Origin of the sequence: Algoriphagus sp. (assembly GCF_024305035.1) — a bacterium.
Taxonomy (GTDB): Bacteria; Bacteroidota; Bacteroidia; order Cytophagales; family Cyclobacteriaceae; genus Algoriphagus.
The window spans coordinates 1-41,797 of the sequence record NZ_JAMWZB010000038.1 but is presented as its reverse complement, the minus strand read 5'-3'; the positions used below and the strand labels follow the sequence as shown (position 1 = coordinate 41,797).

Annotated in this window: 35 protein-coding genes, 1 tRNA gene and 1 pseudogene; 19 read left to right on the top strand and 18 right to left on the bottom strand. The window is 41.3% G+C overall.

Annotation, left to right across the window (positions count from 1 at the left end):
* Window positions 1-154: 154 nt before the first annotated feature.
* On the top strand, window positions 155-415 hold the full coding sequence (locus Q0L00_RS17685) for an acyl-CoA-binding protein (RefSeq protein ID WP_297338223.1): 261 nt from the start codon (window positions 155-157) through the stop codon (window positions 413-415).
* A 44-nt stretch (window positions 416-459) separates the two neighbouring features.
* Here Q0L00_RS17685 and Q0L00_RS17680 read toward each other — a convergent pair whose 3' ends face one another.
* Window positions 460-1,452 carry a bile acid:sodium symporter family protein gene (locus Q0L00_RS17680; protein ID WP_297338222.1) on the bottom strand — a complete coding sequence of 331 codons (993 nt, stop codon included), beginning with the start codon at window positions 1,450-1,452 and terminating at the stop codon, window positions 460-462.
* Entirely contained in the window at window positions 1,452-2,198 is a 747-nt protein-coding gene (locus tag Q0L00_RS17675; RefSeq protein ID WP_297338221.1) for an RNA methyltransferase, read from the bottom strand. The genes Q0L00_RS17680 and Q0L00_RS17675 overlap by 1 nt, the downstream gene beginning before the upstream one ends.
* 17 nt (window positions 2,199-2,215) lie before the next feature.
* Between Q0L00_RS17675 and Q0L00_RS17670 the strand changes: the two genes are divergently transcribed.
* Genes Q0L00_RS17670 through Q0L00_RS17660 form a run of 3 tightly spaced genes read left to right on the top strand, consistent with a single transcriptional unit; the run spans window position 2,216 to window position 6,127 of the window.
* Window positions 2,216-4,639 (top strand): BamA/TamA family outer membrane protein, encoded by a 2,424-nt coding sequence (locus tag Q0L00_RS17670; RefSeq protein ID WP_297338220.1) that lies wholly within the window; start codon window positions 2,216-2,218, stop codon window positions 4,637-4,639.
* Between the two features lie 4 nt (window positions 4,640-4,643).
* Window positions 4,644-5,555 carry an oxygen-dependent coproporphyrinogen oxidase gene (hemF, locus tag Q0L00_RS17665; protein WP_297338219.1) on the top strand — a complete coding sequence of 304 codons (912 nt, stop codon included), beginning with the start codon at window positions 4,644-4,646 and terminating at the stop codon, window positions 5,553-5,555.
* Window positions 5,534-6,127 carry a phosphatase PAP2 family protein gene (locus tag Q0L00_RS17660; protein WP_363318564.1) on the top strand — a complete coding sequence of 198 codons (594 nt, stop codon included), beginning with the start codon at window positions 5,534-5,536 and terminating at the stop codon, window positions 6,125-6,127. Before hemF ends, Q0L00_RS17660 begins: the two co-directional genes overlap by 22 nt.
* Before the next feature lie 444 nt (window positions 6,128-6,571).
* Here Q0L00_RS17660 and Q0L00_RS17655 read toward each other — a convergent pair whose 3' ends face one another.
* Entirely contained in the window at window positions 6,572-9,106 is a 2,535-nt protein-coding gene (locus tag Q0L00_RS17655; RefSeq protein WP_297338218.1) for a phosphoenolpyruvate carboxylase, read from the bottom strand.
* A 172-nt stretch (window positions 9,107-9,278) separates the two neighbouring features.
* Between Q0L00_RS17655 and Q0L00_RS17650 the strand changes: the two genes are divergently transcribed.
* Window positions 9,279-10,436: a lactonase family protein gene (locus Q0L00_RS17650; protein WP_297338217.1), complete on the top strand. Its 1,158-nt coding sequence runs from the start codon at window positions 9,279-9,281 to the stop codon at window positions 10,434-10,436.
* Here the strand turns inward: Q0L00_RS17650 and Q0L00_RS17645 are convergent.
* Window positions 10,382-11,479: an o-succinylbenzoate synthase gene (locus Q0L00_RS17645; RefSeq protein ID WP_297338216.1), complete on the bottom strand. Its 1,098-nt coding sequence runs from the start codon at window positions 11,477-11,479 to the stop codon at window positions 10,382-10,384. The two genes, Q0L00_RS17650 and Q0L00_RS17645, sit on opposite strands and share 55 nt — an antisense overlap.
* A 68-nt stretch (window positions 11,480-11,547) precedes the next feature.
* Here Q0L00_RS17645 and Q0L00_RS17640 point away from each other — a divergent pair, with 68 nt between their 5' ends.
* On the top strand, window positions 11,548-12,756 hold the full coding sequence (locus Q0L00_RS17640; protein ID WP_297338215.1) for an S-adenosylmethionine:tRNA ribosyltransferase-isomerase: 1,209 nt from the start codon (window positions 11,548-11,550) through the stop codon (window positions 12,754-12,756).
* 1 nt (window position 12,757) lies between these two features.
* Here the strand turns inward: Q0L00_RS17640 and Q0L00_RS17635 are convergent, their stop codons facing one another.
* The gene (locus Q0L00_RS17635; protein ID WP_297338214.1) at window positions 12,758-13,168 is read right to left on the bottom strand and encodes a LytTR family DNA-binding domain-containing protein; all 411 of its coding nucleotides are present in this window, start codon (window positions 13,166-13,168) and stop codon (window positions 12,758-12,760) included.
* A 109-nt stretch (window positions 13,169-13,277) separates the two neighbouring features.
* Here Q0L00_RS17635 and Q0L00_RS17630 point away from each other — a divergent pair, with 109 nt between their 5' ends.
* Window positions 13,278-14,777: a hypothetical protein gene (locus Q0L00_RS17630; RefSeq protein WP_297338213.1), complete on the top strand. Its 1,500-nt coding sequence runs from the start codon at window positions 13,278-13,280 to the stop codon at window positions 14,775-14,777.
* Here the strand turns inward: Q0L00_RS17630 and Q0L00_RS17625 are convergent.
* Complete coding sequence (locus Q0L00_RS17625; protein WP_297338212.1) at window positions 14,774-16,066, bottom strand: PAS domain-containing protein; 1,293 nt, start codon at window positions 16,064-16,066, stop codon at window positions 14,774-14,776. The genes Q0L00_RS17630 and Q0L00_RS17625 overlap by 4 nt on opposite strands.
* A 215-nt stretch (window positions 16,067-16,281) precedes the next feature.
* Window positions 16,282-16,536, bottom strand: coding sequence for a hypothetical protein (locus Q0L00_RS17620; protein ID WP_297338211.1), 255 nt, complete (start codon window positions 16,534-16,536; stop codon window positions 16,282-16,284).
* Between the two features lie 274 nt (window positions 16,537-16,810).
* On the opposite strand from Q0L00_RS17620, the gene Q0L00_RS17615 reads away from it, so the two are divergent.
* A tRNA-Ser gene (locus tag Q0L00_RS17615) sits at window positions 16,811-16,899 on the top strand.
* 829 nt (window positions 16,900-17,728) lie between these two features.
* Window positions 17,729-18,262 (top strand): hypothetical protein, encoded by a 534-nt coding sequence (locus Q0L00_RS17610; RefSeq protein ID WP_297338210.1) that lies wholly within the window; start codon window positions 17,729-17,731, stop codon window positions 18,260-18,262.
* A 241-nt stretch (window positions 18,263-18,503) separates the two neighbouring features.
* On the opposite strand, the pseudogene Q0L00_RS17605 reads toward Q0L00_RS17610, so the two are convergent.
* The 3 genes and pseudogenes from Q0L00_RS17605 to Q0L00_RS17595 all read right to left on the bottom strand — a co-directional run bounded on the left by Q0L00_RS17605 (window position 18,504) and on the right by Q0L00_RS17595 (window position 21,047).
* Window positions 18,504-19,409: pseudogene (locus tag Q0L00_RS17605) on the bottom strand (nucleotidyl transferase AbiEii/AbiGii toxin family protein).
* Between the two features lie 127 nt (window positions 19,410-19,536).
* Window positions 19,537-20,175 (bottom strand): DUF6088 family protein, encoded by a 639-nt coding sequence (locus tag Q0L00_RS17600; protein WP_297338209.1) that lies wholly within the window; start codon window positions 20,173-20,175, stop codon window positions 19,537-19,539.
* 488 nt (window positions 20,176-20,663) lie between these two features.
* Window positions 20,664-21,047 (bottom strand): JAB domain-containing protein, encoded by a 384-nt coding sequence (locus Q0L00_RS17595; protein ID WP_297338208.1) that lies wholly within the window; start codon window positions 21,045-21,047, stop codon window positions 20,664-20,666.
* Between the two features lie 484 nt (window positions 21,048-21,531).
* Between Q0L00_RS17595 and Q0L00_RS17590 the strand changes: the two genes are divergently transcribed.
* The 10 genes from Q0L00_RS17590 (at window position 21,532) to Q0L00_RS17545 (ending at window position 28,458) form a co-directional block, all read left to right on the top strand.
* The gene (locus Q0L00_RS17590; protein ID WP_297338207.1) at window positions 21,532-22,518 is read left to right on the top strand and encodes a type IV toxin-antitoxin system AbiEi family antitoxin; all 987 of its coding nucleotides are present in this window, start codon (window positions 21,532-21,534) and stop codon (window positions 22,516-22,518) included.
* Window positions 22,493-23,029 (top strand): hypothetical protein, encoded by a 537-nt coding sequence (locus tag Q0L00_RS17585; RefSeq protein WP_297338206.1) that lies wholly within the window; start codon window positions 22,493-22,495, stop codon window positions 23,027-23,029. The genes Q0L00_RS17590 and Q0L00_RS17585 overlap by 26 nt, the downstream gene beginning before the upstream one ends.
* A 24-nt stretch (window positions 23,030-23,053) precedes the next feature.
* Window positions 23,054-23,344 (top strand): hypothetical protein, encoded by a 291-nt coding sequence (locus tag Q0L00_RS17580; protein ID WP_297338205.1) that lies wholly within the window; start codon window positions 23,054-23,056, stop codon window positions 23,342-23,344.
* A 659-nt stretch (window positions 23,345-24,003) separates the two neighbouring features.
* Window positions 24,004-24,621, top strand: a complete 618-nt coding sequence (locus Q0L00_RS17575; protein WP_297338204.1) for a TetR/AcrR family transcriptional regulator — start codon at window positions 24,004-24,006, stop codon at window positions 24,619-24,621.
* Between the two features lie 107 nt (window positions 24,622-24,728).
* Window positions 24,729-25,241 (top strand): hypothetical protein, encoded by a 513-nt coding sequence (locus Q0L00_RS17570; protein WP_297338203.1) that lies wholly within the window; start codon window positions 24,729-24,731, stop codon window positions 25,239-25,241.
* Between the two features lie 77 nt (window positions 25,242-25,318).
* Complete coding sequence (locus Q0L00_RS17565) at window positions 25,319-25,981, top strand: DUF2461 domain-containing protein (protein ID WP_297338202.1); 663 nt, start codon at window positions 25,319-25,321, stop codon at window positions 25,979-25,981.
* Window positions 25,982-25,992: 11 nt separating this feature from the next.
* Complete coding sequence (locus Q0L00_RS17560) at window positions 25,993-27,186, top strand: DUF763 domain-containing protein (RefSeq protein WP_297338201.1); 1,194 nt, start codon at window positions 25,993-25,995, stop codon at window positions 27,184-27,186.
* Between the two features lie 144 nt (window positions 27,187-27,330).
* Window positions 27,331-27,573 (top strand): transposase, encoded by a 243-nt coding sequence (locus Q0L00_RS17555; RefSeq protein ID WP_297338200.1) that lies wholly within the window; start codon window positions 27,331-27,333, stop codon window positions 27,571-27,573.
* Between the two features lie 45 nt (window positions 27,574-27,618).
* Window positions 27,619-28,008, top strand: a complete 390-nt coding sequence (locus Q0L00_RS17550; protein WP_297338199.1) for a hypothetical protein — start codon at window positions 27,619-27,621, stop codon at window positions 28,006-28,008.
* Between the two features lie 6 nt (window positions 28,009-28,014).
* Window positions 28,015-28,458, top strand: a complete 444-nt coding sequence (locus tag Q0L00_RS17545; protein ID WP_297338198.1) for a DDE-type integrase/transposase/recombinase — start codon at window positions 28,015-28,017, stop codon at window positions 28,456-28,458.
* Window positions 28,459-28,652: 194 nt separating this feature from the next.
* On the opposite strand, the gene Q0L00_RS17540 is transcribed toward Q0L00_RS17545, so the two are convergent.
* The 8 genes from Q0L00_RS17540 to Q0L00_RS17505 form a co-directional block, all read right to left on the bottom strand.
* Window positions 28,653-29,843 carry a Gfo/Idh/MocA family oxidoreductase gene (locus Q0L00_RS17540; protein ID WP_297338197.1) on the bottom strand — a complete coding sequence of 397 codons (1,191 nt, stop codon included), beginning with the start codon at window positions 29,841-29,843 and terminating at the stop codon, window positions 28,653-28,655.
* Window positions 29,844-29,938: 95 nt separating this feature from the next.
* Entirely contained in the window at window positions 29,939-31,393 is a 1,455-nt protein-coding gene (locus tag Q0L00_RS17535) for a sulfatase (protein ID WP_297338196.1), read from the bottom strand.
* Complete coding sequence (locus tag Q0L00_RS17530; protein ID WP_297338195.1) at window positions 31,390-32,250, bottom strand: LamG-like jellyroll fold domain-containing protein; 861 nt, start codon at window positions 32,248-32,250, stop codon at window positions 31,390-31,392. The genes Q0L00_RS17535 and Q0L00_RS17530 overlap by 4 nt, the downstream gene beginning before the upstream one ends.
* Window positions 32,247-34,475 carry a hypothetical protein gene (locus Q0L00_RS17525; RefSeq protein ID WP_297338194.1) on the bottom strand — a complete coding sequence of 743 codons (2,229 nt, stop codon included), beginning with the start codon at window positions 34,473-34,475 and terminating at the stop codon, window positions 32,247-32,249. The genes Q0L00_RS17530 and Q0L00_RS17525 overlap by 4 nt, the downstream gene beginning before the upstream one ends.
* Before the next feature lie 26 nt (window positions 34,476-34,501).
* The gene (locus tag Q0L00_RS17520) at window positions 34,502-35,992 is read right to left on the bottom strand and encodes a RagB/SusD family nutrient uptake outer membrane protein (protein WP_297338193.1); all 1,491 of its coding nucleotides are present in this window, start codon (window positions 35,990-35,992) and stop codon (window positions 34,502-34,504) included.
* Window positions 35,993-36,003: 11 nt separating this feature from the next.
* Entirely contained in the window at window positions 36,004-39,471 is a 3,468-nt protein-coding gene (locus Q0L00_RS17515) for a TonB-dependent receptor (RefSeq protein WP_297338192.1), read from the bottom strand.
* 154 nt (window positions 39,472-39,625) lie between these two features.
* Window positions 39,626-40,684 (bottom strand): FecR family protein, encoded by a 1,059-nt coding sequence (locus tag Q0L00_RS17510; protein WP_297338191.1) that lies wholly within the window; start codon window positions 40,682-40,684, stop codon window positions 39,626-39,628.
* On the bottom strand, window positions 40,681-41,322 hold the full coding sequence (locus tag Q0L00_RS17505) for a sigma-70 family RNA polymerase sigma factor (protein ID WP_297338190.1): 642 nt from the start codon (window positions 41,320-41,322) through the stop codon (window positions 40,681-40,683). The genes Q0L00_RS17510 and Q0L00_RS17505 overlap by 4 nt, the downstream gene beginning before the upstream one ends.
* Window positions 41,323-41,797: the final 475 nt, after the last annotated feature.

Genomic DNA, 41,797 nt, shown 5'->3' with positions numbered 1-41,797 from the left:
ATACCCCCACAGTGGACTTACACCACCTAGTCGATTGCCATGCACGGCACACATCAAAAGCCGACTTTCCTGTCGGCTTTTTTTATGGGAAAAAAACCAAATCAGCAGATTTGGTTTAATATTTGAAAAATGGAAAGCCCAAACAAACTCTGAAATGAAACCAACTAGTATCGCTGAAGCCTTTGAGCTTACCAAAAAATTCACGCGTAGACCCGGCAATGAGGACCTTCTAAAGCTCTATGGGCTCTACAAACAAGCCACCGCAGGTGACAACACCGAAGAAAGACCCGGTGGATTTGATTTTAAAGCTGCCGCTAAACATAATAGCTGGCTAAAATTCAAAGGCAAATCCAAGGAGGAAGCTGAAGCCATGTACATCTCTTTAGTCGAGCAACTTGCCAAAACCCACATTTGAACAAATAACCAACTCGAATTTAACGAACAGACCTGAGAACTATCTCAGGTTTTGTTTTTGGTAGCAAACCAAGAGGCAATCGCCGATCCGATCATCAATTGCTGAATATGATAAAGCATTACGGGCAGAAGGACCAATCCAAGCAGTGCAGGATCCGGGAAAATCACCTTTCCAATGACCACCCCGTGTACTAAAGATTTTTTGGAACCACAAAAAAGAGCGGTGATTTTGTCTTGTAAATTGAAATTGAGTAAGGAGGTAGAAAAATGAATCACTCCCCAAAGTAGAAGAAATAACCCCAACATACTGGCTGATAGGGAAATAATCGTCGAAAGGGAATAACTGGAAAATACCTGCTCCTTAAAAGACTGAGCAAACGCGGTGAATACAATAACCATGATCACCGATTGATCGATGTACTTTAGTTGCTTCAAAAAGGGTTGTAACCTGGGAAACAAATAGCGGTGCATTAGTACCCCAACTACTACCGGCAACATCACTTTATAAGTCAATTCCAAGAAAGTCGGCAAAAAATCAACAGAAAACTCTCGGTCAGTTCCACCCAAGAAACCCATCCAAGCTGGGGTGATCAACACCCCCAGCAGACTCGAAATACTGGCATTGAAAATTGCTGCGGGAATATTGCCTCCTGCTATGGAAACCATCACAACCGAAGCGCTTACCGTGGACGGTAAAGCAGATAAATACGTCACTCCAAGTTTGAAATCAGGAGCGATCCAAGGCATCCAATTCAAAACTACAAGAATCACAACAGGGAAAATTAAAAACGTAAACCCCTGAATCAAAACATGAAGTTTCCAATTAACCAGTCCTGCTCTGATTTGTGCAGGATCAAGCTTGACCCCATACATAAAAAAAACGACAGCAATACCAATATTGATGATCGGTTTCCACGGTACAAATGAATCCTCCGCCCCAAAAGCAGGAAAAAGCCAAGCGAAACAAATAGCCATCAAAAGGCCTGCTAAAAACCCGTTAAGTCCTACTTTTTGAGCGAGTTGAAGGATTTTGCTCATCAATTCATCAAACGCTTAAAATTATCACAAAGTACAGCAGTCGCAATGGCCACGTTTAAGGATTCTGCATCCCCAAAAGAAGGGATGGTCAATTTTCGATTGACGAGCTTTTCGATTTGAGGTGAAATCCCGTTCGACTCATTGCCCATCACTAAAACACCCGGCTGAATTACTTCCAACTCATGAACGGATTCTCCCCCGAGAAAAGCACCGTATATGGGCAACTTCCATTGCTCCAATACTTGGGATAAATCGGAATAAAAAAAGGATACCCGAGTAAACGATCCCATGCTGGACTGGATTACCTTGGGATTATAGAAGTCGGCAGTGTGGGGTGAAAACACCAATTTTCGGATGCCATACCAATCAGCAATCCGGATAATGGTTCCCAGATTTCCCGGATCCCTCACCTCATCCAAGGCTAAAATCAACTCCTTATCCGATACCTCAAATGGTTCATTTCCTTTCATTTTTACTACAGCCAAAGCCGAATTATTACTTTGGTAGTGACCGATGGACTCAAGTTGTTTTTGACTTACTTCCTCTGCCACAACCCCTTTAGTCTGGATCAAGGGATCATAGTGAGCTAAAAATGTGTTCGTGCCAAAAATGGATTCAATGGTAAAATCTGAATCCAAAACTTCGATTACACTTTTTTCGCCTTCTACAAAGAACATCCCACTTTCGATGCGGTATTTCTTTTGATGTAAGGATTTTATAAACTTAGCTGTATTTTTGCTAAACATTAGGACGATCTTACATTTTGAAATTCACCAAATATATACTTTTTCTTTCGCTCCTGGGACTCTCCTTTGGCTGCTCCCTGACCAAAAAACTTCAGGAAAATGAATATGCCTTGTTTGAGGTCGAGTTAGAGGGGATTGAAAAAGCAAATGAGGAGGAGTTAAGTGCTCTAAATCAATTGGAGCCCAATCTAAGAATCCCCCTCATCAACCGCTCTGTGGGCGTATCGGTTTACCGAATTGGTCAGATGTTTTATGATAGCACTCAAGTCAAAGAAAAGCTTGAAGAAAAACAAGATGAACTTGAGCGGATCAATGCGGCCTTGGACAGTTTGGGAAATGAACGAAAACTTCTTAACCGGGCCGATAAGCTCCGATCACAAATCGAAAGTCTGAAGGAAAAAGAAGAGTTTGGAAATTCCTTGATGCGGACAGGGAATCCGGTGACAAAATTAGATACCGCAAAAATCGAAAGCTCCCAAAAAAACATGGAGGGCTACCTTAAAAACCATGGTTTTTTTGATTCTAAGGTCACGTTTGAGGTGAAAACAGAAAAACAGAAAGCCTTTCTGACGTATCGAATCGATGAAAAAAAGCCCTATGTGATTGATTCCATATTTACCCGAAGTGAAAACGAAAATATCTATAAGGTCCTCGAACGGCATCAGCAGAATTCAAATCTAAAAGAAGGAAAAATATACGATCAAAATGACATTGTATCTGAACGGGATCGGCTGGAAGACTTACTCAAAAACAGTGGGTTTTACATGTTTTCCAAATCTTACGTGGAGTATAATGTCTACCAGGATACCGCAGCAAAAAATGTACGGATTGAACAATTGATCCGAAAACCGACTTTTGCCGAAAAACATGAAATTTACAGCATCGATTCGATCAATTTCAGGATTAATCCACCCTCGGATGAATTTTCCGATCGGCAAACTCAACGAAGCTATCGAGACATTCAGTTTCGCTTTTACCGGGATCGCTATTCAGAAAAAATTCTAGCTTCTCGTATTTTTCTTGAAAAAGGGAGTCCTTACAACCGTCAAGACGTGATTGAGAGCCAACGGCAAATTAGCAATTTGGATTTATTCCGATTTGTGAATATTACTTTTGACACCTTAGGAACAAGCCTCACGGCAAATATCTATACCCAACCCAATCAGAAATATCAGCTTACTAACCAGGTGGGATTAAGTGTCACTGAGCAACTTCCCGGACCTTTTTTCAGTACTTCTCTTCGAAATAGAAACTTCTTTCGAGCCGGGGAAATATTGGAATTTAGCTTTCGGGCAGGATTAGAAGGGGTTGCTTCCGCAACCGACCAGGGGGTCTATCAAAGCCGGGAAGTAGGCGCATCTACTGCGGTAATTTTTCCTAGATTTTTGGTTCCCTTTGCCCCTTGGACCTTGGATAAGTTTGGCCGATACAATCCCAATACCCGAACCCAGTTGAGTTTCAACCATACCAACAGACCAGAGTATACCCGAAACAGTTTAAACGGGCAATTGGCTTACACTTGGGCTACTCGAAATCAACGCCAGCAATTCACAGTAAACTTGACTGATATCAGTTATGTACGTACCCCAAATATTACTGAGGATTTCTTTAATGTTCTGACTGATTTGGCTGACCAGGGAAATAATCTGATTTTTTCTTTCTTACCCTCATTTGTCAGTTCCGTTTCGGTACAGTCCACCATTAATTTCAATCAATATGGAAATTGGCGAAGCAGTCAGGCCTCTTTATTGCGATTGTATTTGGAAAGTGGGGGTACCACCCTAAACTTCATCGATGTGCCCAATAATGCCGAGGAGGGTCGAGAATTTGCTAATTTCCAATGGTTAAAATTGCAAGCTGATTTTAGACGATATTATCCTCTTGACAACAAGCAGACTCTAGCCTATCGCGCAAATTTTGGAATTGCCCAGCCTTACGGGGTCAGTTCAGGAATTTTGCCTTACGAAAAATACTTTTTTGCCGGAGGAGGGACAAGCATTCGAGCTTGGCAAGCTAGGCGTTTGGGACCCGGAAGTTTTACTCCTGACAGGGGATCGGATGGGTTATTTGATTATACTTTTGAGCAGCCTGCCGAAATGATCTTTGAAACAATGCTGGAATACCGTCGAAAAATTTATGGGTATTTTGACATGGCTTTATTCATTGACGTGGGTAATGCTTGGGATATCGGGGCCGACCCTTCGCGTCCTGGAGGTGATTTCAGGTTTGATCGGTTTTACAAGGAACTGGCAGTAGGTTCTGGAATTGGCCTGCGGATGGACTTTGATTTTTTGATTATCCGGCTTGATTTGGCAACCAAAGCCATTGATCCTGCGCAACCCGAAGGTGAGCGATGGATTTTGGACAATGTATCATTTAAAAATCCTTTCGGAGTCAGAGGGCAGACTGTTCTCAATTTCGGAATAGGATATCCATTTTAACAGCATGAGCAGAAAAAGTAAAGAAGAAATAGCCCAGATCTACCAAAATATGCAAGATTATATTTGTGGAGAACTAGAGCGCCAGGATGGGCAGGGAAAATTTCACGAAGATCTATGGCACCGCGAAGAAGGTGGTGGAGGCAGAACTCGAATCTTCAAGGAGGGGAAAGTCATTGAAAAAGGAGGAGTAGCATTTTCAGCAGTCCATGGCCCTACGCCTAAGAAAATTCTTCAAAAGTTAAATCTGGAACAAGCCAATTTTTTTGCCACCGGAGTATCCATTGTCCTTCACCCAAAAAGTCCCATGGTACCCATTATCCACATGAACATTCGCTATTTTGAAATGGATAACGGCACGCATTGGTTTGGGGGTGGGATCGATCTTACCCCACATTACATAGTAGCTGAAGATGCGGCGTATTTCCATCAGGAAGTCAAAAAAACCTGTGACCGTTTTGACACCTCCTATTACCCTAGATTCAAGGCCTGGGCTGATGAGTATTTTTATCTCAAACACAGAAATGAAACCCGGGGAGTTGGCGGTATTTTTTACGATCGCTTAAGTGCCCATGACGACTCAAGTTTTGCCCAGATTTTAGCATTTAGTTTGGCTTTAGGAAAGCTTTTCCCAGCGGTTTATGGCTATTTTATGAAAAGAAATGCCCAAATTCCATTTGGGGAAAAGGAACAGCAATGGCAAAACTATCGTCGCGGACGATATGTTGAATTCAATTTGGTTTGGGATGCAGGAACCAAATTTGGACTGGACACCAATGGTCGAACAGAAAGTATACTCATGAGTATGCCTCCACAAGCCAACTGGACCTATATGTTCCAACCTGAGCCGGGTAGTCCGGAAGAATTCACCTTGAACCATTTAAAAAAAGGAATTGATTGGCTGGAGATTTCACGATGATAGAGCAGATTAAAGCTTGGGATGAACGCCTTTTTATATGGCTTAATGGATTTCATTGGGACTGGCTCGACCCGGTAGTATACCGTGCCACTGAGACGAGCACTTGGATCCCCCTTTACTTGTTACTCATCTATTTGATTTACAAAATCGATCCCAAAAACAGCTGGTGGGTTTTTGGAGGGGTGGCGCTGACTATTTTAATTGCCGATCAGAGCACATCAGGCTTTATGAAACCCTTTTTTGAGCGACTTCGTCCCTGTCATGACCCGCGATGGGATGGGATCATTCACAACTATGGCAGATGTGGGGGATTGTATGGTTTTGCATCTTCGCATGCGGCAAATACGGTTGGATTAGCCGTATTTTTAAACCGAAAACTCAAAGGAAAACTTCCCTATCTTCGCTGGCTTTACCTTTATGCCTTTTTGGTGAGCTATACGCGGATTTATCTTGGAGTTCATTATCCAGCTGATATTTTGATTGGGGCACTAATCGGAACTATGGCGGCTTGGATTTCCTGGTTTTTTGTGGTTTTTGTCAAACGGGAACTGCTGAAAAAAATATTAAGGTAACTACCAGCAGATCTCATCCAACTGTTCCCAAGACAACCGATCCCACTAGTTCCCGTTTACTACCTTGCAAAGCAATCAACAAGCTATGATCGTAAAACCAATAAAAACACTGGAATTCAATGAGTTACTTTTGAATTTAAAAAATCAATTTTCCGATTACTTGGTCTATCCTTTGAATTCCTTCCCCCAAAAAAGTATTTTGGTAAAAAAATCTGGCACCCTAGGTGCACAGGTAAGCCTTCATAATCACCAAATCTTAGTGGATGCCTGTTGCCCAAACCTTTTGCTATCCGGATTGATTGGCTTTTTAAGTACCGTTTTTCCACCCTATTCTAAATTCGAATCACAAATTGCGGATTTTTTGAAAAAGGAATACAGTTGAATTCAACTTATAAAAAAGGCCTCCGGAAATCCGAAGGCCTTTAACTCAATTTTTAATGAATACTACGCCGCATTCCGGGCCGCATTGATAATCCCAAACATACTTCTAAGCACCAACCGCTGCAACACTTCAGAAGGCTTTCCATCTTCAAGCATTTTCTGAATAGCATATTGTTGGATCGTGATCAAAGGCAATACAATTCGCTCCCGAATTGAAATCGATGCTTTGCTCACCAAATTATCTCCCATCAGCTCTTCGAGTTGAGAAACCTTTTTAAGCTGATCCACCGACCGCCCATATTCCTCAAACATCAATTGCCAAAAGTCACCGTAAGCCTCGTTGTTTTTTAAGTAGGAAGTCGCCGGATAAAAGCACTTATTGAGCGATTGCATGGAATTTCCAAGCAGCGTTCGGAAAAATAAACTTTCCTGATACAGATTTTTTAATTCCTTCAACCCTTTCTTTTTCTCCATTTGAGAAATCGCGGATCCCACGCCATAAAACCCGGGGATATTTTGCTTCATTTGAGCCCAAGAGCCCACGAATGGGATGGCTCTCAAGTCTTCAAACTTCAGCCCTTCTCCCTTCCCTCTTTTCAATGGTCTAGAACCAATATTGGTCATACCGAAGTATTTCAAGGGGGTCACATGCTCCAAGTATGGCACAAACTTGGGATGATTTTTAAATTCTTTGTAAGATTCATATCCTAGATTGGCCAGCTCCTCAATCAAATCCCGCTGGGCTTGATTTAGGTTTCGCTCAGCATCGGCATAAAGATGATTCTCCAAACCCGCACTGAGTAATTGTTCGAAATTGTAGGTACACGAAGCTTGTTTACCATAATTTGCTGAAATTGTCTGTCCTTGAATGGTAACCTGAATCTCAGCATTTTCCACGTTCTCCCCCAGGGAAGCGTAGAAATTATGCATATTTCCACCTCCGCGTGCGGGAGGTCCTCCTCTCCCATCAAAAAAGACCACTTGAATTCCATTTTCACGAGACACTCTGGTCATTTCTTCTTTTGCACGAAGAATTGACCAGTTTGCCTTGAGGTATCCCCCGTCTTTAGTCCCATCCGAAAAACCCAACATGATCGTTTGTTTGTCTCCACGGGTGGAAAGATGTTTCCGATATTCCGGCAGCTTATAAAGCCAATCCATGATTTGGGGAGCCTCAGCCAAATCATCGATAGTCTCAAATAGCGGAACAACATCCAAAGGAAGCTGCTCCTTTCCTTCTCCCAAAGTCAATTTTGCGAGTTGATAGACCTCTAGCAGGTGTTTGGCCGATTGGCAATTGGAAATGATGTAGCGATGAAGAGCCGCTTCCCCATTTTTTTCTTGAATGGTTTCAATGGCACCAAAGGATTGCAGCATCTCACAATGAAACTCTTCCTTGAAATACGCCACATCTGGAAGACTCGAACAACTTAAAATTTGTTCAATTTGTTCGTGTTCTGTTTCAGCAAATTCAATCCCTTTTAATTTGAATATTTCCTCCCAAAGACCATCATGTTTACGACTGTCCTGACGCATATCCATGTAGGCAAAGTGAAAACCAAAAATTCTGACCTTCAAGATAAATTCATCCAAAAGCTCCAGGAATAATCCTTCGTGGTGAGTAACTAAAGCTGCCCGGGCCTCCTTTAAATCAGCAAGCAGTTGATCCAAGTTTTCATAGACCGATACTTCTTCAAATAAGGTGGAATAAATGCCTTTTTCCACTTTCAAAATCACCTCTTCGACATGCTTGAACGTAAGTCTGCGTCGCAGCTTGCGCAAATCTCGGTAGTAACACCTCAGTACCCATTTTTTAAGTCGCTCAGCTACCTGAAGTGTAGTCTGATGGGTAACAAAAGGATTGCCATCACGGTCTCCTCCCGGCCAAAATCCTACCTTAAGCAAGCCGGGATTCTCCCATTCGTTTAGCGGGATATTCAAGCTGGAAAGCAAACGAATCGTAATGTCAGAAATACTTTGGTAAAAAACATTTTCCAAATACCAAATCAAACTTACAGCCTCTTCGTAGGGACTTGGCTTTTCCCGATTGATAAATCCAGTTTTACCCAACTGCTGAAGCAATAAATTGATCCGGCCAATGTCATCTTTTCGAATGGCATCTTCCAGGTCTGTGATGATCCCTAAAACATTTCCTGGGTAAAACTGGGTGGGGTGGGCAGTTAAGGTCAATCGAACGGAAAAAGTTTTCAGCTTTTCGATCAATTCAGCTTTTTTATGGTCACTTTCTGCCCGATTGATCATCGCCCGAATCGAACCTTTCCCTCCTAAATCATTGATTTTTTCATAAGCCGCGTCTTCGATCGAGTCAAAGAGTACGACCTGCCGTTCCACGTATTGGATCATCTGAAAAAGTAAATCTGTTCGCTCTTTATCCGGATTCTCCGGAAGCATTTCCTCAAAAAATCCCTCAATTATTTCCCGGGGCGTCTTCTTGGATTCAAACCCTTTTTGACAAGCCGTGGATAACAAGGGAAGCATGGTCCCTGTCCTGAAAATGTGGTCAAAAGGGAGATCTAAAAATAAAGAGTTGTAAATCGTAAAGCGTTTAGCGACTTCCGTATCGTAGGTTTTATACATTCCAATTAATATTTTTTAGCCTAGCAAATTACTAATTTTGTTAATTTTTAGCGAATAATCTACAAATTCATTAAAAAAAAGAATGTTTCTTTTACTATTTTACAGAGCCAAACGCACTTTTATTTATCCACATCCCCAAGACTTCGAATGCTTAAATTCACTATCTTTTGGCATGAAAAACCCAATTTACTTTCTTTTCCTATTCCTTGCAATGGCCTGTTCTAGTCCAAATCAACATGAAAATGAAATGACTTATCGCTTTTTACTTGGTAGCTATACCGAAACAGAAAATCAAGGAATTGACCTCTTGGAATTCAACCCAACTCAAAACCGGTTTACCGTTAAAACGGTAGCCACCGGAATTAAAAACCCCTCTTTTGTCATTGCAACCAAAAGCGGGAATTTAATCTATGCAGTAGAGGAAACCGCAGGAGATGAAGGTGGGAAAGTATGGGTTTTTGAGCGAAACGAAAATGAGGATAAGCTCACTCCGCTTTATTCAGTTCCATCTCAAGGAAATCATCCTTGCCATTTGGCGCTTTCTCCCGATGAGCGTTTTTTAATTGTGAGTAATTATAGCGGTGGGAATTTTACGGTATTTAAAATACTCGAAAATGGGCAGTTGGAGCAGAAACAAGTTATTCAGCATACCGGAGGCAGTATCAATCCAGAGCGGCAAGAAGGAGCGCATGTCCATAGCGCCACCTTTGACCCCTCGGGCAACTACCTGTTGGTTGCCGATTTAGGCAAGGATGTGGTGGCTACTTATCGCTTTGATGCTGCTTTGGAGCAACCCATTGAACACCTAGTCGACAAGCAGATGACAGCTGGAGACGGTCCCAGACACTTGACGTTCTCACCGGATGGAAGGCAGGTTTTTGTAGTTCAGGAATTGACCGCTGTAGTGGAAGTTTTTGATTTTCAAGAAGGAATACTTACTTCTCGACAGCGACTGGACTTGACCCCTCCTAATTTTGAGGGAAATGTGGGGGCCGCAGAAATTCGGATTTCGACTGATGGACAACACCTCTATGCATCCAATCGTGGCGATGCCAATACGCTTTCTGTTTTCACAAAAAATGAAAATGGAGACTTTTCAGTTACTGAGCATATTCCTTCTGGGGGAATTATGCCCAGAAATTTTAACCTCACTCAGGATGGCAAGTACCTGATCGCAGTCCATCAAAAGAGTCATGATATCGTGGTTTTTGAGCGAGATCAGCAAACTGGTAAGTTAAGTTCGACCCCTTGGTCGATTCAAGCACACCAACCGGTTTATTTATTTGCTTTGGAATCCTTATCAGGTGTCTCCCAGGATTCTGAGGACTGATAGTAAATCAAACCATTTTTGACCAGCAATGGAGATTGAAGATTATTATGATACAGCTTCCCTGTTCCTAACCCCTGATGAATTTCACTACGATGAAAGCTTGCCAACTGGGCAATGGCATTTAATCCGACATTACTTTCCAGCGCGGAAGTCATCCACCAACCTATATTTCGAGCTTTAGCTAGTCGAATCCATTCGGAAGTTTCCCGGAACCCTCCCAAGAGCGTTGGTTTTAAAATAATGTGCTGAGGTTGGATACTATCCAATAGGTTCTCCTTGTCCCGAACTCCAATCAGTTCCTCATCGAGTGCGATGGGAATAGGTGTACTGCTGCAAAGTTGGGCCATCTCCCTCCATTGCCCCGAGGGGATGGGTTGTTCGATGCTATGAATATCCAACTCGGCTAATTTTTTTAATTTCACCATCGCTTCCTCGAACCGAAATGCCCCATTGGCATCCACTCGCAGTATAATTTGATCCGAAGAATAGGTCTTTCTGATGTGGGAGAGCAATTCCAGCTCCTGATCAAAATCAATCGCGCCAATTTTCATTTTGATGCAGTTAAAACCCTCATCGAGTTTTTGTTCGATTTGATCCAACATAAACTGCCGATCTCCCATCCAAATCAACCCATTGATAGGAATAGGTTTAAACTCATCCCGAAAATCATTCTCAAAAAATTGCTTCCTCCCTCCCGAATTCCAGTCCAAAACGGCCATTTCCAATCCAAATCGAATGGAGGGAAACTCCCAAGAAACCAATTGCTCAACCTGGTCAAGTACTTTATTTTCCTGGGATGACCAGTGTATTTGTTCTGCTATCGAAAGAATCTCCTGGAGTTTCTGCTCAAAATCCGGTCGATCATCAATACTCAAATTAACCAGAGGAGCTGCCTCTCCCCACCCCTCTACCGAACTGGAGGATTCTCTGGCACGAATCCACCAAATTTTTCGTGAATTCAATATCCCTCTGGAAGTCCCTGCCTCAAACCGGAAGCGAAGTGTACGATCAATTAAGTCAAATTTTAATCTGGTGGATTTCATGGGTTTTATTTCAAAATTGGAGCTAAACAACGATTGACGCTATATTTGCAAAGCAAAAGCCGTCGAAAATGTTTGATCCAAAAATAGAACTTAAAGATTACCAATACATCCTCCCTGAAGAACGAATCGCAAAGTTTCCCTTGGTAGAGCGAGACCAATCCAAATTGCTCCATGTTCAGAATGGCAAAATCAGTCACCATCATTTTTATAATTTGCCGGACTTATTGGATTCAGATTCGCTTTTAGTTTACAATAACACGAAAGTAATTCCAGCCCGATTGATTTTTCAGCGAGAAACTGGAGCCCGGATCGAAATTTTTTTATTGCAGCCCATAGCCCCAAGCACAGTGATCCCCGAAATCATGCTTTCCACTCAAGATGTTAGCTGGGAAGTCATGATCGGTAATGCAAAAAAATGGAAAGATGGCGAAGTTTTAAAGGGTCAAATCAGCTATCAAGGTCAAAGAGTGGTCTTGGAAGCCCGGCTTGAAAACCGGCAGAAGCAACTCGTATCTTTTCACTGGGAAAGCGATGACATTTCCTTTGTGTCCCTGGTCGAAGCGAGCGGTGAAGTCCCCCTTCCTCCCTATCTGAACAGAAAACCCGTGGCTGAGGACAAATCCCGGTATCAAACCGTGTATTCTAAAAAAGAGGGGGCAGTTGCTGCACCGACAGCTGGATTGCATTTTACCGAAGAGGTTTTTGATCAGCTTCGGAGAAAAGGAATAAAAGAGGCAGAGCTAACCCTACACGTTAGCGCAGGTACTTTTCAGCCAATCAAAGTGGCCAATATCACCGAGCACGCCATGCACAGCGAGCAGATTCACATTCAGCGTGAAACCATACAACAACTACTTGAGCAGAAAGGAAAAACGATCGCCGTCGGGACGACCTCGGTCCGGAGTCTGGAAAGCCTTTATTGGTTTGGAGTGAAAATTTTGGAGGAAAACAATCCGGCTTTTTTTATCGAAAAACTTTTTCCCTACAAAGAACGAACGAAACTACCCCCTAAAAAACAAGCGTTGCAAGCGGTATTAGATCAAATGGATCGTGAAAATCAAACTGAAATTATGGGGTCCACCGAGATTTTCATTTTCCCGGGATATCCCTTTCAAATGATTGAAGGATTGATTACCAATTTCCACCAGCCTGGATCCACGTTGGTTCTGTTAATTGCTGCAATTTTGGGCGAAGACTGGAAAAAAGTGTACCAAGAAGCCTTGGATCAAAACTATCGGTTTTTGAGCTACGGCGACAGCAGTTTACTTTGGATTTGATTTATTCCCCACCCAATTTTTGAATCCCTTCGATCAGTTTCTGGTAATAGGTCCTTCCGATAGGGATAAATTCATTTCCCACTCGAAGCTCCCGCGTATTGATCGCAAGAATTTCATCCAATCGCACGATGTAACTTTTGTGAATCCGCATAAATTCGTTTCCTGGCAACGTTTCTTCAAATTCCTTTAGAATATTTCGAATGGAAAGTTCAAACTCCTTGGTCACCAACGTCGTGTAATTACCATCTCCCTTAAGCCAAAGAATCTCCTGATATTTAATTTTGACCAGTGATCCATCGTGACGGACAAAGATCGAGTCCCGTATTAATAGGTCGGAAGGTTTCTTGATGCTCATTGCTTTCTCCACCTTTCCGTTACCATTTTTTCGAACACTTTCAATTAATTCATTCATTAGTAATCCCCATTTGAAAGTCAACTCAATGTAGAAAGTCATTGTTCAGAAAAGTAAAATAATAAAAACCAAAGCTGTTCTTTTTTGTACTTTTGAACCTATGCGAACCATGACTTTTATTCTTATGGTGGGACTTTTTGTTCTGGGCTCCTGTGATAAAAAGAATGACCCAACTCCCAATCCGGCCGAGGATGAGGAAGTTAGCTTGCAGATCAATTCAATATCACTTCAAGATTGGACAGTTGGATCTGAACTAAAATTTGAAGAAAGCTGGAGCCTTAATCTTCAACACGCTGATGGGAGTTCACCGATTACCTTCCTGATAAACCCCAACAGTTCTCCCATACCAGAACGAATTGAGGTAAAAAAAGGAACTTACCGCTACAGCTTTGAGTCAGCCTCTGCCCCTACTTTTTCGGACTATCTCCCTGTCAAACTAGCAGGAGAATTTGAAGCCGAAACCCCCAATCAACCCGTCAACTTAACCGGAGTGGCAAAAAGCAAAGGAATAGTTATTCAATTGGATTATGATTCATCCCCCCCTAAATTAGCCGAACCCCAGCTCATTGATTTCTATTCACTGAATAGTGACTACTACCTTTATTACAATACCGCAGATCTACTTAAAATCAGTATACCCTTACCGGAATCTCAGGGATTTTTGACACAGTTTCATCTTGGAAATACAGCCCCCCTGTCAACGAGGTATCAGGTAGCATGGCCAGAAAACAATGATTTTTATGAAAATTCAATCAAACTGGATGAAAATAAATGGCCCCTCACACTTATACCTACAACAGTAAGTCATTTGGAAGAATCTCAGAATGAGACTTCCGGACTTGCCTGGATAGCTGGAAACCTTTTTTCCATCAATGACGGCGAAAACACGAATGAAATTCATCAAATCGATCCTTTTTCAGGTGAAGTAGTCCGCAGTATCGAAGTGGCCAATGCAACCAATGTGGATTGGGAAGATTTAGCTCAAAGTTCCACTCATCTTTTTATCGGAGATTTTGGAAACAATATGGGAAACCGTAAGGATCTTAGCATCTATAAAGTATTGATCTCAGACCTACTCAATCAAGACGCTGTTCAAGCAGAGAAAATTAGTTTTAACTATCCCAATCAGACCGACTTTAGTCCCAATAACATGAACCATGAATTTGATTGCGAGGCCATGGTTTTCCAGAATGACAAGCTCCATCTTTTTACAAAAAATTGGGTCTCTGAAAGCACTGACCACTACGTTTTACCTTCAGAGAAAGGAAATTACACTGCCGAATTTTTAGAGAATTTACCACTAACCGGGTTACTCACAGCAGCAGACCTCGACCCCGTTTCAGGACAATTGATTTTAATGGGATTTCGCCGTTTGGGAAGCAATCCCTTGGAGCAATGGCTTTGGTTCTATCGAGGTCTTTCTGAAACCCATGTCCAAGGAGAGGTGCGAAAAACCAAAATAGGGATCATTCCACATAGGGGCTTTCCTGAAGGAATTGCCTTTTGGGAAAAGGGGAACATTTGGATCAGCTCAGAACGCTTTGTTTTAGAAGGAGTGTATAACATCCCCCCACAAATCGGAATAGTAGGATTAGAAGGACTTTTTTAATCCAAAGAAGCCATTTTTTTTGCGTTACTTCGGATAACCTCATCAAGCTCTTGAGCCAAAGGCTTTAAATAAGAGAAGTACTTTTTATTTTCTTCATCCAGCTTATGATGATCAATCAGATCAAGCAAACCCAACATGGAAGAAAGTGGTGACCGTAAAATATGGGATGGCTTCAATGCCAGCTCCTTCAATTCATGGGTTTCAACCTCTAGCTGCCTGATGCGACTGTAAAATTTCGTCACATCGATTACTTGGATCAAAATCCCTTCAGTTTGACCATAATCATCTAAAATCGGGCTGGTTCGAACATTCCAAAAACTGATGTCTTTTTTAAAATCAATTCGTACATCCACCGTCCGCTCATTTCCCTCAAAGGCCTGAACAATGGCTTTATTGACCTGATCTTGCCTTTTTCCTGCCCATTGACTTGAAAATGGAGTCCCTGTTTTTAATTCGTCCAAATCAATGTTTTTAGAAAAATCAACAGCCGCCTGATTTTGCTGGACAATGGTAAATTGGCGATCCACCACCCAAACAGCTCCCTGAATGGCGGCAAGTTGACTGGCAGAAAAGGGCGCAATGGAAGGTTGAGACTTATGAATTCTTTTCGAAGGGGACAACAGAAAGGTAAATCCATTAGAATGTTTACTCAGTAAGCCTGCCAAAGCTACCCGATTGGGAAATTGGGCAGGTATTTTCAGAAACAAAGGCTGATCGTTGATTTCAAGATTTTGGATTTTCTCTTGCTCAGAAGGGGTAAATGCGAAGGTAGTTGAATTTAAAATAGATTGATTGAGGAAAGTGTCGGACGAAGAGTCCAGCCATTTGATCACTTTTTTATCTAGGTGCTTGATTTTGAATTCAGAATCGATTTCTATTTTTCCAAAATGTAAAATTTCAGCCATCCTCTCCCAAGGAAGTTCTTGCTCCAAAAACTTCAAACTCACGCCTAAACCGACAAGCCCGACAATATCCATTTCACTGTTGAGAACCATGGAAAACTCCCACCAGACGGAATGACTTTTATCGCCTACGGGGAAATTGAGCACAATATTTCGAGCATCTTGCGGACGGGAAATCATCTGATCCAAAAGTTCCGAAAAATCAACGGAAGACTCTTGATCCAATCCACTAAAAAAGTTGTCATTGAGTTTGAGATTACTCTTGTTTAGCAATAAGTCATTGGCATCCAAAAGCAACCCTTCCACATCCAGCAATGCAAAATAGAAATGGCTAGACTCCATCAGGAAATCAGGCAATAATTGTTCGGAGTTTTGGACCTTGATCATGATTAAGCTCCTCAAACAGGAGTATTTTATCCTTTTTCAATCCAAATATTATTAAAAATATTGGTAAAAAAAATGAAGAAATTATAGCTAAATTGGTGATTTTCAACCCATGGCCAAAACAAAATTTTTTGAATTCAGTAAAAAGTAAAACTCAGAACAAAAAATGCTTTTCGTCCTGTAATCGGTTAAGAAAAAAATCACATATTTTTTTAAAATTATTGTACCAGGTCAGAATTGTTCTTAAAATCCATATAATCGATTTCTTTAATCATCAAAATAAGTGCATCAGAAAACACCTGTTTACAGACGCTGACCTGATAGGGAAAATTATAATCCCCTGTTTTAGAAATTGGAGTAGAACCAAAAAAACGGAGGATTTCTACCTCAGAATCAGATTTGATCGCAATTCGATCATTTTTCGTTTGACAGTTTTGGATAAGAAATGTCCCAGCATTGGTTTGAATAATCATAGGAAATACAATTGAAAATCAAAATTAAAACTTGTAGAGAATGAAAAAATACCCAGTACTGGGTATTTTTAAAAAAACTGAAATATTTCCTGACATAAATTGACATTGATACTCAACCAATTATAAAATCAATAAAAAAGTGGGGTAATCGAAGACTTCAGCCTTTGGTAAAATCTGATCAATTCCTTTATATTTGCAACGCTTTAGGCAATTGGGTACGCAGGTGAAATTCTCTCTGAAATTTCGTACAAGCCCAATTGAAAAGCGAAATTAAAGAGAGTTGGGTGAGTGGCTTAAACCAGCAGTTTGCTAAACTGTCGTACGGGTCAAACCGTACCGGGGGTTCGAATCCCCCACTCTCTGCAAGGAAAAACCCTAACTATCTGAAATCTTAATAGTTAGGGTTTATTTTTTTATAATCGGTAGCGAATTAAGTAGCGATCCTAGATCAGTCCTAAAAGTTGGGGAGTTGGGTCAATAGATTTCCTTTGTTGCAAAAAAGAATTGGAAGAAAAGGTTTACCTAGGTTTGCTTTTGCCTCAGGGGCTTTTGGAATTTTTTAAGGTTACTTCAGCAGTCCTAAAGGACAATGCTTATCATATTTATCTGGAGGAGCTCAATATTCATCCTGAACATCTGCAGGGTGTCAAGTTGATTTCAAAAGGTTTTTTGATGAAGTGACGGTTCAGGATTTTCCCCTTCGAGGGAAAGCCTATTTCCTGAAAATAAAAAGGAGAAAGTGGTTCTGACCGAAGACAGGGGGATTGAGAAGGAAAAAATGGAACGTTTCGCTCACCGACCGAAACGGGCAAAAATCTCGATGTACTCCGAAGAAAATCGAAAAAGGCTTGCCCCCCTAAAGGAGGTTCGAGCTAGGCTTCACGAAACGGCCTTCCTGAGTCCCAGGCTTGCCAGGACTTCCGAGAAGGGTATGTGTAGTGAAACAGTAGCCGTGGGGAGTGAAAGCCCTTTCCAAGAGTGGAAAGAAAAGAGCTGTCATTTTGAAAAATAGCGCAAATGAATCGGAACGAAAGGAGTGTGCGAAACGGAGGGAAATGGCTTAAGGATAGTAGTGGAATTCCTTTCTCAGCTAAAGAGAAAGATAATTAGCGTAGAGTCTGACCGAAAGGAAGCCTCTATAAATCTATATTAATATGAAAAATTCCGACCTTTACCCTCAATTAAATCCACTATGTCTACACCTATCCATGTCAGCAAAAAGCTGGAAAAACTGATCAAAAAGTACGTTACTCCTTCTGGTTCGACTGAAACCACAGGAATCTTAGGAAAATGGAATGCTACTGTCTTTTATACCAATCGAAGAAAAAATTGGTTAGTCTACAATCCAAAAACTCACTATTCCCTGATTTTGGAAAACCTCTCGGCGAAAGACTTACCTAATATTAGGGAGATGATCGCCGAAAAGTTCCAACTTCAGCTAATTGTAGATGGCATCGATGCAACCCAAGCGCAAGTCAATTGGCTCTTGGATGAAATTAATTTCCACCCCACAGATGCTGATCGAAGCGCTACTGCTCTTATCAACCAGCTCTTGTATATCATAGAATTTCATCAGCATCCTGAGTACTACAAGAGCCTTGCTGAGCTCAACTTCGATTTAAATGACAGAATATTCAGCTTGGATGGCTCTTCCAGATTTTCTCAGCTTACCAAACCAAAAGAGCAAATGAAAAAAATACTAGGTATTTATCTGGCTTCAAGTTAAGACAAGCCCATCAACCCAAGCCAGTTGAACTGATTATTGAAAAACATTTTTATATAAAAACATCGATAATCAATTACTTCTTTTTTGGCAGTGTATTAATCGTTTCAACTGTTTTATCCTTTGATGGTTAACCTTGAAAAAGGCTTTCTAAGAAAATTAAAATAGGAGGCAGTAGGTTAGAATTCGCCGTATTCTAAAAGTTTTTAAGGCATTGTCCAACCCCTGAATTTCAAACTATTATTTATTGTGACGGATTGGGAAACTTACAATCGAAATCCCAAGCAACTGCCTGAAGCTTCGCCTTTAATCCCTTCAAATTATTGATTAAATCTTCAAATGAGGGCTTATCCTCATCGTAGATCATATCCTCTTTCATTTTAGCATAATCAGACTCCCACTCGCTTATCACTTCAGCAGGGGGAATGGGATTCAATGTTATAGGGTTGTGGTGATTATAATCCACCTCCCCTACTCTGGAAAATTTGTAGCGATGGGATACAATCGTTTCATACAACTCCTTATCGCCGAACGCCGATTCTACAATTCCTGCTCGGGCTAATTGGTGTACATCGTAGAGATGGCGACTTAGCCTATCCACTCGCATTTTGTCTGCCGGGCGGTGAAACTCCTCATGTAAGAGAAAAAGCTTTTCCAAAAATGTCCGTTCTGGATTTACTGTGGGAACTTCGAATAAAGGTGCCGCAAAATCTCTTTCTGCGTACACTTCATCTACTAATGCCCCAAATGGCTGAATAGTAAACGGCTCTCTCAACAAACGGCAACTTACCTCTAGTTGTACTCTTGGCAGAACATATTCAGAACTTGAAACAATGAGATTCGGATAATAAATTTCCAGAACCCTTGGATCCTAATCGCTGTCTTTAGCTTCTATTACTTTGAATTCAAGATCAGTAAATCCGTTTTCACGAAACCTTTCTTGCAGCTCTTCGAAGAAAGTCCCTGTGGTATAGGCTCCTGCTTCTTTCCTTAGCTTAGTGATTTTTGTCTTTGAAACTTCTCCTTTGTAACCTTCAAAAAACTCCTTGTCGATTGCTAAATCAATATCCTCCGAAAACCGGTTGATGAGTTTCCAGGCTTTACTGAGGGAAGTTCCGCCTTTGAATACCAAGTGCGCAGCAATCGGCATCTGAAAGATGATTTCCAGCGTTCGGCTAACCCACCAGTCTTTTTCTACGGCAAAGGCTGACATCCCCATTTGCTCTGCGACTTGTACATAGGCATTGCGTTTGGTACTATCGGGTACATTGAGCCACTTAATCATTATTTCTTGTTTTTAGGGCTTTTCGCATGATGATCCTGACCCACTCCGGAGCCAGCTTGATATCATGTTCCAAGCGGTAGGGATCTTCTTTTGCCAAATGGCCTATGATGATATTCTCTTCCTCCTCAGTCACCTTGCCTTTCCCAATCTCTTTCAATGCCTGCATCACCAATGTGCTGATTTTTCCAATGGTGGCTAAATTTCTTGGGCTTGTTTTCTTAAAAATTATCTTTCTTTTGCCAAGGTCAATTTTCCTTGCAGAGCCATCTGTGTAGTAAACCGCATTCATAGGTACTTGTGTAGATAGTCCCAATGCATTCAATGCCAAGCTACCAGTAGGCACTATCCTGGCCTTATCTCTTCGCCTGATGGCTTCTGCAATATCTTCCGTGCTTGGTTTTAACGGCCCTAAAATCGGGTCTTCAGCCAAGCGAGCATAGAGACCTCTTGCTACCCGATTCAATTCTTGACGCTGCACCAGACGCTCTAATGCTTTTGACACCGATTTTGCATTGCCTATTGACAAGAAGTCATCGACAAAAAATAGCGAACCCCTTGCCGCTTTTTTTATCTTTGCAATAACCTTATCATCAATACTTTGAGTCATATTATTTGGCGTAATATGTCGCAAATATAGTATTTTTTTGCGACAGATTAATCATTTCCCCCCTAACAAAAAGAGTAGCTATTTGTTACAGCGGGCATTCCAAGTTGTCACAAATCTTATCAAAATTTGTGACGGACTGTGCCCCACTATTACAGGAGTTATTACCAATCCGTAATACTTCTCCCACTATCTATTCAACTCACCTTGGATTTGAGAGACTTAACCTCCTTTGAAAACCGACCGAAACAGACAAAAATCGCAGTCCTCGGAAAAAAATTCGGAAACGGCTTGCCCCCTAAAGGAGGCTACGACTTCACGAAACGGCCTTCCCGAGTCCCAGGCTTGCCGGGACTTCCGAGAAGGTAAAGTGGAGTGACGTGGTAGACGTGGGGAGTGAAAGCCCTTTCCTGCAGTGGAGAGAAAGGGATATCATTTGGAAAATGGCGCGAATGAATCGAAGCGAATGGAGTGGGCAAAACGGGGGAGAATTCTTCTATAAATATTTTTCTCGATTACAATTTCAATTCATTTTCTCCAACAGAATCTTCCTCTGAAGGACCCAAGTTTCCAGATGGATGATTATGAGCTACAATCATGGATGAGGCATTTGCCTTCAATGCAGTTGCAAACACCATCTTGGCATCCACAACGGTCCCCGATGTTCCACCCCTACTGATAGTGCAGATACCCAATACCCGGTTGGCCCGGCTCAGCAACATCAAATGGAAATCCTCTACCAATTCAATACGATCCTTATTCCAAAAATCCAACAGCACCTGATAAACCTGACGCGAACAGGTTACCTTCGGCCTCAGGCTGGCTCTAACCTTACTGCTGTATCCGATGGTAATTTCAGCAACTGTTCCCAATTCGAATTTTTCTCTTAACGCTTCCATAATTTCCTTGATTTTGTTGAACATGAATTATGGAGGACCACCAGCTCAGAATGGAGCAAGGCCAAGAGGAAAAGGAATAAACCAGCGCGGGAATTTGCGGGAGATCTTTATGCCGGAAGCTCTTGGCCGCTCCGAAAATTCTGAGCTAGCTTACTCCGGAATTCAGGTCACGACATCCCCTTTTTAAAAATCAGAATTCGAGAAAATGTACATCCAACACCTTCTAAAAATCAAAAAAGCCTTTTCCGTTCACAGCTGTCGGCAATAGCCGGAGCGACGGGAATGAAAGGGCTTTTACTGATCGGTTTGTCCTCCCTTCTTTTTCCCGAAGGAGGCAGGAGGAGGGAAAGGGAAGGGAGGATAGAAAAAAACCTAATCAGACTGTATATCCTGACTAATAGCCAATGACAGAAAACTACTGGATAGAACAATTGTTCATAAATTTTTATTGTTCACGATTCGTGAACTTTATATATTTGTGAACATGAAGGACTATGAAATATTAGACAAAACGTTCCAAAGCGTTTTTCCTATTCTCAATTGCACAGGAAACTGGGAAAAACATGCCAATAAGGAAATGGATGCCTTGGTAACCATAATCTTCCCAATTGGTGAATTCCACTTTGACGCATTGCTTAAAAAAGAAGTACGAGAAAATACAATTAGGAACATCCAGAATCTGAATGATACTTATCCCAATTTTTTACTGGTGGCTTACAGAATCTATCCAAAATACAGGCAATTGCTTCAAGAAATGAGAATTAACTACTTGGAGGCCAGCGGAAATGCTTTCATTCAAAAAAACGGAGTATACATCTTGATCGACAAGTTTACTCCATTAAAAGATGAAACCAAGGATACAGCTCGGGCTTTTACTAAAACAGGATTACGGGTATTTTTCCAGCTACTAATTGATGACAAAAATTTAGAAACCAACCAACGTGACCTGGCCCATCAGGCAGGAGTCGCTTTGGGAAATGTTCCCTTAGTCTTGAATAACCTCAAGGAAGCCGGACTATTGGTAAAGACATATACCAATGGTTATAGATGGGTAAATAAAGAGGAAGCCATAGCCACTTGGATTAGCGGATACAGAAATACGCTTAAGCCTTCTTTATACCAAGGTAGATATCGCCTACCCAAAGATACCCCTTGGATGGAGATACAACTTCCTACCTCAAAGACGAAATGGGGAGGGGAACCTGGAGGTGATATTCTTACCAATTACCTCAGACCGGAGCACTTAACCTTGTTTACAGAACTAAACAAACCAGAATTCATCAAAGCAACTCGGATGATGCCTGACAAAAATGGTGAGGTAGAGGTTTATGAAACATTTTGGGAGAAAGATAGCGAAATTGAAAAGTGTGCCCCTCCCCTATTAGTCTATGCCGACTTGATGATCAATGGAGATAAAAGAAGCTTGGAAACAGCGAACATGATTTATGAGAAATACCTCGGAGAGCTATAAACAATTGGGAGTCCCCTTCTTCAAGGAGGTATTCAATTTATTGGACCAAACGTTTAAGGAAAGGGAAATACCCTACTACCTTCTGGGGGCGACTGCCATTTCTTTGGAATTGTTAAAAGATGGAATCAAACCGCCCAGGGGAACCAAGGATATTGATTTTGCCATCATGATTAGCTCCAAAACCGAATATGAAGAATTCTCGGAAGAACTTCAGAAAAAGGGATTTGTAAAAGTTGCAGCTCCTTGGTCATTCAGACACCCTGGCTATGATATAGTAGTCGATATTCTGCCTTTCGGAAAAATTGAAGAAAACTACACGGAGAATTTTAATCAAAGACATACCGACCTACACCTTCTGGGGCTAAAAGAAGTAATGTCAGATCCTGCAAAGGTTAAAATTGATGATACTCTTGTAAATATTCCAACGCTGCCGGGAATGATCATTTTAAAATTAGTTGCATGGTCAGACCGCCCTGAGGAGAGACAAAATGATTTGGGAGATATCCTATGAATCATTTCTGAATATTATTGGCTCATGAGTGACTTCATTATCGATCATCATTCAGACCTTCTTGAACTGTTGGAAGAAGATGGCGAGCTAAGTCAACGAATACTCTCTTCAAGAGTATTGGGTCGAGAAGCTGCAAAATATTTAAAACAATCCAAGACACTAAAGAATCGAACAATAGCTGTCCTTGAAAACAACATCAATAACAACTATAAGTCAACTATAGCAAAGGAATGGGCGGTAAAACTTGACCAACCACTTGAATATACGCTATTGATTTTAGAAGCGTTCCTGGCTGGAATCAAGGAAAAGCTTTAATATCTAATATAGGCTCCAAGTGATAAAGTTTTGGTCATAAACCGCCAAGCAGCTCAGACATAACAGGCCCACTGGAAAAAAAAAGCAAGCTAATTATTGCCCGATATCTGAATTTATTGAATTCAGGGTTACTTGGCCTCAGAATTAAAATAGTAAGGTGAAATCTAAAAAATAAACCAATCCAGGAATTGAAGGAGCTTACCGATCAGAGACAGGCAATTTTAAATTGCTCTCAAACTAATTCCCCTAGTATGGGTTCCAAAAATCAAAATAGCCTTTTCCTCCTACGGCAGTTGGCGCCAGCCGGTGGTAGGAGAAGGAAAGGGCTTTTACTGATCGGTTTGTCCTCCCTTCTTTTCCCGAAGGAGGCAGGAGGAAGGAAAGGGAAGGGAGGATAGAAAATACTCAATCAGAATATATTCTGGATGACACAGATATTTATCTCTCTTGATTACCTGAATATTTGTTTCCAAATGAGAATTGACCTTGGGGAATTCAGCTCAACCCACTACTTTCTTTAAATATTAACTTGCCTACGGGATACCAACTCAAAGAACTTGTCAAGAATTGCGTTAATATTAGAATAATTGACCGTAAATGTAGCAAGGCCTAAAGAATTTTGAGATAAGCAGAAATCTTAGATAGAAGGAGTAAAAAAAATGAAAAGGGCTCGAAACGAACAAGCAAAAGGTGACCGCAAACAAGACATCCTAAACTGCGCGGAAGAAATCATTCAAGAAAGTGGATTGGAAAGCCTGAGCATAGCCCAAGTAGCAAAAAAGGTTGGCTTGGCTGTAGGCACGATTTACCTGTATTTTCCAAAAAAAGAAGACATCATCGCTCATCTGACGATCAAATCGAGAGAGATTCTTTTGCAAAAATTCATAGAAAGTGGTGATTCGAATTCAGACGCTTTGAAAAAAGTCCGCATGATGCTTTGGGCCTATCTCAACTTCTACAAAGAGCATCCATTTTACCATCAGTTGGTATCCTTTTACGAAACCAATGCCGGACTGGAAGAACCCGAGGAACTCCTGATGGCCAGCCGAAAAATCACCAATTATGTTATTGAGGTCATCCAATCGGGAAAAGCCCAAGGATCAATCCATCCGGATATCGATGAATCGGAATTTTCATTCCTGCTTTGGGCCTCAGCAGTGGGAGTCATCCAACTCATTGATGTAAAGTCAAGCATCATCCAACAACAGCTAAACAAAAATACAGATGTCTTTTTTTCATCTTATATTGAAATGATAATCAGATCATTGAAAAAATAAATTGATTTTTTTTACTTCTCTAAAAACATAAATGAATAACGTTCAGTTATTGGATCGAGGCAGATAATCTGTCCTATTAAATCCAAAACAATAACTATCGTACATCTATGGAAATGAAAGAAGTTACCCTATTTGAAACCGCCACGAAGTTTGGAATCTTCTCCATTGCAAAGCGTAAACCAACCGTCTTTGATGCATTTCTCAACCTCGCCCATGAGGTCATGCATCCGGAGAGTGCCTTCACACCACTCATCCGAGAGCTTTTGGGAGCGTATGTTTCCAAGCAATTTGGCTGTTCATTCTGCCATTTCGGACATTTAGAAACTGCTTTCGCAATTGGAGGTAAAGAAGTAAGAAGTCTAGTGGATCATCCTTCCGAGGAGTTGAAACCAATTTTTGCCTTAGCTGACAAAGTAGTCGCAAACGCCGTAACAGAGGAAGATATCCTTTCCTTTTTGAATTTGGGCTACACCGAAAAGCACTACGAAGACGTGGTTTTTGTATGCGCACTTTTTGGCTTTGCCAACCGCATGGTCACCGGTTTTGGGATCGAATATGACGCCAAGCGAGACGAGGCCTCATCCCGATTTTTGGCCAAAGGCTATCGGATGAAAAACTAATCTTCCCATTTCAGCCTCCTTCCTGTGGTTTTTTTAACCGAAGGGAGAAGGTCTTTTCTCTCTTAAAATCCACGACCATGTTCACTTCCAATTACCTATCCTTTTTCGCTCAACTCAGCGAAAACAACAACAAAGATTGGTTTACCACTCATAAAAAAGACTATGAAAAGGACGTCAAAAAGCCTTTCGAAGCCTTTATTTCGAAATTGATTTTTGAGATGAACACCTTGACGCCCGAGATCACCATTTCTCCTTCGGAAGCGATTTTCCGAATCAACAAAGACATTCGGTTCAGTGCAGACAAGTCCCCGTATAAAACAGAAATGTCTGCCGTGATTTCCAAGAAAGGAAAGAAAAGCAATCCTTGTCCAGGCCTATACCTCAGCCTCGGTGCAGAGGAAGTAACCGTTGCTGCTGGATTAAAAATGCTAGAGAAGGAAGAACTGCTTGAAGTTCGGCATCATATAGCCCAGCATTCTGAGCAATTGGAGGAGATTATCCAAGAGCCAAAGTTCAAGCAGGCCTTTGGAGAAATTCAGGGAGACAAAATCAAAAGGATTCCGGAAGAGTTTAAAGAAGCGGCAACCCATCAACCCTTGTTGTACCACACCTCGTTTTTGGCAATTACAAAACTTCCGGCTACTGAAATCACCAAGCCAAACTTTGTTGAACAAATCATGGGTTTGTACCAACTTACCCTGCCTTTTGCGAAATTTCTTAGCGAGCCTCTCGAAGGCTAAATCCTAATCAAATGAAACGCTCCGGAACAGCTGACCTGAAACTCATGGGAGGAAGTATTCCCACCTGGTTGTTTGATCGGATGACCCGATTAAGCTTACCTATCGTGGAGACAATCCTGATGGAATACGGGAAAAAAGAGTTTCTAAAGAGAATCTCAGACCCTTTCTGGTTTCAGAGCTTCGGAGCGGTCATTGGAATGGATTGGAATTCGTCCGGTGTCACCACTACGGTGATGAGTGCCTTGAAAAAATCCCTAAATCCCCATGCTCAGGAGTTAGGGATTTTTGTCTGCGGCGGAAAAGGAAAAGATTCCCTACAAACACCCACCGAACTCCTTCGAGTGGGGGACATCACTGGACTGGATGGAAATGATCTTTCTCGTTCAAGTCGACTTTCCGCCAAAGTGGACAGCACCGCAATTCAAGATGGCTTTCAGGTTTATATGCACTATTTCCTAGTCAGCGACGAAGCAGATTGGTCTGTCGTCCAGCAAGGCATGAAGCCTGAAGACGGAAGGGCGCGGCGTTACCATTGGAACTCCAGCAGCCTGAAGTCATTTGTGGAGGAGCCGCATACCGCAATTTGTGGTGATCATCAGGGGGATATTTTGAATTTGGTGGACCGAAAAGCCAAACCAACCCAAATCTCCATGCTCAATATCGCCCAAGAAGATCCTGACAAAATCCTTGCAGAAATTCCCCATATGAAGCTCCCCAACTACTTCGATGTCAAGGATCAGGATGTAGACATAAAACGCATGGGTTCTATCCTTTGGTTGGCCCAAGAGTCCCAAACCCAAACTTTCGATGAGCTTCTTCTTCTCAAAGGACTTGGGCCAAGAACGCTCCAATCTTTGGCTTTGGTGAGTGAAGTGATTCATGGTACGCATTCCAGATTTACCGATCCGGCAAGATTCTCATTTGCCCACGGGAGTAAGGGTGGAAAGCCGTTTCCAGTACCTACAAAAGTCTACGACGAAACCATCTCAACGTTGAAAACAGCCGTTGAAAAGGCCAAAATCTCTTCCACCGATCAGCAACAAGCTATCAAAAAACTCAGTGAACTCGCCCAAGCAGCAGAGTCTGATTTCACTCCCAAAGATGGAATTGGAAATCTGATCCAAAAGGAGAATGAGGATTCTTGGAAATATGGAGGGCGGACAATTGGTGGATATTCAAAGAAAGTTGAGGGTAATGGAGACTAAGTAGTAATTGGATAATTATCCCAATCCAAAAATTAAACCTGGAAATTTCCTATTTACAAATCAAATAAGGCTGATCTTCCTATAACACTCCCCAAAATCTAGACCGGAGGTTAGATTAAAAAAAACATCTTAACTTTCTTTTCTATGAGCAAGCAAACCAGACGAAAATTTAATTCAGAATTCAAGGCCAAAGTGGCTTTGGAAGCAGTAAGAAATCAACAAACCCTAGCAGAGATCGGGTTGAAATACGAATTGAGTCCAGTGGTCATTTCCAAGTGGAAAAATGAACTGTTGGAAAACATGGCCAGCGTAAAAAAAAAGACGGCAAAAAGAAAGAAGACCAAGGTCCCGATGTGGAGCAGCTCTATTCCCAGATCGGCAAGCTGAAAGTGGAGAACGAATTTTTAAAAAAAGCTGCAAGAAACTGGGGATATGAAAAGCCGCTACAAACTCATAGAACTCAAATCCACGAAGCTTTCTATCCGTCAGCAATGTGGATTGCTTTCCATTCCTCGCAGTTCGTTTTACGACCAGCCAAGAGAAGAGAAGCCCGAAAACCTGGAAATAATGCGGCTGATGGATAAACACCTGCTGGAACATCATACAGAAGGGGTAATGTCCATGGTGTATTTTCTAGCCGATTTCGGCTTCTTTGTCAACCCCAAACGCATCCGCAGACTCTTTCGCATCATGGGCAGGGAGACGATGTATCGCCGTAGGAATTTAACCAAAGCAGGACAACGTGAACATATTCACCCCTACCTGCTCAGAAACCTCAGCGTGGAGCGTCCCAACCAAGTATGGGCGACAGACATCACTTAGATTCCCATGGCCAAAGGCTTTATGTACCTGACCGCGGTGATGGATGTGTACAGCAGAAAAATCCTTTCTTGGGGACTGTCCAATAGCCAAGATGCCGCGTGGTGCAAGCAGGTCCTACAGGAAGCTGTCCGCAAGTACGGCAAACCAGAAATCGTGAATTCCGACCAGGGCTCCCAATACACTTCAGCCATCTGGACAGCTTACCTTAAAGAAAATCAGATCAGTATCTCAATGGACGGCAAAGGACGCGCTTTGGACAACGTCTGGATCGAACGGTTCAGGAAGTCAATTAAGTATGACTACGTCTATCTAAATCCTTGCGATGATGGTTTTGAATTGGCTGAGGGCCATCAAAACCACATCGAGTATTACAACCTAAAAGTCCATCATACAACCAAAAGAAAACCCAATGAACTCTATCAAGAAAAACCAGCCCAAAGAGCTGCATAAACCAAATTCCTTAACTTAACATCTCCAACTTTTGGTCCATCAAATGGGGAGTTTTATAGTATTTTTTGGGATGAAATGAAAAAAACAAGGTAGAATATGAGGATTTTTGATTGGGAATTGATCGTGTTTGAGATTTTCAATATTGAATTCCATGTAGGCAATATTCAAATTTTTCGATCCAATAGTCCTCCCAATTAAAACGTACTGTAGAGTACTGCACCACCATAAATAGACTGGTTTGCCCATGCCACAAGTTTAGCTGTATTGCCTCCGGTACGAACATTGCTTAAAGGGTCTGTTTTTTCCACTAAGCAACGATAAAAATCTTCCAACGCATAAATTGTCCCGTCTTTGGTAGGTTGGTTGACTAGATTGATCCCGTTTCGGTTTTGAGTCCATGTGATCGGAGTTGCGCCTGATACGCCATCTACTTCCAGAAGTTTCTCCTTTGTTTGTGGCTCTGGATAAAAAATCCCCTCATTGGTCAAAAGCGAAATGGTCCCTTCAGTTCCCTTGATTTTAAAGACATATCCCTCATGCTGATTTCCACAGGTAGCTCCAAAACTACCAACCATTCCAATCTTATCATAACGCAGTGTCAACTGCACATTGTCGAAGGTCTCTCGCCCATCTTTGAAAAAATCTATTCCTCCCGTACCATAGATCCGATCTGGAACAGTATCAAAAGCCCAATTAATGAAATCCATCTGATGGGACAAAAGCTCCGCGACCAATCCTCCAGAATATTCTTTATACATCCGCCAATTAACCTGTCGCTCAAATTCTGGAGAGGGCACCGGTCTTCTCCAACTGTTATTTCTATCCCAACGTGCAGAAACTTGAGTCACCTTACCTAACCATCCTTTTTGGATATATTCCTTTACTTTAAAATAAATCGGAGAATAACGATACTGATGCCCGATTTGAATGGTCTGTTTAGGATAATTTTCCACCAGCTTCTGGAAAGCCTCAATTTCTTCCAAAGTAAAAAGCATGGTCTTTTCCAAGTAAAGGTTTTTTCCAGCCTCCAAAGCTGCTTGGGCATGTTCGAAATGAGCATTTAAGGGTGTGGCAACTATTACTGTATCAATATCCTGGTTCTCCAGTATTCTTCGGTAATCCTCAAAGACGGGTATTCGAGGATAATTTTTGGATGCAGTTTCTGCCCGGAAAGGCAATACCTCTGCAATTGCCCGGACTGAAAACTTTTCTGGCATACCGTTGAGCACTCGGTGAAGTCCAGATCCCCGATCGCCATATCCGATGATCCCAACCTTAAAAATTTCAGCTTGTTTAGTTTTTAGGACACTTGCTCCTACTCCGAGCGGGAAACTAGAAACAACCGCAACTGCTCCCGCTTTTTGGATAAAATCTCTCCGTTTCAAAACGCTTTTAATTTTTCTTGAACATACGATTTTTAGGCAAAAAAACAGACCCTAAAGGATCTGCTTTTCAATCTACATTAACCCAATCTATCTAATCAATGATCATCAATCCAAAGCTTACCCGTTGGAGGCTCTGGACCTTCATAAATTCCCGAAGTTCTTTTCCCCTTCATGATCTTTTGATATCCTTTTTCCATTTTTTGTAGAAGTTCTTTTACCTTTTCGGGCATGTCCTCTGCGATATTATTTCTTTCTCCAGGGTCTTCCCACAGGTCAAATAGAGACAAAGGAATAGAATCAGTCGCCAATCGGTCTTGTTGCCCGGGATTTATTGAATCACCGGCAGGTCTTTGATATCGATGAGCTAATAAAAGCTTATATCTGACATCTCTTAGTCCTCTTAAGTTTTCATTATGGAAGTATAAAAATTCCTCTCTTGGAGATTGATCTGAAATACCCTTTAAATAATCACTTACCGAGAGTCCATCAATTTCCAATTTAGGTTTTGTCCCGCCTACCCAGGAGACTAGTGTAGGTAGTAAATCCATATTTGTTACTAAACCATGCAGCTTCTTGCCTTTGGGCAATTGATCCGGCCAAGAGATAATAATCGGCACTTTATGCCCGCCTTCAAATACCGTGTTTTTCCCTTCTCGGAGATTTCCTGCCGAACCGGCATGCGATTGATAGGCCAGCCAAGGCCCATTATCCGAAGTAAAAATCAAAATAGTATTTTCTTCCAAGCCCAACTCTTGAAGTTTGCTCTTGATTTGGCCAACTGACCAATCGATTTCCTGGATGACATCCTGGTAAATTCCCTCATTCGTTTTGTTTTCAAACTCTGGTGAAGTACTCAAAGGAATATGGGGTAAAGGATGGGTTAAAAGGATAAAGAAGGGTGTATTTTTATTTTTAGAAATATTCTCAATCGTTTTCTCTGTAAATCTTTTGGTGAAAAATCGTTGATCTGGATTTTCCTCGATGACAGATAGGTTTTCAATGAGCGGGAGTGGTGGATAGGATGGGTTTACCGAGGGAATCATGTCGTTAGAATAGGGGATTCCAAAAAACTCATCAAAGCCATGCGCCGTTGGCAATTGTTCTTTAGCATGTCCCAAATGCCATTTTCCAAATAAAGCTGTTCTATACCCTTGTTCCTTGAGGAGCTCGGCTAGCGTCTCTTCATCCGGGTTCAGTCCAGTCCTCCAGCTATCCTTTGCCCAGGATATTCCATGGGGTGCCAAAACTTTTGGTACACCGACCCGGATCGGGTAAGAAGCGGTCAATAGTGATGCTCTGGAAGGTGAGCAAACCGAAGAAGCTACATAGAAATTGGTTAATGTAACTCCATTTTTGGCAAGTTCTTCGAGATTCGGAGTAACCGTAGCTTTATCGGCAAAAGGCGAAATATCACCATAACCCAAGTCATCTGTGTAAATGAGAATAATATTAGGTGCTTGATCCTTGCCAGTTTGCTTACTACAGCCCGAAACCATTGTGCTGACACTCCAAAGAAATAAGAAGTAAATGATATCGATTTGTACTTTCATCTATCATCCTGTTGGATTGAAAACAAATTTTCTTGAAATCCTTGAATTTCTTTTCCCGTCAGATCCTTTTTAAACACAGCCAAATATGCCATTCTTCCAATGAATTGGTTTGTCATCCTATTAGCCACTGAATTGGCTCCTACTGTAAAATCAGCACCATCAACTCCTCCATCATATATTCCCGCTTCATAGTTAAATGGATTGGTTAATGGGTCCTTGTCAAGCTTCCCATTGACATATACCTTAATTTCTTTTCCATCATAGGTCATACTTATCCAAACCCAGGTTTTTTCTGGAATTGACTCCTTGGAACTGGCGTATGAAATCCAAGCCACTTCACCCGGAGTTTTTCCTCCCAAAGCCGAAATATGACCATGAAGTCTTCCTTGACTAGGGTACCGCTTCATTTCATCTTGATGAGTTTTAGACGAAGCATTCAAAAACATATAATATTGTCTTTTGCTTCTGCTTTCATCCCAAACCCCTGCTATGGCTTGCCAAGTTTTTTCAGACCTCTTGTTGACTAAAGCCATAACCGTGAGTTTTGCATCTTTCCCAAAAATATTGAGTTCACCTAAATTTTCTCTTGGCAGTTTCAACCAAGTACTATCCTTAAAATCTGCTACTTTTCGCTTCAAATCTGAATCAAAAACTTGATCTACCGGCATCCCCCCAAAAGCTAAAAAATGGTTCTTGGAGATACTTGAATTCCAGCCTTTCTGGATTGGCTTGTCAAAATCCCATAGGGCAACCAAGTTTGAATAAACGCTTCGATTGCGATCAATCCGTTGAGCATTTACTTCCTTCAAGCTTGCATGCAAAATAAACCAAATAAAGAGGGAACATTTGAGACTCATGAATGCTTGATTAATTGTAACATTAAATGGGCTGCTTGGATCTGCTGGTGCTCTCTAAACCGATTCCAATCCGCAGGTTGAACTCTATTAAAATAAAGGGCATTTTTTTCGAGATACTCAAATACTAAATTAAAACCCTCCCTTCCCAGCCGATTGTGCCGATCATACTTAGGATCAATGAGTAAAATCTTCTTTTCTTTATTCAAAGTCAAAATAAAAGGCCAATCCAAGGAAAGTCCTGCATCCACCTTTTTTAAGGCAGGAATCAAACCAAACTCATGAGTTAACTCCGATAATAAATGATCATTGTGCTGTAATGAACCTAAACCTCCATAGGCCATGAACCCCTTTACCCTAGAATCAAGGGCCGATGTAATCACTGCTAGTTGGCTTCCCATATTATTTCCAGCTAAATAGATTTGATGAGCATCTATAAAGGAAAAATTCTCCAATGCATCCATTCCCCCTTTGACGTCAGAAACCATTTTACCCATTCTACTCCAAGTGGGATAGCGTTGTTCAAATGGAGTCCCCTCTTCCATCCTAGTCCCAAACCCAATTTGATCAAAGGCCAAAACCGCCACACCTTCTTGTACCAAGGATTGAATAAAAGGAGCGATTCTCCATCTAAATCCTGTGGCAGTTGAATAAGTATGAAGAAAAATGACCACTGGAATTTTTTGGTTTTCTTTTACCGAATTTTCAGGATAATATAAGTTGGCAAAAAGATAATCTCCCATAGAATTATAGGGACAGATGAGCATTTTACCGATACCATTTCCTTCGATTTTATCTTGGGCTGCCATTAACTTAGCCACCCAATCCTCATAATTTCGAGTAAGTGATAAATCGCCTGGACCCTTATTTTTTATTCCAGGAGGCTCCTCTCCAAGATAGCTTTTTAGTTTTTGAGTATACAATTCCCTCTCCTCTCCAGTGGAGTTCATTAAATCCTTAAGTACTGGTATTGACTCTTGAACACTTATCGAACTTTCTTTTGAGCTATCAAAGCCATAGTATGAAGTCAGCGGATTGGCAACCTCCTTAATTCCAAATGTTCGATCAAAAAAATCCACATATCGTTCAACGTCCCTTGCGGCAATACCATGCAAGCCGTTTCTTGTCAATAAGCCTAATTTTTCCTCAGGTTCCTCTCCCAATAATTCATAAACAGGGCCTAGCTTTTTTACCAGTTGTTCGAGCCCTACCATATTGGATGTCGCTTCTAAATATCCACTTGCAAAAGCCAAGGACCTCGGAGCAACAAGAGCGGCCAGATGATGTTGATCAACTGGTAATTTATCTTCATTCCCCATGAAATAGAGAAGACGGGGATGAAACCAATCCGGAAAGTTTGCAAATACATCCTCTATAGATTCAGAATCAAACTTGGAATCTGTAAATCGATAAGGCAAACCTCCTCCAATAGCTCCAGTACTGGCTAAAACTGCATCTATTCGCTCATCAAAAGCAGCTGCTATCAGAGCCTGCTTGCCATTTCGAGAATGTCCAGTGATCGCAATTTTAGTGGTATCTACCTCAGAGCGCGTATGCAGGTAATCTACTACTCGCATCGCCCCCCATGCTCTTGTCATCAATAAACTAAAATCATTTTCAGGATAGATCTCCCGATAATTTTTTGTATCGTCTCTTGAATCCGCGCCTGCATAAACACAACCGATATATCCCCTTCTGACCGCAATGTAAGCCCATCTCTCGTGGGTCCATTGTGTCATAAACACCGGAAGTGGTTTCTCTGCTGGCGGAATAAACAACTTGAAGTGCATCCGGGCCTTCCTATCAGGTCCAAATTTCAACAGTACAAGTTGATGGCGAACCTGATTTGGAGCCAAGGAGTCCTTTAAAATCTCGTATTCAAAGTACGGTGGATCATTGGGCAAACTTCCTAAAATCCACTTTTGAAATTGGGATTTAATCCAGTCTCTTTGATCTGCCCAATCTGCTGAAGACTCGATCCTAAAAGAAACCTGATTGAACTTATTTAAAGGGGAAACCAATTCCCCTCTCGAATCCATAGATTCCCACCCTGGAAAATTAGCTTTGTCATTTTCAGCAAACTTTTCCCAGAAATTCTCAACATATGCCGCTGCGGGCCCTTTTTCCAAAAGGCCAACATGAGTCTTTAGATCATAGTGCTGGGCCTTAATTTCTCCAACATAAAGCCCCAAACAACACCATCCTGTCAAAACGATTTTCTTGAACATTTCCAAAAATGCCTGATTAAATAAAATCAATACCCTGGGTTTTGCGTCATCTGTGGATTTGCATCTATTTCATCATTTGGGATAGGCCAAATGGTACGAAACGGCTCAATAGATCTTTGCAGATGAGCCCCCATTACTACCTCCATTTGACCAGTTCGTACCAAATCAATCCATCGATGCCCTTCATGGGCCAATTCCATTCTCCGTTCATGATAAACTGCTTCTTTAAATGATTGATAATCCAATCCGGCTAATGGATCGAGTTGATTTTCAAGAGGTGCATCTAAATTAGCTCTCATTCTAACTTGATTGATTGCCTGATAAGCTTGCAGATTGGGTCCATTATTTTGCTCGTTTAATGCTTCGGCGTACATTAACAAAGCATCTGCAAATCTGAAAATTGGAAAAATCGTACTGGCATTGCCAGGAACATGCTCTGAGGTATCTCTAAACTTATCGCAGAAATAATTTGCCGGATCTCCCTCGCTAAAGTTGACATAGGCATGGATCAGTCGTGGGTCTTTAAACGCCAGATATTCGTTAATGAGGCCACCCACATAGGGCGTATTCCCATCATCATAGGTGGGCCGGGCGATCGCATTGGAATTACCCGGCAAAAAACCTTCGGGAGCAAGATTATTCGGCGGACCATACCTTTCCTCCAGGATGAAACCTTCGTTTTGGGCTTGCATCCCCCCTGCAAACCGAGCACTAAAAATATGCTCGGGATGGTTTTTGAATTCAACCCGAAAAACATCTCTGTAATTTGGGACTAGATGATGTGGACTTTCTTCCCCGTTTATCAATTGTTCCAAGGCTAAAATGGCATCTGACCAATTCTTTCTAAAAAGGTGCATTTTTGCCTCTAGCATCCATGCGGCTCCCTTTGAAGCCCTCCCAAGATCTTCTGCTTCATAAGTCCAGGGGAGATGGGTCTTTGCAAATTCTAGATCCTCGCTGATAGACTGAAAAATTTCTTCCTGACTGCTAGCCCCTATAGGTCCATCCTCAAAAGTTTTGATTGAGGAGGTTCTCAATGGGACATCTCCCCACAAAATCGTTAAATGATAATTTGCAAAGGCTCTCAAAAACCTAACTTCTGCTGTGTATCGATTCCTTCGGTCTTCCGCCAAATTAACATTGGGAATATTTTCCAACATTAAGTTAGCCCGATTGACAATTTCAAAATAACCCAAGTAGGCTCTCCGGACAAATGGGTTATTGGCAGTAATTTCCACTCGTTCGCCTTCACCGAAGCCTCCTCCTCCCCCAAAACGGGTATCATCTGACAAGAAATCTAAAAAAAGTGGTAGCCCTGCCCAATACAAATTATTCCTACCCCCACCTGATGATAAGGGATCATAGGTCGCATTTATGCCGGTTAACAATTCATTCTCGGTTGAGAAGTAATTTTCTGGTGCAAAATTAATTTGAGGATTTTGATCCAACAGGTCATGACAGGCAAGACAACTGATCAAAATAAATAGAATACTTAGTTTTTTATATGAGTTTTTCATGGTTATCGAAATTAAAATTGGACAGTGATTCCAGCGGTAAACATTCTTACCATAGGATAGGCTGAGACCTCAATTCCAGCAAGATTACTGCTATTTGGATTGAAGGAGTTAGCTTCTGGATCTATTCCTTTATATCGAGTAAAAGTCAACAGATTACTCCCCTTTAAGTATAAATTTGCACTTTGGGCTCCAATTTTAGTAAGAGTATTTCCATTCAATCGATAGTTAACTGTTACATCCCTTAATCTCAGGAAAGATCCGTCTTCTATAAACCTGGAGTCTATCGCATTTTCAGCCGATCGTTGAGCCCTTGCTGCAGGGATAGAGGTATCAGTATTCTGTGGAGTCCACCTATCTTTAACCTCGGCAAGCTGATTAATTCCCCTGTTTACATTGGCTAATTGCCATCTGTTGTAGTTGACCACATCGTTACCCACGGAGAAATTCATAAAAAAACTTAGCGTGAAATTTTTATAGGACAATTGATTTCTGATACCACCAAATAAATTAGGAAGGCTAGATCCTATGATTGTTCGGTCCTCTGTACCGATCTGGCCATCAGGAACCCCGTCAGGTCCGGAGATATCTCTGTATTTAACATCTCCGGCTTGCGCATTAGGCTGTATTAAAACTCGATCCCCGGATTCATTGACAAAAAAATGATCATTTACTTCTTCTTGACTGGCAAAAACCCCCTCGGCAATCCATCCATAAAAGGAGGGGAAAGATGCCCCTTCTCTGAGTATTCCAATATTGCTGGCACCAAGCAAACTAAAGTAAGTAATATCATTTCCATTAGGTAGCGATATGATTTCATTTGAAATAGTGGAGATATTAAAATTTACATTCCAGTTAAAATCTTGCTTTTGGATCAGGTCTGAATTGATCAAAAATTCAAAACCTGAGTTTCTGAGTTCTCCAATATTTCTGATCACATCCGAACCCACAAAAGCTGAGGTAGGAAGTGGGACAGCGAAAAGTAAGTCGGAAGTATTTTTTATAAAGTAATCGGCTTCAAGACTGACTCGATTATTCCATAAGCCAATATTAGCTCCAATATTTAATTGCCGAGTTTCTTCCCAACCTAAATTCACATTGGCAATAGAAACTGGTGCGAATCCTTGAACAAAGGAATTCCCCTCACCAATGGCATAGGCAAAATCTCTAGAAGCAAGTCGAGCAAATCGATCATAGGCACCAATTCCATCTTGATTTCCATTTACTCCGTATGAAACCCTAAGTTTTCCATCACTTAAGATTCCATTAGTTGAAATGAAATCCTCATTGATGAATCGCCAAGCAAAGGCTCCAGAAGGAAAATATCCAAACCTTTTATTTATCCCAAACCGGGAAGATCCATCAGCTCTCATCGTAAGCGTAACTAAGTATCGATCATCAAACCCATAATTGATTCTTCCCAGGTAGGAGATAATTGCCCATTTGATAATGTTAGAGCTGGGTCGTTCAAACACTTCGGCATTTTCAATCACATTTGACCCGAGGACATCATTTGGAAAATTTTGCGCTCCAAAACTTCGGCTCGTGCGACTGGAGGTTTGTACCATTTGTCCCAGCAATAAGTCAAATTGGTGTTTATTATTAATGACCTTAGTATAGTTGAGCGTATTTTCCCAAACTGAATTAGTCCGGTTATCATAGGATATTGCAGCTCTACCCCCAAGTTCGCGACCACGTTGGACTGTGCGAGGGAGGTAAAACTCTCCATTTTGAAAACGAAAGTCCAATCCAAGACTAGTTTTAAACTTGATGTTTTCTGTGATAAAATAATCCAGATACAAATTTCCAATTGGCCTAAAGGTATTGGTCGTATTGGTCACTTCATTTACCATTCCAATGGGATTGCTGATAAATGCCCCGGAATTAGGATCTATAAAATCCTCAAAAAGTCCCTCCTCATTTCTAACTGGAACAAGAGGACTGTAGGTTAACACATTTCTTAAGGGACTTGCACCAGCCCCTCCGCCAGGAAGGTTGTTGTTTTTAAAATTAGAGAGTGTCAGGCTGAATCCAGTTGTAAACTTATTGCTTATCTGGTGGTCCAGATTAGTTCTGAAACTGATTCGTTCAAAGCCGTTATTAGGCACTATTCCTTGCTGATTGAAATAGTTTCCTGAAATAAAGAATTTTGTTTTATCCGATCCCCCACTGACACTAAGTTGGTGATTTTGGATAACAGCAACTCGATAAAATTCCTCTTGCCAATTTGTTCCTTCCCCTACTTGTGAAACAATTTGATCAATGTTTGGATAAGGAATCTCCTCATTGTCATTTAAAGCAAACTCATTTTGAAGTTCCATGTACTCCCTGGCATTCAGCACATCAAATGTATTTGTGGGTTCTTGAAGACCCACATACCCATCATAGGTGACTGTTGATTTGCCCGATTCACCTCTTTTTGTGGTAATTAATACAACTCCATTTGCTCCCCTGGCCCCATAAATTGCTGTTGCTGAAGCATCCTTAAGTACTTCTATACTTTCAATATCCCCAGGATTCAACATGGCCAATGGAGAATTTCCCGGTTGAGGATTAGTTGCATCTCCACTCCCCCCAAAAGCCGCATTTTCGACAGGGACACCGTCAATCACGTAGAGAGGTTCCACCGACCCATTAATAGAGCCAACTCCTCGAACTCGTACAGATACCGCAGCTCCCGGTGATCCGCCCGTTTGGGAAACCAAAACCCCAGCGGCATTTCCCTGAAGAGCTTGCTCTACAGAAGAAACAGGAAACTCTTTTAAAGATTTTTGATCAATCGAACTGATGCTCCCGGTCAAATTTTTTCGCTTTTGTGTTCCATACCCCACTACCACCACCTCTTCCAAGGCTTGAGCATCTTCGGTCATTTGCACATCAATCACTGTTTGATTCCCTACGGTTACCTTACGGGACTCAAAACCTACAAAACTAAAAACCAGTACATCACCCTCTGATGCTGAAATACTGTAATTCCCATCCACATCGGTTACCGTTCCGGTTGTAGTTCCCTCAATGATCACTGTAACGCCAGGCAAAACCTGACCAGATGGGTCGGTCACTTTCCCTTTAATATCAACAAAAAGAACTTCCTGAATAGAAATTCCCTCATCACTTTTTACTAAAGGTTTGACGTGGATATTGTTATTTATTTGAACAAAAGAAAGATCTGTCTGCCGAATTAGGCCTTCTAAAACCTGATAAACAGTCCCTTGCTCAATGTTTAAATTGACCAATTGTTTCAGCGGAACCGCATTTGGATTATAGGTGAACCGAAAGTCGGTCTGCCGCTCAATTTGACCAAACACATGGCTCAGGGCCACTTCATGTGCGTTTACCGAAACCTGTACCTGATCAATGGTTTTTCTTTGCGCATTGCCTGAATTGGCGAGCAATACAGAACAAAAAATCAATTGAATGGTAAAGGCGTATAAGAGTCTTTTGGACAGCATAATAAGTTGCCTCAGTAGTGGTTTTTTCATACTATTGTAATGGTTAAAGTTTATTGATTAGGACTTGACCACTTGCCTGTAGAGGTCGCAATTCTGTCAGGCAAGCGTAAAGCAGCTTTTCCTAGAAAGGCTGCTTTTTTAATTAGCTGCTGTCGTAATCTTTAATTTTCATAATTAATTGGGTTTATTGATGGATAATTGTTGCATTTTTCCCTTCTAAGGTGACTTGAATACTAGAAGTTTTTGAAATCCCCTGAAGTACATTTTCAAGACTTTCATCCTGATAAACACCAGAATAAGCCCAAGTTGAAGGATAAATTCCTCGTAAATTCACCTTCACTCCATACCAAGACTCCAGTTTCTCTTTGACCTGATAGATTGAGCTGTTTTTGAATACTAGCATTTTATCTTTCCAGCCCGCTACCTCCAGAGGATCAAAACCGCTTTTAAAAAATTCTCCTTGTTGAGTGAAAGTCATCATCTCATTGGGCTCCAACATGAGTTGGTTACCATTTCGATCATTTATTTTAACCTTTCCGCTAACTAAGGCAACCGATAATCTCCCCTGACTGCTTTCTTTCACATTAAATGAGGTCCCTAGCACTTTCACTTCTACCTGGTCGGTACTGACTATAAAAGGTCTACTTTCCTGTTTTATTTCAAAAAAAGCTTCACCTTTTAGGTAAACCTTCCGCTCTTCCTTCGGAAAAGATTTGGGAAACTCAATTTCACTGCCTGCATTTAAATAGATCTTTGAGCCATCCTCTAAAATAAAAGTGGATTTAGCCCCTAAAGGAGTATTTCTTTTTACCAGCTCGGCCACGGTTTCCATTTTCTCAGGCACTTGCCTTGAAGAACCCCAGTCCATCCATAGCCAGCCTATAAAAAGCCCAAAAACAAGTAATGCTGCGACCTGGCGAAAGGAAAGAAACCAAGTGCGAATTGACTGCTTGGATTGGATATGATTGTGGTCCTTTTTTGGTTCCAACCTGACCACATTTTCAAAGATTTCCACATAGTCCCGATCACTCAATTCGACTGAATTAGCATAATTGAATCTCTTAATCCAATTGCTAGCTTGGACTACCAATTCTCTTTTTTCCGAATGCTCAGCTATCCATCTCTCCCAAAAGTGGGTATTGTTCTCATTGGGATTTTTCACCCATTCGATGAAAAATTCATCAGTTAAAAAATCTTCCAACTGATATTCATCATATTTCATATTTTCTATATTCAGGTTCATTTCTTTTGTTGATCACCAGTCATCAGGGACCTTAAAGTTGCTAGTGCACGATAAACTAACTTTCGAGCAGATTTTGCCTCTGAAAAATCCATTATCTCAGCAATTTCTTTATAACTCATTCCCTCTTCATATAGCAGTAAAATCGCCTGTCGCTGCCTTGGGGTCAAGTTTTCCATCCCTACTTTCAACATTTTTTCTTGCTCCTCAGTCACTTCTGACTCGATAAGGGTATTTTCTACCGATGTTTGAATTGGAAAAAGCCCCTCAAGTTCAAAATCACCCAATCTTACTTTATTTTGATCCAGTTTTATTTGCTTTAGCAGTTCTCGTTGAAGACTTCGGAATAAATACCCCTTAATGGAATGTACTTCCGAAAGTGCTCCTCTTTTTCTCCTCAAGTAGATAAATAAGTTTTGTATTGCATCCTGAACCAAATGCTGCTCCACCCGAAACTGGCATCCATAACGAAATAATAAAGGAGTATAGATTCGAAACAGATAATTAAATGCCATTTCATCACCGCGATTAAAAGCAGCCCAAATCTCAGCATCATTTTTTGAAGCAAAGAGCTTGACCGTCTCCTGATGACGATACATCACTTCCAAATTTTCGGTGGTTCTATTGGGTTTATTGTTCATAATGGAGGGTAGGTAAGCCTCTATACTACCAAGAGAGTGAATTTTAGAAAAAGACCCCAATCATTTCAAGAAAAAAAACTATATCAGTATAAAATTGGGAATTTCAACATTTTAATAGCGTTGTATTTGGATTTCTTTCAAATTAAGAATTCCTATTTTATAAAAATAATAATCAATTTTAGCCCCCGTACCATACCCAACTCTTTTAGACAAAAAAACAATATTGATAGGATGGTAGGATCTGTATTCTTCAAACAAGAGAATTAATTAAAAACGAGATTAAAAAGAAAAACGGTCTCCTTCTTCATTGAAGCCAAAAAATATAGAATATGGATGAATTTCAATCTAAATTACCAAATCGGCAAAATATCCCGCTTTTCCCGTTCGTCTCTGCCAAACAGACTAAACACTGCTGTAAATTCATGGATCCTTCCGGGCAGCTGATACGATCGGGCCACCGGAAACTCAAACACGT

Bases quoted from the DNA above. Each gene is read 5' to 3' on its own strand.
- Q0L00_RS17640 (WP_297338215.1), top strand. From the start codon at position 11,548: ATGTTTGATCCAAAAATAGAACTTAAAGATTACCAATACATCCTCCCT.
- Q0L00_RS17525 (WP_297338194.1), bottom strand. From the start codon at position 34,475: ATGTTCAAGAAAATCGTTTTGACAGGATGGTGTTGTTTGGGGCTTTAT.
- Q0L00_RS17520 (WP_297338193.1), bottom strand. From the start codon at position 35,992: ATGAAAAACTCATATAAAAAACTAAGTATTCTATTTATTTTGATCAGT.
- Q0L00_RS17535 (WP_297338196.1), bottom strand. From the start codon at position 31,393: ATGAAAGTACAAATCGATATCATTTACTTCTTATTTCTTTGGAGTGTC.
- Q0L00_RS17610 (WP_297338210.1), top strand. From the start codon at position 17,729: ATGTCTACACCTATCCATGTCAGCAAAAAGCTGGAAAAACTGATCAAA.
- Q0L00_RS17560 (WP_297338201.1), top strand. From the start codon at position 25,993: ATGAAACGCTCCGGAACAGCTGACCTGAAACTCATGGGAGGAAGTATT.
- Q0L00_RS17565 (WP_297338202.1), top strand. From the start codon at position 25,319: ATGTTCACTTCCAATTACCTATCCTTTTTCGCTCAACTCAGCGAAAAC.
- Q0L00_RS17505 (WP_297338190.1), bottom strand. From the start codon at position 41,322: ATGAACAATAAACCCAATAGAACCACCGAAAATTTGGAAGTGATGTAT.
- Q0L00_RS17645 (WP_297338216.1), bottom strand. From the start codon at position 11,479: ATGAAATCCACCAGATTAAAATTTGACTTAATTGATCGTACACTTCGC.
- Q0L00_RS17590 (WP_297338207.1), top strand. From the start codon at position 21,532: ATGAAGGACTATGAAATATTAGACAAAACGTTCCAAAGCGTTTTTCCT.
- Q0L00_RS17685 (WP_297338223.1), top strand. From the start codon at position 155: ATGAAACCAACTAGTATCGCTGAAGCCTTTGAGCTTACCAAAAAATTC.
- Q0L00_RS17635 (WP_297338214.1), bottom strand. From the start codon at position 13,168: ATGAATGAATTAATTGAAAGTGTTCGAAAAAATGGTAACGGAAAGGTG.
- Q0L00_RS17630 (WP_297338213.1), top strand. From the start codon at position 13,278: ATGACTTTTATTCTTATGGTGGGACTTTTTGTTCTGGGCTCCTGTGAT.
- Q0L00_RS17510 (WP_297338191.1), bottom strand. From the start codon at position 40,684: ATGAACCTGAATATAGAAAATATGAAATATGATGAATATCAGTTGGAA.
- Q0L00_RS17625 (WP_297338212.1), bottom strand. From the start codon at position 16,066: ATGATCAAGGTCCAAAACTCCGAACAATTATTGCCTGATTTCCTGATG.
- hemF (WP_297338219.1), top strand. From the start codon at position 4,644: ATGAGCAGAAAAAGTAAAGAAGAAATAGCCCAGATCTACCAAAATATG.
- Q0L00_RS17650 (WP_297338217.1), top strand. From the start codon at position 9,279: ATGAAAAACCCAATTTACTTTCTTTTCCTATTCCTTGCAATGGCCTGT.
- Q0L00_RS17570 (WP_297338203.1), top strand. From the start codon at position 24,729: ATGGAAATGAAAGAAGTTACCCTATTTGAAACCGCCACGAAGTTTGGA.
- Q0L00_RS17655 (WP_297338218.1), bottom strand. From the start codon at position 9,106: ATGTATAAAACCTACGATACGGAAGTCGCTAAACGCTTTACGATTTAC.
- Q0L00_RS17550 (WP_297338199.1), top strand. From the start codon at position 27,619: ATGAAAAGCCGCTACAAACTCATAGAACTCAAATCCACGAAGCTTTCT.
- Q0L00_RS17515 (WP_297338192.1), bottom strand. From the start codon at position 39,471: ATGAAAAAACCACTACTGAGGCAACTTATTATGCTGTCCAAAAGACTC.
- Q0L00_RS17575 (WP_297338204.1), top strand. From the start codon at position 24,004: ATGAAAAGGGCTCGAAACGAACAAGCAAAAGGTGACCGCAAACAAGAC.
- Q0L00_RS17620 (WP_297338211.1), bottom strand. From the start codon at position 16,536: ATGATTATTCAAACCAATGCTGGGACATTTCTTATCCAAAACTGTCAA.
- Q0L00_RS17595 (WP_297338208.1), bottom strand. From the start codon at position 21,047: ATGGAAGCGTTAAGAGAAAAATTCGAATTGGGAACAGTTGCTGAAATT.
- Q0L00_RS17585 (WP_297338206.1), top strand. From the start codon at position 22,493: ATGAGAAATACCTCGGAGAGCTATAAACAATTGGGAGTCCCCTTCTTC.
- Q0L00_RS17680 (WP_297338222.1), bottom strand. From the start codon at position 1,452: ATGAGCAAAATCCTTCAACTCGCTCAAAAAGTAGGACTTAACGGGTTT.
- Q0L00_RS17580 (WP_297338205.1), top strand. From the start codon at position 23,054: ATGAGTGACTTCATTATCGATCATCATTCAGACCTTCTTGAACTGTTG.
- Q0L00_RS17545 (WP_297338198.1), top strand. From the start codon at position 28,015: ATGGCCAAAGGCTTTATGTACCTGACCGCGGTGATGGATGTGTACAGC.
- Q0L00_RS17675 (WP_297338221.1), bottom strand. From the start codon at position 2,198: ATGTTTAGCAAAAATACAGCTAAGTTTATAAAATCCTTACATCAAAAG.
- Q0L00_RS17555 (WP_297338200.1), top strand. From the start codon at position 27,331: ATGAGCAAGCAAACCAGACGAAAATTTAATTCAGAATTCAAGGCCAAA.
- Q0L00_RS17530 (WP_297338195.1), bottom strand. From the start codon at position 32,250: ATGAGTCTCAAATGTTCCCTCTTTATTTGGTTTATTTTGCATGCAAGC.